44 protein-coding genes are annotated in these 57671 nt (G+C 57.9%); 23 read left to right on the plus strand and 21 right to left on the minus strand.

Annotation, left to right across the window (positions count from 1 at the left end):
- Positions 1–3 precede the first annotated feature (3 nt).
- Complete coding sequence (gene tnpB / locus QTL96_RS31260) at positions 4–162, plus strand: IS66 family insertion sequence element accessory protein TnpB (RefSeq protein ID WP_354669129.1); 159 nt, start codon at positions 4–6, stop codon at positions 160–162.
- Positions 163–230: 68 nt separating this feature from the next.
- Positions 231–1775: an IS66 family transposase gene (locus QTL96_RS10040; protein WP_289727651.1), complete on the plus strand. Its 1545-nt coding sequence runs from the start codon at positions 231–233 to the stop codon at positions 1773–1775.
- 133 nt (positions 1776–1908) lie between these two features.
- Here the strand turns inward: QTL96_RS10040 and QTL96_RS10045 are convergent, their stop codons facing one another.
- On the minus strand, positions 1909–3279 hold the full coding sequence (locus QTL96_RS10045; protein ID WP_289727652.1) for an IS1182 family transposase: 1371 nt from the start codon (positions 3277–3279) through the stop codon (positions 1909–1911).
- 181 nt (positions 3280–3460) lie between these two features.
- Here QTL96_RS10045 and QTL96_RS10050 point away from each other — a divergent pair, with 181 nt between their 5' ends.
- From QTL96_RS10050 to QTL96_RS10065, 4 genes are all read left to right on the plus strand, one after another.
- Complete coding sequence (locus tag QTL96_RS10050; protein ID WP_289727653.1) at positions 3461–3994, plus strand: hypothetical protein; 534 nt, start codon at positions 3461–3463, stop codon at positions 3992–3994.
- A gap of 143 nt (positions 3995–4137) precedes the next feature.
- Complete coding sequence (locus QTL96_RS10055; RefSeq protein WP_289727654.1) at positions 4138–4566, plus strand: hypothetical protein; 429 nt, start codon at positions 4138–4140, stop codon at positions 4564–4566.
- 151 nt (positions 4567–4717) lie between these two features.
- Positions 4718–5158: a hypothetical protein gene (locus QTL96_RS10060; protein WP_289727655.1), complete on the plus strand. Its 441-nt coding sequence runs from the start codon at positions 4718–4720 to the stop codon at positions 5156–5158.
- 154 nt (positions 5159–5312) lie between these two features.
- Complete coding sequence (locus tag QTL96_RS10065; protein WP_289727656.1) at positions 5313–5465, plus strand: hypothetical protein; 153 nt, start codon at positions 5313–5315, stop codon at positions 5463–5465.
- A gap of 276 nt (positions 5466–5741) precedes the next feature.
- Here the strand turns inward: QTL96_RS10065 and QTL96_RS10070 are convergent, their stop codons facing one another.
- The 6 genes from QTL96_RS10070 to QTL96_RS10095 all read right to left on the minus strand — a co-directional run bounded on the left by QTL96_RS10070 (position 5742) and on the right by QTL96_RS10095 (position 18332).
- Positions 5742–6080: a hypothetical protein gene (locus QTL96_RS10070; RefSeq protein WP_289727657.1), complete on the minus strand. Its 339-nt coding sequence runs from the start codon at positions 6078–6080 to the stop codon at positions 5742–5744.
- Between the two features lie 625 nt (positions 6081–6705).
- Complete coding sequence (locus QTL96_RS10075; protein WP_289727658.1) at positions 6706–7233, minus strand: hypothetical protein; 528 nt, start codon at positions 7231–7233, stop codon at positions 6706–6708.
- Between the two features lie 8 nt (positions 7234–7241).
- Positions 7242–15467, minus strand: a complete 8226-nt coding sequence (locus tag QTL96_RS10080) for a hemagglutinin repeat-containing protein (RefSeq protein ID WP_289727884.1) — start codon at positions 15465–15467, stop codon at positions 7242–7244.
- Between the two features lie 71 nt (positions 15468–15538).
- Positions 15539–15994, minus strand: coding sequence for a hypothetical protein (locus QTL96_RS10085; protein WP_289727659.1), 456 nt, complete (start codon positions 15992–15994; stop codon positions 15539–15541).
- Between the two features lie 19 nt (positions 15995–16013).
- Positions 16014–17708: a ShlB/FhaC/HecB family hemolysin secretion/activation protein gene (locus QTL96_RS10090; RefSeq protein ID WP_289727660.1), complete on the minus strand. Its 1695-nt coding sequence runs from the start codon at positions 17706–17708 to the stop codon at positions 16014–16016.
- A gap of 39 nt (positions 17709–17747) precedes the next feature.
- Positions 17748–18332, minus strand: coding sequence for an invasion associated locus B family protein (locus QTL96_RS10095; RefSeq protein ID WP_289727661.1), 585 nt, complete (start codon positions 18330–18332; stop codon positions 17748–17750).
- A gap of 514 nt (positions 18333–18846) precedes the next feature.
- Here QTL96_RS10095 and QTL96_RS10100 point away from each other — a divergent pair.
- From QTL96_RS10100 to QTL96_RS10115, 4 genes are all read left to right on the plus strand, one after another.
- The gene (locus tag QTL96_RS10100; RefSeq protein ID WP_289727662.1) at positions 18847–19962 is read left to right on the plus strand and encodes a hypothetical protein; all 1116 of its coding nucleotides are present in this window, start codon (positions 18847–18849) and stop codon (positions 19960–19962) included.
- On the plus strand, positions 19955–22276 hold the full coding sequence (locus tag QTL96_RS10105) for a hypothetical protein (RefSeq protein WP_289727663.1): 2322 nt from the start codon (positions 19955–19957) through the stop codon (positions 22274–22276). The genes QTL96_RS10100 and QTL96_RS10105 overlap by 8 nt, the downstream gene beginning before the upstream one ends.
- Positions 22277–22413: 137 nt before the next feature.
- Positions 22414–23706, plus strand: coding sequence for an RES family NAD+ phosphorylase (locus QTL96_RS10110; RefSeq protein ID WP_354669127.1), 1293 nt, complete (start codon positions 22414–22416; stop codon positions 23704–23706).
- Entirely contained in the window at positions 23703–23999 is a 297-nt protein-coding gene (locus QTL96_RS10115; protein WP_289727665.1) for a hypothetical protein, read from the plus strand. Before QTL96_RS10110 ends, QTL96_RS10115 begins: the two co-directional genes overlap by 4 nt.
- A 73-nt stretch (positions 24000–24072) precedes the next feature.
- Here QTL96_RS10115 and QTL96_RS10120 read toward each other — a convergent pair whose 3' ends face one another.
- From QTL96_RS10120 to QTL96_RS10130, 3 genes are all read right to left on the minus strand, one after another.
- On the minus strand, positions 24073–25758 hold the full coding sequence (locus tag QTL96_RS10120) for a phospholipase D-like domain-containing protein (RefSeq protein WP_289727666.1): 1686 nt from the start codon (positions 25756–25758) through the stop codon (positions 24073–24075).
- A gap of 183 nt (positions 25759–25941) precedes the next feature.
- Positions 25942–26202, minus strand: a complete 261-nt coding sequence (locus QTL96_RS10125) for a hypothetical protein (RefSeq protein WP_289727667.1) — start codon at positions 26200–26202, stop codon at positions 25942–25944.
- 574 nt (positions 26203–26776) lie between these two features.
- The gene (locus QTL96_RS10130) at positions 26777–27385 is read right to left on the minus strand and encodes a hypothetical protein (protein WP_289727668.1); all 609 of its coding nucleotides are present in this window, start codon (positions 27383–27385) and stop codon (positions 26777–26779) included.
- A gap of 650 nt (positions 27386–28035) precedes the next feature.
- On the opposite strand from QTL96_RS10130, the gene QTL96_RS10135 reads away from it, so the two are divergent.
- The 3 genes from QTL96_RS10135 (at position 28036) to QTL96_RS10145 (ending at position 30710) form a co-directional block, all read left to right on the plus strand.
- Positions 28036–29559, plus strand: coding sequence for an ATP-binding protein (locus QTL96_RS10135; RefSeq protein WP_289727669.1), 1524 nt, complete (start codon positions 28036–28038; stop codon positions 29557–29559).
- A complete protein-coding gene (locus QTL96_RS10140; protein ID WP_113198656.1) occupies positions 29543–30124 on the plus strand; it encodes a response regulator in 582 nt (193 codons plus the stop codon). The genes QTL96_RS10135 and QTL96_RS10140 overlap by 17 nt, the downstream gene beginning before the upstream one ends.
- 97 nt (positions 30125–30221) lie before the next feature.
- Positions 30222–30710, plus strand: a complete 489-nt coding sequence (locus tag QTL96_RS10145) for a heme-binding protein (RefSeq protein WP_289727670.1) — start codon at positions 30222–30224, stop codon at positions 30708–30710.
- 592 nt (positions 30711–31302) lie between these two features.
- On the opposite strand, the gene QTL96_RS10150 is transcribed toward QTL96_RS10145, so the two are convergent.
- The gene (locus QTL96_RS10150) at positions 31303–32466 is read right to left on the minus strand and encodes an OpgC domain-containing protein (RefSeq protein WP_289727671.1); all 1164 of its coding nucleotides are present in this window, start codon (positions 32464–32466) and stop codon (positions 31303–31305) included.
- Positions 32467–33287: 821 nt separating this feature from the next.
- Between QTL96_RS10150 and QTL96_RS10155 the strand changes: the two genes are divergently transcribed.
- Positions 33288–34091, plus strand: a complete 804-nt coding sequence (locus tag QTL96_RS10155; RefSeq protein ID WP_113198652.1) for an arginase family protein — start codon at positions 33288–33290, stop codon at positions 34089–34091.
- A 12-nt stretch (positions 34092–34103) separates the two neighbouring features.
- Here the strand turns inward: QTL96_RS10155 and QTL96_RS10160 are convergent, their stop codons facing one another.
- Entirely contained in the window at positions 34104–34976 is an 873-nt protein-coding gene (locus tag QTL96_RS10160) for a methyltransferase domain-containing protein (protein ID WP_289727672.1), read from the minus strand.
- Between the two features lie 114 nt (positions 34977–35090).
- On the opposite strand from QTL96_RS10160, the gene QTL96_RS10165 reads away from it, so the two are divergent.
- Both QTL96_RS10165 and QTL96_RS10170 read left to right on the plus strand, forming a co-directional pair.
- Positions 35091–35987 carry a LysR family transcriptional regulator gene (locus QTL96_RS10165; protein ID WP_289727673.1) on the plus strand — a complete coding sequence of 299 codons (897 nt, stop codon included), beginning with the start codon at positions 35091–35093 and terminating at the stop codon, positions 35985–35987.
- Positions 35988–36137: 150 nt separating this feature from the next.
- Entirely contained in the window at positions 36138–36392 is a 255-nt protein-coding gene (locus tag QTL96_RS10170) for a helix-turn-helix transcriptional regulator (RefSeq protein ID WP_112819735.1), read from the plus strand.
- A 95-nt stretch (positions 36393–36487) separates the two neighbouring features.
- Here the strand turns inward: QTL96_RS10170 and QTL96_RS10175 are convergent, their stop codons facing one another.
- The 7 genes from QTL96_RS10175 to QTL96_RS10205 form a co-directional block, all read right to left on the minus strand.
- Complete coding sequence (locus QTL96_RS10175) at positions 36488–37600, minus strand: Xaa-Pro peptidase family protein (RefSeq protein ID WP_289727674.1); 1113 nt, start codon at positions 37598–37600, stop codon at positions 36488–36490.
- Positions 37600–38820: a M20/M25/M40 family metallo-hydrolase gene (locus tag QTL96_RS10180; protein WP_113168120.1), complete on the minus strand. Its 1221-nt coding sequence runs from the start codon at positions 38818–38820 to the stop codon at positions 37600–37602. The genes QTL96_RS10175 and QTL96_RS10180 overlap by 1 nt, the downstream gene beginning before the upstream one ends.
- A 22-nt stretch (positions 38821–38842) precedes the next feature.
- Positions 38843–40474 (minus strand): ABC transporter ATP-binding protein, encoded by a 1632-nt coding sequence (locus QTL96_RS10185; RefSeq protein WP_289727675.1) that lies wholly within the window; start codon positions 40472–40474, stop codon positions 38843–38845.
- A gap of 10 nt (positions 40475–40484) precedes the next feature.
- Entirely contained in the window at positions 40485–41309 is an 825-nt protein-coding gene (locus QTL96_RS10190; RefSeq protein ID WP_113198647.1) for an ABC transporter permease, read from the minus strand.
- Complete coding sequence (locus QTL96_RS10195) at positions 41302–42249, minus strand: ABC transporter permease (RefSeq protein WP_289727885.1); 948 nt, start codon at positions 42247–42249, stop codon at positions 41302–41304. The genes QTL96_RS10190 and QTL96_RS10195 overlap by 8 nt, the downstream gene beginning before the upstream one ends.
- A 63-nt stretch (positions 42250–42312) precedes the next feature.
- Entirely contained in the window at positions 42313–43863 is a 1551-nt protein-coding gene (locus QTL96_RS10200; protein WP_289727676.1) for an ABC transporter substrate-binding protein, read from the minus strand.
- A gap of 25 nt (positions 43864–43888) precedes the next feature.
- Positions 43889–45202: a M20/M25/M40 family metallo-hydrolase gene (locus tag QTL96_RS10205; protein ID WP_112943215.1), complete on the minus strand. Its 1314-nt coding sequence runs from the start codon at positions 45200–45202 to the stop codon at positions 43889–43891.
- A 153-nt stretch (positions 45203–45355) separates the two neighbouring features.
- Between QTL96_RS10205 and QTL96_RS10210 the strand changes: the two genes are divergently transcribed.
- Together QTL96_RS10210 and QTL96_RS10215 are read left to right on the plus strand one after the other, a co-directional pair.
- Positions 45356–46081: a GntR family transcriptional regulator gene (locus tag QTL96_RS10210; RefSeq protein WP_289727677.1), complete on the plus strand. Its 726-nt coding sequence runs from the start codon at positions 45356–45358 to the stop codon at positions 46079–46081.
- Positions 46082–46282: 201 nt separating this feature from the next.
- Positions 46283–47173: an AraC family transcriptional regulator gene (locus tag QTL96_RS10215; RefSeq protein ID WP_112943217.1), complete on the plus strand. Its 891-nt coding sequence runs from the start codon at positions 46283–46285 to the stop codon at positions 47171–47173.
- 57 nt (positions 47174–47230) lie between these two features.
- On the opposite strand, the gene QTL96_RS10220 is transcribed toward QTL96_RS10215, so the two are convergent.
- The gene (locus QTL96_RS10220; protein WP_289727678.1) at positions 47231–49372 is read right to left on the minus strand and encodes a TonB-dependent siderophore receptor; all 2142 of its coding nucleotides are present in this window, start codon (positions 49370–49372) and stop codon (positions 47231–47233) included.
- Between the two features lie 319 nt (positions 49373–49691).
- Here QTL96_RS10220 and QTL96_RS10225 point away from each other — a divergent pair, with 319 nt between their 5' ends.
- The 5 genes from QTL96_RS10225 to QTL96_RS10245 are packed head-to-tail and all read left to right on the plus strand — an operon-like array spanning position 49692 to position 54667.
- Positions 49692–50699, plus strand: coding sequence for an iron-siderophore ABC transporter substrate-binding protein (locus QTL96_RS10225; RefSeq protein ID WP_112943219.1), 1008 nt, complete (start codon positions 49692–49694; stop codon positions 50697–50699).
- Positions 50696–51736, plus strand: a complete 1041-nt coding sequence (locus QTL96_RS10230) for an iron ABC transporter permease (protein WP_112943220.1) — start codon at positions 50696–50698, stop codon at positions 51734–51736. Before QTL96_RS10225 ends, QTL96_RS10230 begins: the two co-directional genes overlap by 4 nt.
- Before the next feature lie 2 nt (positions 51737–51738).
- Positions 51739–52773: an iron ABC transporter permease gene (locus QTL96_RS10235; RefSeq protein WP_113198644.1), complete on the plus strand. Its 1035-nt coding sequence runs from the start codon at positions 51739–51741 to the stop codon at positions 52771–52773.
- A complete protein-coding gene (locus QTL96_RS10240; RefSeq protein ID WP_289727679.1) occupies positions 52770–53597 on the plus strand; it encodes an ABC transporter ATP-binding protein in 828 nt (275 codons plus the stop codon). The genes QTL96_RS10235 and QTL96_RS10240 overlap by 4 nt, the downstream gene beginning before the upstream one ends.
- Positions 53594–54667 (plus strand): DUF2218 domain-containing protein, encoded by a 1074-nt coding sequence (locus QTL96_RS10245; protein ID WP_289727680.1) that lies wholly within the window; start codon positions 53594–53596, stop codon positions 54665–54667. Before QTL96_RS10240 ends, QTL96_RS10245 begins: the two co-directional genes overlap by 4 nt.
- A gap of 73 nt (positions 54668–54740) precedes the next feature.
- Here QTL96_RS10245 and QTL96_RS10250 read toward each other — a convergent pair whose 3' ends face one another.
- Entirely contained in the window at positions 54741–57530 is a 2790-nt protein-coding gene (locus QTL96_RS10250) for a bifunctional aconitate hydratase 2/2-methylisocitrate dehydratase (RefSeq protein WP_113168127.1), read from the minus strand.
- Positions 57531–57671: the final 141 nt, after the last annotated feature.

Below are 57671 nucleotides of genomic sequence, written 5' to 3' on the forward strand. Positions count from 1 at the left end.
GTGATGGCCTACAAGCGGCTGGAGGAGCACACGTTCACTTGGCCCGATATCCGGGACGGCTTGATGACCTTAGGGCATGCCCAGTTCGAGGCGCTGTTTGCGGGACTCGATTGGCGTAGGGTCCGTTCCGTTGAGGCAAGAGCGCCCATCGCAATCGAATAGGTGCGACATGATGACTCGGGCGTCAAATCCGGACGGCGAGACGAGGCAGAGTTTGATAAGCTTCCTGCATGTTGGACGTCGCTGATTTGCCGGACGATATTGCTGCCTTGAAGGCGATGCTGATCGCGGCGCAAGCGCGTGAAGTCCGCAAGGATGACCGGATAGAGCGTCTGGAGAAGCTGGTCACGGCTTTCAAGCAGGCAGCCTTCGGCCGCAAATCCGAGAAGGTCGATCCCGAGCAATTCGATCTCGCACTGGAGGACCTTGAGACAGCCATAGCGACCCTCCGTGCCGAAGATGAAGCCGATAGCACCTCGGGCAAACCGAGCCCCAAATCTCGCTCCGCCAATCGTGGCTCTCTTCCCGCCCACCTTCCTCGCTTCGAAGAGATCATCGAGCCGGAGAGCTTGATCTGCACCTGTGGTGGCGGCCTGCATTGCATCGGTGAGGACGTGTCCGAGCGGCTGGATGTCATTCCTGCGCAGTTCCGCGTGATCGTCACGCGCCGTCCCAAATATGCTTGCCGTGCCTGCACCGACGGCGTTGCCCAGGCTCCAGCACCGGCTCGATTGATCCACGCCGGGTTGCCGACAGAGGCAACCATCGCGCATGTGCTGGTATCCAAATACGCCGATCACTTACCCCTCTACCGGCAGGCCCAGATCATGAGCCGCCAGGGCGTTGATCTTGACCGCTCCACGCTCGCCGACTGGGTCGGCCGGGCGGCATTCGAACTGCGTCCGGTCTTCGACGCTCTGATTGCAGACCTGAAGCGGTCGACCAAGCTGTTCATGGACGAGACCCGTGCGCCAGTCCTCGATCCTGGCTCTCGCAAGACTAAAACCGGGTACTTCTGGGCGCTGGCCCGTGATGACCGACCGTGGGTTGGAGGTGCTCCGCCCGGTGTAGCCTTCACCTACGCTTCAGGTCGCGGCGGACAGCATGCCGAACGAATATTGCAAGGGTTTGCGGGCGTCCTTCAGGTCGATGGCTACGCGGGATATAATCGCTTGATCGCGCCAGATCGTGTCGGGTCCGACATCCGGCTTGCCTATTGCTGGGCGCATGCTCGGCGAAAGCTGGTCGAGATCACCCGCACCGGCTCGACGCCGATTGCCGAGGAAGGGGTGAAGCGGATCGGCGAACTCTATCGCATCGAGGCAGAGCTGCGTGGTCTCGACGCCGACGCCCGCCTCGCTGGAAGGCAGGCACGGTCAGCGCCGTTGGTCGCCGATATGCGGACATGGCTGACGCTTCATCGTTCCCGCGTCGCTGGAAAGTCGCCGCTCGGCGAAGCAATCGCCTATATCGCCAAATTCTGGGATGGCCTGTGTATCTTCCTGACCGACGGTCGCATCGAGATCGACAAAAACAGCGTTGAGAGAACCATTCGGCCGATAGCGCTGAACCGCAAGAACTCTCTCTTCGCTGGCCACGATGCGGGAGCAGAGAACTGGGCAACCATCGCCTCGCTCATCGAAACGTGCAAGCTCAATGCGGTCGATCCGCTGGCCTATTTGACCACCACGCTCGCCTCCATCGTAAATGGCCACAAGCAGAGCCGGATTCACGAGCTTATGCCGTGGAATTACTCTGGGCAAACACATCCCTAAGGGTCTGCTGTCGGCCGATATCGTTGAAAAACTCGCTGGATTGGCTGCTATTCCGCTCGCTTCTGACCTCTGAGCGGAATAGGTGTGCCATTCAACCCCGCGCTTCAGCGCAGGTTGTCGATCATTGCCGCTCTCAAGCGACAATGACACCATGCAGTGGCTTGAGTTTCGCCAGCCTCCTTAGGTTTTGCGCGGTTGCCGCAAGCAGGAATTCGTCTCGCGCACCGCATGGTCCCCGAAGTCTCAAACGCGCCATCCTCAGTATGCGTTTGAGGTGTGCAAACAGCATCTCGACTTTCTTTCGGCGATGCCGTGACCGCTCGTATTCCGGGGTCGCAGCAATTGCTCGGGCGACATCACGGGCATCTTCGTTGAGATCACGCGGTATCTTGCGCATCGGCATGTTGGGACAGCAGCGAGGCTTCAGTTCGCAGCGATCACAGTCCTTCTTGCTGGCACGGTAAAGCCGCGTCCCCTCCGCCGTGATCCCTGATCGCGGTGTCGCATAGGTTCGACGGAACTGCTTCAGCTCCTTGCCCGTAGGACAGATGTAGCGGTCATGCTCTGCCTCCCATGTGAAGTCGGAACGCGAGAAAGTGCCGTCCGTCCTGTTCGATTTGTCGAAGACTGGGATATGTGGCGCAATCCTTCGCTCCTTGACTAGCCATGCGAGATTATCGGCAGAACCATAGGCACTATCGGCCGCGAGGTAATCAGGCCGCAAACCGAACCGGTTCTCCGTTCTGTCGAGCATCGTGCGGGATGCTCTGACTTCCGCTTGGCGGATTGCCCGTGTCGCCTCCACGTCCAGAATGACGCCGTGGTCTGTATCGATCAGGTAATTGGTGGCGTAGGCGAAGAAAGCATGGCCTTTGTGGGCACCGGTCCATTGAGCGGCCGGATCGGACGGGGAGATGAACTTTGGCTTGACCGGCGAGGCAGCGCCGAATGCAGCATCATCGAGAACAGCAAGATATTCCTGCACCGAACGGCCAGCGTCTTCTCTGGCTTCCCATTCCGCTCCTGGGACAGAACGTTGCTTGTTGGCATCTGCCGCAATCAAGCTGGCATCCACGGCAAATCCTTCCGCGCCCACCAGTCCTTGCGCAAGACAGCGCTCCACCACTGTCTCAAACATATGTCGCAGGATGTCGCTTTGCCGGAACCGGCCATGGCGGTTTTTCGAGAAGCTGGAGTGATCGGGTACCTTTCCGTCAAGTCCGAGGCGGCAGAACCAGCGATAGGCGAGGTTAAGGTGAACCTCTTCACATAGTCGCCGCTCTGAGCGGATACCCATGGAATAGCCGATGATCAGCATCCGCATCATCAGTTCAGGATCAATCGAAGGACGGCCAGTGCTGCTGTAGAAAGGCTTCAACTGCGTTCTTACGCTGTCGAGTTCGAGATGGCGGTCGATCCCACGCAACATGTGGTCGAGGGGAACGTGATCATCAAGGCAGAAGTCGTAGAAGAGCTGCGCCGGAGCTGTCTGGCATCCCATCATCGCTCAATCCTCCGCAAATCAATGCAACGATTGAATCACGACATCGGTGGTCCAGCAATGCTGATCTTCCAACTTGCGACCGAACGCAGACCCGCATTGTGAGGTCGATGGATTTCAACTTTATCCTGTGTAATGGTCTGCCCAAGTCCTACCAAATTCTGATTTAACCGAGTTCATTTTGATGCCCGATAACGATAGTCAAATCCGCTTAGAAAGTTGCCTTCAGGTACTGGTGGGTTTGCCGTTGAGTATTGCCCGCAACGCTGCGGACATGAAGATTTTCCATTTTGGGGAGATTCAGCCGCATCCTTCAGGCCGAGGAACTGTCGGTCCTTACGCACTACATATTCAATGCCCGTGGCGTCTGGTTGCTAAGGAGACTGTATTTACGGGGACATCGGATCGCTTCGTCGGTCCTGCTGAAGGAACAGAGGTAAATGACGACGATCCTAGATCGGGAAACCTGCAACTCATTAGAATTGCATCACTTCTGAAAGGCTACGACGAGACAACCAAGTCCTTCGTGAACACCGCAGAGCAACTCGTCGTTATCGCGGCCTATGCAGACAACCTTGGTGGGGCTGACTTGCTCCTATCAGGCGATTACCGCCTCCAGATTTTCCCAGACGGCTCGCTTGAAGAGGATTGGCGCTTTGTCGAGTTGCAGGGGCGTCATATCGTGATCGAAGGCGGCCGCGTGCGGATTGACGAATAGCAATCTGACCACGGTAGCCATTGGCGCGAGTTTTTCAACGATATCGGCCCAGAGCGGACTTAGAAAATTGTACTAATCTTCCTTACTATTCAGCCACCGGTTGCTGATAATAGGAACTTCCCGGTTAGTCGTGAGGTGAAACAGTGAAGTTCGCGCGAGCGCTGGTGCTAATTCTAGCGGGGTCTGCGGTGCTATGGGGCTTCGCCAAGGTGATGAACAGCCTTGATGGTCTCAAGAACCCTAGACGACTCGCATTTATCCTGAATAGCCCGTCGCTTCCTTCGTCTGTTCGCGATGTGGATTGCTCATCGGATACCATTACCGATGTCATCATCTCCTGCGCCTTCGCGATTGAACCGAAGGAATTTGACCGGCTTCTGGTTGGTTGGAAGTTCGACCAGCAAGCATCTGGAATAGGTACCTCTTACTCGAAATATCCAAATCTCGGGCACGAGTTCGACATCGGAATTCGGTATCAGGCCCAACCACCGAGCTTCAAGCACGGTGGAGTTGTTGAGCTCTTGAGCAACGCTGACAAAACGCGTGCTGTCGCGAGCAGGTACGAAGAATAAGAGTGCAAGGCCGCAATCGGCGCGGAGGCGCGTGGCCGGAGTCGGCCCAATGCGTACATTCCAAGATAAATTTTTACCGGTTGTATTAGGGTCTCTTTATCGCCCAGTGGTTATTCTCAAAAATAGAACCCATGGCAACTTGTGAACGTAGATGATCGACAAAAGGACCTACAATAGACGTAGCGAACTCGCGACATTTGGAGTTATTGGGGCATTCGTCTTGCTTCGTGTCGCAACCTTCGCTTTCAAGGTAAGCCTGTCGCCGTTTGACTACTTGATGCTTGGGATGCCCCTGGCTATCGGCTTATTCATTTGGAATTTCCGTCCCGACTTGGACCTCGCGTTTCAAGCTCAGCTAGCCAAAGCCAGTTCCGAGGATGAGTTTACGCGGTTGTTTAAGATTGCTGCGGCATGCCTCTTTTTTGCAGTTCTATTTGTGGCGGGCTTGGCTTTCATTACTATCCACCCGCCAGTGAAGCATCTCGAAAAAGCCAATGTGATCGCCTTCTTGGCCCCACCGTTCCTGTCAATCGCCGCGCCGAGGTTCATCGCCATATTCGGGCTTCTAACGGATAGCTATCGGAGGATTTAGACGCTTGCGCGTGGTGGAGATCGCGTACTTCATCGCGGCAGCTTTAGGCGCGCGGCGGAATACTGCAAGCAGTCCATGGCAGCCTTCGTAACAGGATTGAAGAACATCGGATGCGATGATGAGTACGCTCCGATGATCGTGATAGGGCGACATCATGGGTGATTTGCTGGATTTCCTTGGCTACGTGATAAGCGGTTTTTTCGATGGTGCCCCCGCCAAGTCGCGGTGGCTTAGGTGTGTCGAGCGCGCATTGGCTGCCATCGCGATGGCACTTGTTGCTTTGGTCATCTACCGGATGTGCAAATAGGAACGTCCGCAAATGGCGCATTGGGGCCGTCGATGTTGCAGCGGTAGCTCTCAGAACCGCCTACCGCGCTTGGTCAATATGGGAGGAAAACACCGCTTACGCTTCAATAATGTGATTGTGATAACAAAATTTGAATCGGCCGACGTGATGGGTGCCAATTAGACCGCTGCATCATGTCGCCCGATTGCGCGGCAACGGTAAAAGAGCGACCAGCCTTGATGCCGATGACAACTGTATTGCGGGAGCCGTTCTATTCAGTCTACGGAGGTGCTGAGTTCACTCGCTTGTCGGCCAAACGCCGCCCGCGATGAACTTACTATGCCAATACTCGCGTATGAATGGCTCATCGAGCCGGTCGAACTCCCGGACGAAATCGTCCAGTCTTGGTCCCAGCGAGATGTTGTGTTGGAATGACACCTTGGCGAGTACAGTTTGTATCTCGTGAAGGCGGACGAAGATCGCGCCGCTAGCTTCGAAATCGGAGTTTTGAATTTCTTCAATTAAATCTTTTGCTTGTGCGTCAAGAACTGAAATGCACTGACGAATGGAGGCCAATGCCACATCGTGGATGACAACATTCTCAAGAAGAACCTCACTGATTGTTTTGATCTGCATAGTCTGCACCTTATCGAAGGGGGCTAGCTACAGGCGGGTGCGCCCGACAGAGTTCCCCGTTAATGCGTTAGCGAGGCGCGGTTCCGGCATGATCTTTCCAACGATCGCCGCTTTGTGCCGACCATCAGCGACGGTCGTTCTCGGGCCATCCGTGTTCGATCCGTTCCACAAGCAGCGTATCGTTCCATATCGATTTGATCGGCAGCTTTCTCTGCTCGTCCGTGATTGCGCCGACCATGCGAGAGTTCACCGTCCCATAGCCACCAGTTTTCGACCCGGCCAGTTGCCGGACCGATGGTGCCAGAGCGGAAAATCGGAAGCGTTTCCGCGTACGATGGAATCTCAAACGCACCAACCGGTCGCAAAATCTTCGCCTTAAGCGCTGCCGCAGGTGGAAAGAATATCCGGTAGCCAGCGTCGGATCTGACTAGCGACCCAATATCGGGATTGCCGTCGACATGGGTTCCGGGCAGCACACGCATCGCCGAGCCCATAAGTTCATTCTTTTGCATGAACTGCAAATAAGCCTTACCTCTCGCGGTGCTTTTCTCGAACGCATCTCCTGGTTGATTATTGTCATCTTAAAATTATGTATTGATATGCCAGTCTTCTATCGATTGGCTTTCTAAGCGTTTGACGCCGACAGGAGTCCGGCGGCCTCCAAGGTTAACGTATCGGCAAAATCCAACCGATCGGATTGTATTTTAACACCGTTTGAGTATTCAGCATAGCCACATACGCTGCACTCGAACGCCAGCAAGCCCGTAAAACTTGATGTATAAACCTTCATACTGTTAAATCCACAGTTCTGACAGGGTCTGGCGACCTGAAGCACGACGATCTCCTCGATAGTATCACTTAGAAAACGTGCGATGGGCTCCAAATCATATTCGTTGTATCTCAGGATGATATCGCGGAAATGGGGTATGTCGCTTGGGATCATCGACGAGTGTTGGACTGGCAATTTGTGCTCGTCCATCGCTATGAATCGGCCAAATCCATAAGCAGCGAATGGGCCGTCAGACAACATTTCCTCGTTATTTCTCAACCAGTTGAGAACAGTCTCAAGGACTTCTCGAGGAGATGATTTATCATTGAGACCTGAAACTGATCTCTGGAAATCGATCCAAATGCTTTTCGGAAGTTTTCGCATTGTACGTCTCATTTTACAGGATAGCTCGTTATCAGATTTCCAGCACGATCCGTGAAAACCTTTATGACGGAAGTAGGCAAACCACCTTCTGTCAAGTTGGTGGCTCCAACAATCTTTCCCACATCCACTGTCCGAACGAATTGGCCGCCTGGTAACGCTGTAACGGGCGAAGCGACAACCCGCGGGCTCTGCAGAATGGTTTTCAACTCATCCAACGTAATCGAGAACACTGACCGAGAGCTGGTGAGCTCACGATTGAAGTGACTGTCGACGACATGTGTGAGGCCCGAAGATACAGGGTTTCCGTTCGCCCTGGGTGGCGTTGTTACTGTACGCAGCTCGGACAGATTGATTCTGGACTGTACCCTTCCTGGGACCTTAAGTGCAACTTGCTCTGCAGCAGTGGATGCTTTCGCAACCTGCTCCAGCTCCACAGCAATTTTTGTAGCAGCACCAGCGGATAGCACGCCACCCGCAGTGGCTGTGCACGCAACCGTCGCAACACAGTCGAGAGCCTCCGTGACCAAGTTTGCGCAACTTGCTGTGTTTGCTGAACAATATGCGTAGATTTCTGGACCGACCACGACACCGACTGCGGTCAGAAGTGCCAATCCCGCGACGCCTGCAGTTATTTTCTGATCCGTTGCCAATGCTTGCTGGTAGGACGACGCAATTTGGTTGGATGAAATGCGGTTGGTCGCAACGTCATTGAGAACGCCCAACAGCAACGCGTCGGCAGTATTCACCGTACTCGTGCCGAGAACATGGGCTTGAAGCGCATTCTCCTCATCAACGGCGTTCTGCAGATCTCTGCGTCCACGCACGCAGGCGTCGCTCGAAAAGGATGCGGCACATGCAGTTGCTAGAGCAGCATTGTTGGCATCCGATAGCTGCTGATAATATGCCGTGCTGGCGCTGAGATCTGCTTCCAGCGAAACAAGCTGCGCAGGGTTGCACGAAGTGTTCGTGGTAGCCTTGCACTTGGCGATCTCGTCGAGCAGCTCGGCTCGCTCGCGATTGGCGTCCTCCAACTCCTTGTGTGTAAGGTAGTTGTACTGGAAGGCGTTCCCCGCATAGGCAGCACCTTCGCTTCCGCCAATGCCGGCGCCGATGCCCTCGACGATTCCACTTGATATCGAATTGATCAGGAAGGTCCGCAGGGCTGGGTCGGAGATGTTTGCGCTATCGACGATCTCCGCCACGAGTTGCCTAACGGAGGGCCCCAGTAGGGCAGACGACGCACCACCAAGAGCACCCTTGATGATGCCGTTTACGTCAGTGACGCCACCGAGCAATCCGCCGGCGAGTGCGTGTAGAGCGGCACGCCCAACTCCACCCTCCGCCCAATAGGCACGTTCTTCGGGCGTCTTTGCCCCTTGCTCGAGTTTGAGCGAGATGTCGCCGATTGCCTTTGCGGCCTTTGCAGAAGCGTCCTGATAGAGTTGCTGAGTTTTAAGTTGCTCTCGCAGGATATTCTGGAGATCCGGAAGTCCGGGAAGAGACGTATTGGTGTTTGCGGTATTACGGCGCAGGTCACCAACGTTCTGACTCTGGTTCGCCGTGTCGGTGATGACAATCTGAGCGGGAGAGATTGCAGCAAGAGCCTTGCCGGTCGCGCTCTCCCCCTCATCGAGATGCGGAGCGAGTGATGGACCGAGTAGCGACAGCCCGCCGCCATAGGTATCGGCCTGCCACTTCGAAAATGTGTCGATGTCCTGCCACTCGAGCGTACCGGTCTGTAGCCAATTATCGCTCGCGGGCGCTTGGCTGCTGATAACCCCGCCGATCAAGGTTGTGTTGTTGCCGACGGTGATGTCGAAGCCGCTGGAACCTGCATGGATTCCCGACTGCTCGGAAACAACCGCGGCTTCACCATTGGCTTTCTGATAAGTGCCTGAGAGGCCGAAGCCGCCCGAGCCAAATCCTCCACCTCCTGATAGTTGCTTGGCGCTCTGTGCGGCGATATCGAGTTGGCTCTCAACAATGAGATCATGACCGATATCGGCGACTACGCTATCGCCTGAGACGACAGCTCCCTGGAGCTTCGTATCGTTGCCGGACTGAATGTAAACATCACCGGTCCCGTTCACATGACTGTTGATCTGACTGACGGACGAGCCGTTCGCCTTGCCGGTAGCGTAGTTGAAGCTGGCGCCTGATAGGTCGAGGCCAACTTGCAGACCAACCGAGCTGTTCTTGCTTGTGTTGGCATTCATCGTTTCGGCACTTTTGAGCACGACGTCGTGCCCCGCTGACAGAGTGATGTCGCCAGCCTTGCCGTTCTCGTCACCGATGGAGTTGTATCCCGCAATGATCTGCGCACCATTGCTGGTGAGATCGCCAGATGTCGCTTCGATACTGACCGAATTGCCCCCGCGGATGAGGGTCGGAACCGGGCTGGAGCTTAACGAAGTGTCGCTGCTCTTAGATTGCTGGAAGCCCGCAGTGAGTGAAGTGGAGATCAGTGATTGCGGGGTGCCCTGTCTCGCTACCGTGGCGAGGTCGGCGAGTGCCGAATATGCATTGATGCCAGCAATCGCTGCAAAGGCGACGGATTGGCTGCCGTTACTACCGCCTATCTTCGACGCTGCCTCCACTACGCTGCTTGCAGAGGAAACAAGACCCGAGGACACGCTAAGCGCCACTCCTGCGAAAAACTCCTCATGGAGGTGCTCGTAGTTGGATCTGTCCTGCGCCGAAAGCAGATTGACGTCTCGATCGGCTAGAACGGCGACATCGCGCTCCGCCTCGACATTCGCAGCCTGGAGATTGACGTCACGGCCCGCCGAGATGGTGATATCGCGCCCGGCCGACAACGTGGAGGTGGCATTGGTCTCAGCCGACTGTGTGGTCTTGTCGACCGATTTGCCAAACCCAATGCCGATCGACGCTCCGCCGTTGCCGGCGCTGTAGGAAATCCCGAAGCCGGAGCGCTTCTCCTGCTCGGACGCGGAACTGCTCTCCGCGCCTGGTGTGATGTTGACGTCACGGGCGGCGTCAATCGCGATGTCCTGGCCTGCATTGACGCCCGAGCCGATGATATCGACGTCGGTCTCTCGCGCTTTGAGCGTGACGTCCGTGCCTGCCGACAGTACGGAAGCGACGTTGAATTCGGACGCTTGGGCAGCATCTTTCTGCGCCTTGCCCCACAGCGAGATGAAACCAGAGCCGGAACCGGCAAACAAGCCGGACTTCTTGCTGCTGCTTTCGAACTGGTGCTGTTCCAATGCGCCGATCACGGCGACGCTATCGGCCTCAAGGCTGATCGCCTGATCGGCGGTTACCTTCGAACCGACGATGGCAGCATTGCCGCCTGCGTTTAGCTTGATGTTGCCCGATGCGGAGAGTTCCGAGGCGACGGTGGTCTCATCATAGCTTTCTTGATGGGACGTTTTCTTGGAGAGAAAGCCCTTCTTCTGGCTATCAACGTCGGTTGTCGCTGTATCATGGCCGGATGCGATCAGAAGATCGCCACCGGTCGCCATGCTCAGGTCGGCACTGTGGTTGTCATCGCCGGCCTGCAGCTTCGACGCCGAGACCAAAGTGTCACCACCTGAATTCGTCGCTATACCATCCCCGCCCGAGATCGAAGACCCGACTGTCGTTTCGCTTCCGAAATGCCCCTGGAGCTTTGTGCGGCCTGACTTCCATGACGCGTCGGTCTCGGAGGTGTCAGTGACTGCTGCGATAGTGATATCGCTGGAGGCTTTCAGATCGACTTTGCCATCAGCCTGGATGCTGCTGCCAATGATGTTGAGATCATGATCGCCTGTGTCTGCACCCGCTGCTACTGACGCCGATCCGCCGGTCCGAATTTCCGATCCGGTATGGGTCGTTGCCGATGCCGTGTTCTTGCCAAACGTGCTGTCGGATCGGTCTTGGGAAGCGACGATGTTGACGTCATCGCCTGCTTCAATCTTGGCATTTCCGTCAGCTTTAAGGGAAGAGCCCGCGATCAGAATATCGTCGCCGGCCTTTATCGTCGCGTCGGTTCCCGCAGAAAGCTGGGATTGCTGCTGATCAGTCGATCTCGTCGTGGTGTAGCCGTCGCTCGTCTCACGGGCTAGACCGGTCGAAACTACATTGACGGAGCCGTTGGCTGCAGTGACGGAGAGCGCCTTATCTGCCTTGGCAGAGCTGCCAATGACATTGACGTTGTCGTTGGCTGCAATCGTGATGTCGCGACCGGTGATCGCGCTACCGGTTGCGTTTTCCTGACCGCCGTTCGTCGCCTTGGCGACGTCAAGCATGATGTTGTTGGCGGAGAGCGTCGCATTGGCGCCGGCCGCAACGCCGGCGCCTTTCAAGGTCAGATCCGAACCAGCCGACAGACTTGCATCGCCACCCGCCTGCACCGAGGCCGCGGGAACGACCATAGTTTGTCCGCCAAGATCGACTGATTGGGCGCTTAGTGTCAGAGATCCGGATGAGGCGAGCGTGACGTTACCGCCAGCGACGAAGCTGCCGCCGTTGGCTGCGATCGATGCACCAGAAACAGACAGATCGTTCTTGGCCACCATCGCGCCGGAATTGCTGACCGCGTTGCCGTCGATGGTGACGCTGTCAGCCGCAATCAGCGCGCCGGAAGTAGTGAGCTTGGCCAATTCCGTCGTTGGAATATAAACGACCGGCACGAGTACCTCGATGCCGTTGACGACCTTCTTCTCGTACCAGACAAGTGGCTCTGTGAGCGCTGCAACCTGCTCGGGCGACAAGACTTGCCCCATTGCGAGCTGGTGGCTGTTGGCAAACGCAACACCTTGGTCGAGGAGTTGCTTTACTTGCTCGACCGCATCGCTGCCGGGCAGGAAGGAATGAGATCCGAGACCCTGCCCAGCAAGCTGTCGCAGTTGCTGGTCGATGAACTGGTTCTCGAAGTAAGCGTCGCCGAGGAAGGGGATCTGGCGGTCTGGCTCGTAACCAATCTTGGTCGCGAAATAACCCGAACCATAGAAAGTGCCAAGGTCGAGGTAGGCGGCGCGCGTTTCATAAAGGAAGGACTGACCGGGCACACTGCCACCGACGCCGCCTGACTTCGGATCGACCGGAGCCTGCGCCAACGCCGCGATCAAAGCGGCTCCTGTTGCTCCCGTCACAGAAAACAACGCCGCGGACGCCGTCATCGATGAGAGGACAGCCGTCGGGTCGATCAATCCAGTTGGCGGCGACACGGCAGTCGCGCCGGCGATCGATACGCCGGCGGTGCTGTTGTTGACATTGTCGACGCCTGAGAGGTCGAGCGCACCACCGGCCCGGATGATCGCCGACGCGCCACCGATCGATTCCACCTTGCTGACGATGGTGGTGCCGTTGGCAATATCCTTCGATGGGTTGCGGTTGCCGTTGGCGTCATATGCCTGGCATGCACCTTGTGCGATACAGGTCGTTGTGGTGGTGCGGCTGAGGGACATGCCGGTGTTGGTCAGCGAGCCACCCTTGAACGTGGCATTACCGTCGGCCTCGATCACGCTATATGCGTTGGTCGCGTTGGTGGCGTCGACGACAAGGTTCCCACCGGCACGGATCGACGCCTCAGGGCTAACGCCGGGCGTAAATCGGTCCTCGTAGATCGCTTGGCTAAGATTGGCGCCGTAGTCCCAGGAGTATGTCGTGCTGTAGTCTGGCTTCCCCCCGCTGACCACCTGGTCGACGATGAAATACCGCGATGGGTTGTTCGGATCGAGTATAGGGTTGCCGTTTGCGTCCTTGGGAACACGAGCCCGGATCCAGTCGAAGATCGGGCCGACAAGAGTGGGCCCGTTTCCGCTGATCCATGTCCAGGCATGGTAGCTGGTGCCGTCGCCAAGCGTCGCGACCGACCAGAGCAGCGGTTGGTAGTCGGAAAATTGCGGCGGGTTCATTCCGGGGTAGAGTTGGAACGAATTTTGGTCCTGTGACTCCATGTAGGCGAACGGAAGTCCTGCCACACCGGGATTAAGATTAAAGCCGGCGGCGACACCCGATGAGACGAGAACATTCGTCCACGTCGGTGTGGTGAGGCGCTCGTTCGTCAGGCTCTCGGTCAGAATAGACAAATCACCACCAGCGCGGATCTCGCCTGAGGTGTTGGTGAGGGAGCGGTTGCGCTGGGAGGCAGATGCGCCTGCGATAGCCAAATCGTTTGCGGAGACAATGGCGCCCTGATTGTTGATGAGGCTGCCCGCGACCAGAAAGTTGGCATCGCCGCCCGCATAGATTAGCCCCGTCGCGCCATTGATGAGATTGCCGGTGACGGTGACATCAAGATCGCCCTTCGCAGCAACCTGGCCGGCGTTGATGAAGTCAGACAGCGTGAGGTTCAGATTATGCTCGGCCAGCAGCGCCGTCGAACTCGACGTCGTCGCGCTCAACGCTTCGATCGTGATGTCGCCAGAGCCGCCGGATGTCGTCAGCGCGCTTATCTTTGCGCCGGTAAGATCCGCGACACCCGTCAGCTTCGCATCGAGGCCGCCAAGGGTCAGCGTGCTATTGGAAAAGTCGGCGGTGTTGGCATTGACGGTCAGAGTGCCCGATGTTGCAACGCCGCTGCGGCCATTGCTCAGATCGACGGAGGTCGCTGTCAGGGAGATGTTGCCGATCGCCCTTGTCGTCTTGTCGAGGCTGATGGAGCCGGCGGCTGTGGAGAGCGTCGCATCGCCATTGCTTTGCAAGGTCTCGTAAGTCAGATCCCGGACGGCGCTTGCCGTCAGATTGCCGGCGCTGAGAAGGTCTGTCGCCGCGATCGATCCCTGCGTTGCGGTTAGTGTCGTGGCCCCGGCGCTGCCGAGCACCACGCCGCTGGAGGGCGACTGGGCGGTCGCAGCGAAATCGACGCCTGACAACATGGCGTGCGATGCGATGGCTGAAGCGCTTGCGGTGATGTTTCCGCCCGCCGTGACGTTGTTCGCGACAGTCAGATCGCTGCCGGCCGTGAGGCTGACGTTGTCGTAGCTCAGTAGCGAATTGGCAGCGATCGCTCCACTGACCGCCGAAATCGTGAGTGCTCCCCGGCTCCTGGTGTCACCGACCGCGACCCCGCCCAACGAACTCACGATGTCGATCAAATCTCCCCCATCGAGATTTCCAGCGGAAACACCTGCGGACGATATCTTGATCGCGCCAAGCGATGAAACGTCGCCCACCACCGAGAGCAGTCCATCCCCTCCCGCAAGTGCGACGTCACCATCGGCCGCCACCGTCTCAAGCGTGATCCCGCGCTTCGCCTGGATACTGACCCGCGCCTTGGAGGTCAGCTTGCCCGCCTGCACGCTCGATCCGGATTTGACCGTCAAGCCTTGGGATGCCGAAGCGTTCCCAACCGAAATCTTGCCGTCGGCCGATAACGACAGTTCACCGGCGTTGGCCGCCAGGTCGCCACGCATGCGAACACCGGCGCCTTTCTCGGTCACGACCATCTTGATACGGCCAGCCTGCATGGCGCCGAGAGCAGAACCGTCGATCGCGTATTCCGGCGTTCCCGAGACCCCGTCGAGTTCCGTCGCTTCGCCGGTCGCATAGTTGAACTTGGAAGCGCCTGCCGTCAGTCGCACATCCTTGCCATAGACCGGACCATCGACCTTCACGCTTCGCGACACGATGTCGAAGAGATCCACCGCGCCCTCGCCCGAGGCAAGGTTGGCGCCCTTCGCGCCGAAGGTGACATCCCCACCCCTGACGGTGAAACCTTCCAGCCGACCATCTAGCCCAATATCAGGAACACCCGTCGTCAACGTGGCGTGCGGCGTGTTGATGAAGCCGCAGCCGTCGCAGGTGATGCCGTTCGGATTGGCGATGATTACGTCCGCCCGGCCGCCGAACACCTCTGCAGGACCGTTGAGTGCCGAACGTTTCCCGCTCGTCACTTCGTTCAAAATGATCGACGCCGGGCCGGACGTCTTCAGATTTGCGTTGCCGGGGGTGATGCCGCCAAGCTTCGACGTCCCCACTTCGCCGTTGAAGTTGTTGAGGATCAGGCCCGGCGTGCCGACATTGAAGCTATCGTACTTATTGTGAGACAAGCCCTGGCTGTTCGGCGTGACAATGTCGATCAGCGGCACGCCATTTGGAGCAGCGCCAATGCCAGGTCGGTTGATCGCGGCCGCTCCAGCATCCGGCGCGACTTCTTGGGCCCGTAGCAACACAGGCTGAAACGCCACTAAAAAACTCAGGCCACTGGCGAGGAGCTTGCGGGCAAATTTCCCGAAAATTGCCGATGACGTCTTGCGGCTGTCCACATCGCTCAAGCGCGGCTTCATTGCTCGGGTCATCGCTGGCTCACCTTCTACGCTATACTCGTTTTTGGATCGGCACTGGTGGGGCTGTCTGATCAGTTCTTGGCTTTGCCGGAGCTTGGCGACGACGTTTTACCGTCGAGGCGCTTGTAGACTTCCGTCAAAGTCGACTTCGGGGCCGGGCATTTCTTCGATCGGGCGATGTCGGCCAGAACCTGGTTGCGATTGCGCAAAGCGTCGATCTCGACCTTCTCGGGAGATTTTGGGTCCATGAAAAAGAGTGCCGGCCAGAAGAGCAGGACGCCCGTCGCGCCAAGGGCGACATTCTTGCCTTGCGCCTGCGAGCGCTCCTTGACGGTGGCCAGGACCTGTCGCTCATTGGCGTCGAACTCCCGCTTGATACCTGCGCAGTTGAAGACGCTGTCACTGGGATTGGTCGAGGCGATCGGATGGGCTTCTCGGCCACCGCAACTCGGCAGGAGCACGGCACTGGCGAGCAAGGCGGCGACCGCCGAGCGCGAACCGCGCAAGTGAAAATTCGTAAACTGCATGGTTGTCTCCAGAAAATGGCTACCAGCGCACCGTCGCGCTGGCAAATATGAGATTGTCGCGTCCTTCATCGACGCTGCTTGCAAAGGTTTTCGAGTATCCGAAGTCAGCGCTCAGCGATCCGCCGACGAGCTTGACGCCGGCCGTCCAACTGGCGAGGTGTCCGCTCTCGATATCGAACCGGCGCTGGCTGAACACACGGCCGAAATCGAGACCGACATAGGGCCTGACTTCGCCAAGGATCGGCGCGGCCCAAGTGCTTGCAAACGGCGTCATGCGCCAGGCAAATTCATTGTGGCTGAACAGACCATTGTTGCCAAAAATGACGCTTTGCCTGATCCCGCGGACATTGCTGTAGCCGCCAAGCCCAATCTGCTCCGCGCCGAAAAGATTATCGGGCGAGTACTGACCGCTGAGGAGGGTCGTAAGTTCGAAACGCTGACCGGACATCTCGAGTGGACGTGTGCCGCTTACAGTCAGGCTGAACTTCGAGAAGCGCGGATCGGCGGTACCGGCGCCTGGTTCCCCCAGTTTTACGGCGTCGAAGAGGTCTAGCCCCTGATCGAGAGCGAGATCAAAGGCAAAGACGCCACCGAGCATCTGCCGTGAATGAGAAATCCCAATCGTTCCGACGCTATACCTGCGGCTGCCCACCTCGATGCGGTTGCCGAGCAGGAAATTGTCCGTTTGCTTGTAGGTGAGACCACCTCTGATCGTCGTGATCGAAGCCTTGTCGCGGTCGATAACGCGATCGATGCCGAGACCGACTTCCCCCGAATTGCCTGAAGTCTCGATCGATCCGAAATTGCCCGGAATGGAACTGTCGTATTCATACCAGGAACCGTTTGCCGAGAACGTCCAGTAACCGTAGGGGATGCTGGCATTGCCTGAATAGCTGTTGCTGCGGCCGACACCGTCCCCGCCCCAAGGATAGTCGGGGCCGGAGTGACCATAAGAAAATCCGAGCTGGTCGTTAAGGCCGAAGACGTCATCGAAGCCGAGTGAGACGTTGCTCTGCGAGTAGCCGGTGCTCTCCTGGCCAAGGTTGTTATTGGCAGCGGTCAAATGCCAGGGTTTGCCCGGCTTGTTTTCGACGTTGAGGATGGAAGTGCCCTGTTTTGCTCCGGGGAGCATGGAGGTCTTCGCATCGTTCGATGACAAGCGATTGATCTGGTCGAGCCCCTGCTCGACGTCGCGGATGTTTGCGACCCTCCCCTTCATGCCGGGGAACGCCGTGGCGAGCGTGCCGTCTCGCTCGTTCGGTTTTCCGTTCAGGTAGATGTCGGAAATCGTCCCTTCGACGACCGTCAACTTCAAAACCCGCGTGCCGGCGATGTCTTGCGGCGGCACGTAGGCGCGCGAGGTGATGAAGCCCTTGTCGAGATAGGTGTTGGTCAGCGCCTTGAGCAGCCCACTGATGTCCGCAACGCCAATACAGCGGCCCTGATAGGGGGCGGTCAGACGATCAGTCTCTCCGACGGAAAGCTTGGTCGCCCCCTCGATGACGACGCGCGAGATCGGAAAACAGGGTCCGGTGGCCTTCGGTGCGATCACCGAAGGCTCGGTGGAGGCACCATTCGCACTCGGGGTTGCCTGCTTCAGGCGATCGAGACGTTGTGCTTGGGCATTCTGATCCTGCCTCCGCGAGAAGTCGTCCGCCGGCGACTGCGCCTGTGCCTTTGCCGCGCCGAATAGACCGACAACTAGCAAAGGCATCAAGGTGGATAAAATTGGGATGAGCCTCGGCATCTGGCGCTACTTCGACTGCTGGTCTTGCAGAGCGGCAACCGCCGCCTTGAAACCCTTGAGCGAAAAGCGGATTTTGATGTCCTGCCCATCGACGAGCCGAAGTGATGCTTCCCCGCTCGAACCTTTCGACCATGTTGAAAGCATCGCTGGCCTCAACGGCAGCTCGGCCCAGCATCCAGCTTGATTGCAATTGCGATAAGCGAGCTTCGCGACCGATTTGCCTTCCGCTGAAATTGAGAGACCAGCCTGGAGGCCGACGTTCAGCGGGACGAGTGCCGTCAAAGTCAGCGGCTGGGAATTCTTGTTGTCATCTTTCGGGGCAGATTTCACTGTTGGTGCGACCGCGATTGTCAGCACGTTAACGGACTTTCCCTCGCGCATGACTTGCGCAACCTGAGCGATCTCGCAGGTGCGTGGTCCGTCAGTGGGCGGAAGGCAGCGGACGTACCAGTCGTCGAACTTCTGAGCAGAGCCTGTCTTCGGCGTAGCATCGATGGCACTTCCCGACGACGCTGTGATCTGCTGAATATCGGTCGCCGTGGCCGGAGGAACACCGATTCCAGAGATGCTCAGATAGATGAAGGCCGTCACGAGCCCTGAAGAGATGCGAGAAGTTCCGGGGAACGAACAGCGACGGCGAAGCATTGGCTAATACAACTTTTGAGAATGGCGATCAGGATTTCTCCTTTCACCTGTTCGCCCAAAGTGTCAACGTATGCTTGTATAAAATGGTGAATGATTGTTCATTTTGGTACAATCCATTCTAGCTAAGCCGCTGGATGTTAGCGATTAGGCGCCCTGCGTTTGCCTAGTGGTGGCAAATCTGTGATGCACAGATAAAGCCCGGCATTGTGTAGCCGTTGCCAAAGGATTCTGATGAGAGCTGATGCAATCTCCTAAAGGTGCCTCAGAATTGTTCACTTGTTCAAATCCAGTGACTGCTGGCAGTGACTCCCAATTGCGCAAAACTATCCGCGTTGCAGATCGTCGTGCCACCTTGCCGAGACATTCCGGATCAAATACGAAATCAACCTATGCAGGCTGTACTGATCAGTGAAAGTCGAGACGAAGGAGTCGAGCTTCCATTCGGAAGCAGGCGAGACCTATGATCAGTTGGCTCAGCGAGAAGATGACGGGCAGCGTCAATACGACCGTGCGACGAGAAGTTAGCGATCACTTCCGCAAAAATCCTGCCGCTCGCAGCACGCGATACCCGCTCCCGCACCGGCTTCTTCGAGACTTCTTCTCGATCGCCAAGTTTCCAAGATTTCTTGGCCTTTATGCCGCACTAGATGTGGCGATCGTCCTCGCGGAAATCCTAGTCGGGCGTTTCGCTCCGGAGATAATTTCAGGGGCCGCGATTTTCGGGCCGCCCCAAGAGCTCAAGAGCTTCGTGCTGAACGCATCAAGCTATCTTATCACCGCTCAGGTAGGGGTTTTGGGCGTCATCTCACTGGCGCTAGCGCTCGTGACGCTCATCGCGCAGAGGGAAAGTTCGTCGGTTGATGTCCAGGTTTACTATCACGAATCCCTTTCCTTCGAGGTGGTAGCTAGCTGCATAGCCCTGCTTGCAGTTTTATGCGGACAGTTGCTTTGGCCGGCGCATTTCTTAGCTCACTGGGTAGGATTCGGCGGGCATAGCCAAGTCTTCAAGCTAGGGCTGCTTACAATCCACGTGGTTTGGCTGCTACTCAACCTTGGAGGATTGGCGCACTTCATCACCGTAACCTTTGGCTTCGTCCAGCAGTCCGAGCGCGAAAAGCTGCGTGAACGTTTCACCGCGCATGTAATTCTGCCCGCCGAGATGACCAGGCGCTTTCGTGAACAGGTCTATGGTGCCGCCAATATGGCGTCGCTGGGCGGCAGCACGAGCGCTAATGCACCTTCCGTATTTTTCGGTCACGACGTCGGCGAGCCCTACGACGAGGAGATTGTCGCCACGTTCTCAAAGCCAGTCACCCTGCTAGACGTTCGAATGAAGTGGGTTGGATGGGCGCTGCGGAGGTGGGCTGTTCGTTCCGAGCAATTGCCGACAGCTTCTAATGTCACCGGCTTTCTCGGCGCCCACGAGCCCACGATATGGTTCACCCCTGACCTTAACGGAGTCCTTAAAGGCCGGGTTGTCTGGTGCCGACGCCGAGGCGGTCAAACTCTGACCGCCGTAGAAAAGTTTGTTCTTAAGAGAGCGTTCTCGTTCGGACGGAGCGGTTCGGATGCGTGAACTCCCTACGCCAGATCAGATCTTGGAAGAACTTGCTGACAAAGCCGCTGCAGCGATCGAGCGTCTCGCACCGGTGGCATTTGATGCGGCGTGGGATGAAATGGTTCGCTACCATCGATTTCTTCTGGCAATCAACGCCACACACGGACCGGATGGCAGGACGTTCAACTACTCGGAGATCCAAGGAAAGGATTGGCAGCCGCCCCACCGGGTCTGGATCAGGCAATATGGGCGCCTGTTCGAGCGCGCGGCAGACAGAATTCCAGACGACACTCACTTTATCCGAAAGTTGGCGTATGCACCTTTGAGCCTGCTTTCAACGCGTGATGGACCCAAGCTATCAACCAATATCATTAATTCGATATTGGACCTGGGGCCGATGATGATGCATCGGATTGAAGCTTGGAAAACGAAGCGAACAACCATTGAAACCTCTGCCATGGAGCCCGCTCGGCCGCGCCTCCGTCTGGCCGGCTCAGATGCAAAGGCATATTCGTCAGTTCTCCCAGATCTCATCGGAGCGTGGGAGTCTTTGCTTCACAGCGCTTCTGCGATCTATGGTTGGCGCGATGAGAAGCGGCAAGAGAGCCAAAGCCGGTGGAATGAGTTTCGAGCAAGCTGGCCGTTTCTATGGCAGCACCTAAAAAACACGGCTTACTGCCTAGCTGTGGCGGTATGGAACGAAGATGACGAGGGCGCGCGCTACTTCCAGGAGGCTCTGGTCCGCTGGCCTGAATCCCTTCGCCTGCGACACCCCTATTCCGAACTCAGGCACCGGCGGCATCTGTTTCCAAACATCCTTCATCGTGAGTGGACGGACGCCAAGGCCGCTGCACGCAGTCTGGCTTATGAACATGCGTCCGACCCTCAGGCGGATGAACTCTTCGCGACAATCGTTCGGAATGCCCACCAAGACGTTATCATGCTGTCGGCGGCCCTGCTGCTGTCGTGGTCCATCAATAACAAGCAGGCGTCAGACATAGGCGCAAGAACTGCCCGTGCGCTCTTGGACCGTAAAGGCGGCAATGAACACCGTGACGCATCAATCGGCGAACGACCCCATCTCCATTCGCTTTTTCTCGACGTGGCGCGGTTCGATGCCGCGGGAGAGAGATATGACGAGGCGTCCTATGCGAACGAGCTGGATCGACTTGTCACGACAATGGATAACATGACCGAGCGTCGAGTGGTTCCCGGACGGGTGTTCACGCCTTCCACGATCAACGGCAGGGAAGACCTGACCTCGTCATTTCTTGTAATCCTCGCTTCCTCTGTTCCGGCAAAGGGAGACGATGGCCTGGTCGGCCGGCTCCGTCAGCTTGCCGCCGACGTCGGCATACTTCCTCGCGGAGATCGCTCTCTTCGAGCGATCTCGAATGAAATCGGCACGCTTCTCAGCGTCCTTCGAAGTGAATTTTCGTTCGATGCTGCAAAGCCCTTGTTTGGTTCGACTGAGAATCCCGACTTCCGCAAGCGTCTGGACGAGATTCTGGAAAACGCGCGATTGGCGATCGAAAACGTCCGAACTGACCTCCTGAAATCTCTTCCAATTAGCGCTGAGGTGATCGAGGAACTTCGGAGTGCAGCGCAAGCCAGGCTACTGGAGGGCGGTACGCTATTGAACTTCTTCCAGGGCGTGAAGATCGTCCAACATCACGGCGTCGGCACCGACCCGATTGCGTTTGTAGCGATCGGAGATATCAGCAAGGCCCACATGGTACGGCCTCCGATGGAAACGCCGCCGGTGAACTTCGTCGAGTTTTTGGCGTCCAGCTTCCAAGATAAGGCGGAGATGCGCGTTTGGGGGGCGTTCGTCAACCGCCCTCGAGTCCGAGTTGAACTCGATCTAGCGGTCGAAAATCAAGCGTTCTGGACGGCAATCAAACCCTATCTCCTTCAAACCGGGGCCAAGCCCGTTCTCTTGGTTTCGCGAAGCGCCGAGGGACGTGCATTGCAGCGGTTCGTTTGGGGCCACGGTGCGAAACCGGATGCCTTGGGCATCACGCGGAAGGATTTCGTGGAGGGGGCAGCATCCTATATCGCCACGATCGAGGGAGTCGACGTGTTTGGTGTCGATATGCCTGCAGGGACCGCATGGCTGTTTTCGGGTGAGCTACTTCAGCAGGTCAGCTACTCTGGAGTGCGAACGTCGGATCACTGCGTAGACCTGGAATACATCGCGAGCGACGATCTCAACGGGTCGCTGCGACTTAGCTATCGGCAGAAAAGCACCTGGGCGGAGACGCCGATTTTTGAGGTGATTACGCCGGACCCGGACGATCTCGACAATGATTTCGATAAAAATCGACGATAACGATGACTAGCAACTCCAAGTTTTTGTGCAGCGACTGCGTGTCGGACGGATATTTGCGAAAGCTTATTAAACGGGAGGGAGCGCGATCGTCGTGTTCATACTGTGGTCAAAGCCGCAACTCATTTCCGGTGTCTCGTGTGGCCGAGCTGATTCACCAAGCATTCGGGCAATATCTTGAAAAGACGCCGCAAGATCCCGAAGGGTACGAAGCTGCGATGCACTTCGACAAGGAAAGTGACTACAGTTGGAGCCGTGGCGGAGACCCTGTTCAAGAAATCATATCCGACGCAGTGGGAGTGTCGTCTGAAATCGCCGAGGACGTACAGGACTCTCTGGTCTCCAAGTACTGGGATTATGACGACCAACTCTCAGGAGTAGAATCGGATTACGGAGACGAAGCTCGATACATTTACCAGGATCCGGGGTTTGGGAGGTGGCAGAGCGTCTGGGACGAGTTCGTACGGTCGCTCAAGTTCGAAGCCCGTTTATTCAGTACAAAGGGTGTCGAACAACTATCTGCGATACTCGGCGGCATAGAGAGGCTGGACACGCCCTCTGGGAGGTCGGTTCTCGTTGAAATCGGTCCAGGCTCGCCAATCAAAAAGCTTTTTCGTGCCCGTGTCTTTCAGTCTGACGCCGCTCTGAAAGCGGCCCTCGCAAAACCTGACGAGGAACTAGGACCCCCGCCTTCTCACGCGGCAAGCGCTGGTCGTATGAACGCTCGGGGCGTCTCCGTGTTCTACGGAGCAACGTCTCGAAAGACCGCCCTTGGGGAGGTGCGCCCTCCTGTCGGGAGCCTTGTTGCAATCGCGCGGTTCGACATCGTTAGAAAGCTGCGCGTCTTGGACTTCTCAGCATTCGAAGGTCTCACGCCCAATGTCAGTTTGTTCGATCCGGCGTACTCCGAAACCGTGACCAGGGCTCTGTTTCTGCGGTCCCTAGGAAAGCGCCTTGCCAGCGCGGTCATGCCGGACGAGCAACATTTCGACTACCTTCCCACGCAAGCTGTGGCCGACTTCCTGGCGACCGGCCGGTTGCTGCCGCTCGACGGCGTCATGTTCAGCTCGGTCCAGGCTGGTGGAAAAGGTTTGAACGTGGTTCTTTTTCACAATGCTTCTCGTGTCCGCAAGCTGAAGGTATCAGAAAACACTGAAGTTAAGGTCACGACCGTTCGTGAGCTTGATGAAGGCTATTACCGTTCATACGGGGTCGAATGGCTCGCCTGCGAAGGCGAAGAGGCCACCGGCGAAACGCGCGACGTGTGCCAGCCGAAGCGGCCGCCGTCTCCTCGCGATGAGCGGAAACCCAGCCTACGAATCAACATGGCGCACATTGAAATACGCGATATAGACCGCGCGAGATACAAGACGACGAAATTTTCAGTTAGGCACAAAGGCGTCACAAAGAAGGGGAAGCTCCGCGAAAAATGAAAACAAGTCTCGCCTCAACAAGCCGGCTGTTCATGCGCCTTTTCTTGCGTCATGCCTGGCGGACCACTCAGCAGAAATGGACCACCTCATTTGCAGGAGGAGGATTGTTGCTAGCAACGTTTGCTATGCCTTCGTTTGGGATAGCGGTTTTCGGCACTGCCTTTGCGGGCTGGGGCATCGCGGTCGTTCTTTTTAGCGCATTCTCGGCATTGGTCGGCAACAGGATTGGCGTCGGCCGCGAGAAAGCCGTGTTGGAGAAGGCGCACGCAGACCAGCCTCCTGCTCGGCGCTGATTCCACATCTGCGATCCGCGTGCACCCGATCTCTCTGCGATGCGGGTGGCGAGCATGTGCGTAAAATTCGCGTCTAACTCCCCGAAAAGTAGATCCGCCGAACAAACCTTGCCGACCGATCGCCCGGCGTGAAATAGTCCGTCGTCCAGTCTCGGTCTTCTATCAAGAAGTTCTGCTTGAAATCCTCCGGCGACTTGCCGGGATTGTTCTTTATAAAAATTGCGACCGCCTGGCGAAACGCGTAGTGCGAGTGAAGCCTGAAGAACTCCCCGAGATAGATGTCAGCAACGCGGTGGTTGCCGCGTATTACAACCATGTTCTCATCATTGCTATCCGTACTGGCCTTGCTGAAATTCGCCGAGCCGGTGATCACGATCGGATCGGCGGAAAGCGGATCGGCCAACATGAACTTCGTGTGTACCCAATGCACATTCACGCGCGCCGAGCCCCTGTCCATCTCTCCGAGCCATTGGTCGAAACCGGAAAGCGGGATACGGTTCCCGACGGCGATTACTACGTTCGGTAGCGCCTGAAGCCGCCGGATCTTTTCGATTTGCGCCTCCTTGTTGCGGCCGTTCCATTCCTTTTCCATCAGGGCCATTCGAAGCAGGCCGTCGGTCTTCGCATATACGTTAGCGAAGACATCATTCATTCCGAATGCGAAGGTCATGAAAAGGCCCTTTACCGCCTTTTCGGCCAGTTCTCCGTACCAGTCGAGAGCGTCAAGGTTCGGCCGCGGTGAGAACACGGGTGTGTCGGAACGCGGTTCCAGCGGAGTTGGTGCCGGCGTGAGGTCGGCATTGTCGGTCTTGTAATTGGATCCTTGCGTGACTTCTGGATCACCCGACAACGCGTCCAGGTATTTGAGATAGGTCTTACCGGGCTCTTCGCCCTCGATGATGTGTACGCAGTTGGCGTGCCCGAAGATTCCGTTTTCCGTCAGGTTGGTCGACCCGAACAGGAGTGCTTGCGGTTTCCCGGCTTCGCTGAGGACGAGAAACTTGTTGTGCATGAGACGCCCATGCTGCCGCGGCTTGCACACACCGGCCAAGCCGGCGTCTTCGATCGCCTTTTCGTTCTTTTCCCAAGGCCCGGTGTCGCTCTCGATGTCATCGTAGATGATCGACAGTTTAACACCCCTGGTCTCCGCAGCTTTCAGCGCCTCAAGAACGGCCGGCCATTGAAATTCATAGAAGGCCCCCTTCAAACTCCAAGTACTATCCTTCGCTCGGTCGATGAAACTGACGATGGATTCGAGCAGCCCGCGCGACAGCCATTCGTAGGCGCCAGGTCCAGCCTTGGAGGGAAGCTTGTTTTCGAACCGTCTCGCGTATTCCTGAGTTGCAGGAGAGCCGCGGTTGAAGAATACGCTATGATTCTGACCAACGACCGGCTCGGTGTGGACCTTGACCTTGACGCGGCCGTCCTGGCGCAGGTTCGCGGGATCCCCATACATCGCGACGATCTCGTACTCGTAGTCGCGATCGGGCTTCGCGGAGTAGTCGGCCCATTGAAAGGATTGGAAGGGATGGTAAAGGCTGGAGAACTGTTCGCCGGGCGCGGGGTGCTTCTCGACCGACTCGAAGGTCTTGACCCCCTTCATCCAGTAGGTCTCGCCTTCAGTAAAATCTTTTCGACGGATCGCGAAGCCGCGGAGGCTAGCCCGCTTGGCTTCGTCGATGGTCCAGCCAAGAAGAACGACGTAACTTCCAGCTACTGCGTTTACTGTAATTCCTTCGTCACTTACCCGCTTCCTCATTGCACGCCCCCCCCGCGCTGAGTTGAAGAGGGTACTATAGCTTAAATTGCATGACGGAATGAAGACCGTCATTCTGGGTAGGTAGTGGGGGTTCACAGCCGAACGGCGCTGTTGGCACCGTTAGCGCCATCGAACCGGCACGCGCAGCGAACGAACTTCCGGAGGCCCCTCCTGACGACCCACCTATCGGGGAGGTGCAACGGAAACCCCTTCGACGCCATGCCGCTCGAGTGCCCGCGCCACGAAGCCCTTGGACTTTTGATCCTCGACAAAGTCCGAAAGAAAAGTTTCGGCCAGCTTGCCGTGTGTTCTGGCGACACCCATGGCTTGTTCAATGACCATAAATCGACCAGGGATCATCTTCAGCCCTCCACGTAGTGCGGCGTCTTTCTCGAGCTGTTGGCGAACTCCGGCCGCGAAGCATAAGTGGCTGTCTGAGTTCAATTGATAGTCCGCAAGATGTGGAGCACACCAAATTGAATTGCTCGGGTCATTGCAAGTGGGCCTGAAGGCTCCCAATTAGCCCAAGCATCAGCGACCACACCGGACACTTGAGGATCTAACTCACTGAGCCTGCGAGGCGAGGTCTTCAAGCGGCCCCCAAAATGGATTGATCGAACCAAATTTTGGACTGACCCCTCAGTATCGGCGTCTTGCCTCGCTGATATCCCGTGCGCGGAACCATTAGCTTTCCATTGCTGGTCGAACGGACAGAGAACGGTTACAGAGCCGAAACGCACGAATAACGAACCGCCCATCGACACGCGTGATTGTTGGACGATCGGAGGAACAATTACCGGCCTGAGAAGTTAAGCAGTTAGTCGGGCGTAGGCATAATCGGAGCGCGGTGCTCTCCTTCCCCCAGCTAATCCTGAGGTCGCTTCCAGCCTTCGCGCTGTGACGCTGGGTTCGAATCCCAGCCCCGGCTACCAATCAAGCTTACGAAAACTGACGGCGCCGGGCTTACTTGCGGCTCTTAGCCTGCGTTTCGTTCTTCGCGGCCTCTCCCTGATAGCGACTACCTGATACGCGTATCCTCACGCATTTTCGCGTTATACTCGAACAATTCATTCAGATGCCGTCCCGACCTTTGTCCTCGCGCTATTGCGAACGCTAGCGTCTGGCAAATGCCTACTGGATTGACGTGGAGAACCTTCGGTCCTTCCAGTACCGGTTGACCATAGTCGACGTTCGGCTGCTTACTCTTCCCGCTTCCGACTTTGAACGGCCTCCAGTCCATGAAAGGCAAGCGGTGGCGAAGCGCCTCTCCAAAATACATTCCTACTTTCACTGAAGTTGCAAGCGTCTCGTCGGTCAACGTCCACGGTTCGAAGTCGATCGGCCGGTTCTCGTCAAAACGCATGATGCGCTTCATGTACTCCACTCCCTCCGGACTATAGGGTCGAGTTTCTAATTGCGTTTCATACCAGTCGCCAAGCCGAGCCAGAGACGCTGATGAATAATCACCCAACCAGTCTGAAAACCCCTCAGTCGTCTTTACCGAGGAAATTAGCTCCTCGATGCGGCTCGGTAGAATGTTCATGAACCAGGAGAAGAATAAATCGATTTCCTTCTTTTCCCGTAGAAGGTGCACCTTAGAATTGGCATTGTAGGCAATGGTAAACATTCAGTCCTCAGTCAATGAATAACGATTTTGATGCCAGCGTTGCGAAGCGCAGCTTCGACAGCAGTCGTTGGACCGCTCAGGCCGGTAACAGGACTAAGCCCTCCTAAAGTAGGCTGCCACTTCCGCCGCAAGCGAGACCGGCATTGCGTACATGTCATCCTTAACGCTCGGATCAGTGGGCGACTGATTGGAATATTTTCGTTCTCTATATAGAATTAAGCGCGTTAAGTTTCCCATATTAAAGTTTGGTTTCCGCTAGCGTCGGCAGCGCTACTTACAAAATTGTACGCCCATCACTGAGGTCCATCGACCGTCCCATCGGCATTGTGGTAGTAGCCTTTGGGTGGCGTACTTGGCCGAAGTACTCGCGCTATACGATGCTGGAAACCCTCGCAGCTATGAGCGATGATCCGCTCATCTCCTTGCCTGCCGCAGGTTAATCCGTGCCCGCACCAGCCTGGAAAGCTCGATGATCAACCGAGGGCATTGGACACGATCTACACTGACGATGTGGTCGCAAACGCACAGCCGGGCTCCGATGTCATGCAGTGTGCCTCAGCCGGTAAGATTACGGATTGCCGTTTACCACTAGACCATTATGGCTAAGCCATCACTCAGGTAATATGTAGGTTTTGTCCGGACATCCAGATATGAGACGTTTCTTTGTTGCCCCCCAACAAGCGGCTAAAGCTTTCGCCTTGTGGTTTCTCATCAGCGCAGCGTCGATGTCGATGCTCGCAGCCTACGATTACCAATCCGGGCTTTCCGCGCTCTCTGAGCGATCAAGAGGCATAGAAACACTCCTCGCTGAGAGACTGGCACAGCACGACGCACATCTGACAGCGTTTGGAACGCTGATTAGAATGTCTTCACAGACATCGGCACCGTTTCTGCAGGGCCTGGCGGAGAACATTATTGCACGTTATCCGCGGATAACTGACATCGCTGTATTTGATCTTAAGGCTGAAAACCCGCAATCGTGGAACTATGGTTCCGTCGATGGTCCCAGGCCAATATCTGCTCCGCCTCTAGATACTCTACCACACCTTGCAAATGCGGGTGAGACAGAAATCCGGCCGTCTGGCGTAAAACATTCATATGACATCTACAAATTGGTTGTGCCCGGGCGGATGCTGCGGATGCGCATCAATGCAGACGCACTTTTGGATGAGCAGCAGATACCTGCACAATACGCGCTCACATTGGGACTTGGTCAATCGGTGTTGTCGTCGCTAGAAAACAGCGTGTCGGCCGTGCTAAAAGCGTCCAACGACCTAACCATGCACAATCAAAGTCAGCCGCTGCGCTTGACCGTTACTCGAGGTTTCGGCCTTGCCGAACTTCTTCCACCGCAATTGGTTGTTCCCTTGTTGGCCGCGTTAGCGGCTGCGATTTGGTTGGTCACGTATTTTCGCTACGCGAACGATGAAAGACGACGGCAGGAACATCGTGCCGAATTGCTAGAGAAAGACGCCAAACTTGCTCACGCAGCTCTAGTAAACGCGCTTGGAGAGATGGCATCGGGCATTGCACATGAACTTGCCCAACCAATCGCTGCAATATTGGCTCAGAGCCAGGCTGCAAGACGAGCCTTGACGATCGCGCGCCCGGATATCGTGGAGAAGGCGTTGGAGGGAAACATCCGGGACGCCAAGCGAGCGGGTGACATTCTTGGGCGCATGCGCGCGTACATATCCGGGGCTGCTGCTCACCTAGAGGAAGTGTCGCTCTTTCTGGCTTTGAGCGATGCCGTCCGACTTATCGAAGCTGATCTTGCCCAGCGAAACATCGAACTCCTTGTTATCCCCGCGAGCGAAGAGATTACCGTTACGATCGACATAATATCGTTCCAGCAGGTTGTCCTCAATCTGATCCGCAACGCGGCTGACGCGGCAGCGCCAGGGGCGGACCCCCGTATAACGGTGAGCGCTGAACACGAGCGCAACGAGGCCGTGATTAAGATTGCAGACAACGGGCCAGGAATCGATCCGTCGTTGCTGGACAGAGTATTCGAGCCGTTCTTTACAACGAAGCAGGACGGCATGGGTCTTGGCCTTCCTCTCTCGTCTAGATTAATCGAGAAGATGGACGGGTCGCTTTCAATTCGCAACGAAGGAGGCGCATGCTTCATGATACGGCTACCATCGGGAGCTTCGAATGATCTACCTCGTTGATGACGACGCTTCGGTGCGTGAGGCAATGACACTGCTTATGGCGACATACGGCAAGGAGGTCGCGGCATTTTCCGACGCTGCTCACCTGCTCTCGCACATAGAAAGAGCCGAGCCCGGCGTCTTGATCCTAGACTTGCGGATGCCCGCAACGAGTGGCTTGCAGCTCCTAAAGAAACTCGAGGAGTTGCGCATCCGGTGGCCGGCGCTCATGATCACCGGTCACGGGGACATCGAAGCATGCCGTCGTGCGTTCAAAGCAGGCGTAATGGATTTTCTTGCAAAGCCGGTCGATGAACATGTCCTGATGGAAGCACTAGCAACGTGCGAGACAGCGCTCGACGAATTGTTGGTACGACAAGAGAACGGGCGGCTGATCCAGCAGCTTACCTCTCGTGAAGTCGAGGTGCTGGAGCTTGTGTCAAAGGGGTTTGGCAGCAAGGATATCGCGGTCGCTTTGGATGTCTCTGTGCGAACTGTCGATAGCCACAGAGCAAATATCGCGACAAAACTCGGGACACCCGCAGTAGCAGAGCAGACACGCATTTGGTTGGCCGCGCATCCGTAGTTCTACCAGGCTCTGTCGGTGTCAATGCGAGTTAACGGCGCTGATTTGATCTTCTAGATTGGCAATCATCAACTCAACAAACAGGAAGGTTTGCCAAATGAAGATTGCCCTGCTCTCGATGGCTGTTTCAGCCCTGATCGCGGCACCCGCCATCGCTCAGGATACGGTCCAACAGACCAGCTTGGGTACTGCCCTGGCGGTCGAGCTCGCGCAGGCTGCTGTCACTGCGTGCTCAAGTGACGGATACAATGTCTCGGCAGCCGTCACAGACCGGTCCGGCGTTCTTCTCGCTCTCGTGCGTTCCGAGAATGCTGGCGCACACACAGCAAACGCCTCCACGGCCAAGGCCTTCACGTCAGCCTCGTCGCGCAACCTGACAAGCGCGATCGCCGACAACGTCGCCAAGAACGCTGGAGCGGCCGGTCTGGCTGACATTCCTGGATTTCTCGTTCTGGCAGGTGGCGTTCCGATCAAGGTTGGTAAGGACACAGTCGGCGCGATAGGCATTGCGGGCGCACCTGGCGGCAATCTGGACGAAGCATGTGCAAACAAGGCCCTGGAAAAAGTTGGCGCACGCCTCAAGTAACTGAAGAAGCGATCAGGCGCACCGTGGCGGCCAGCCGTGGTGCGTCTTTTGTTTTTCTTACTCAAGCTTGTTTCTGACACGCGCCCTACCAAATAAAGTGTTGGTATAGGGATTGAGCCATGGTTGAACGAGTATCACGGATTTCGTCCACTGCATCATCGCAAGCTGCGCGCGTTGACCGTAGCATTTCGCTCGCAGAGCCAGACTTGGCCTGGGCGGCAGAACGACAATCTGTGATATCCGAAGGTTTGGAGCGGCATCGAGATGCCGATCCAAAAGACGGTTCTGAGCATAACAGGTCAAATTCGCACGAGGGCTCATTGTCCGACCGTCTCCCAAATCATCCCTCGGCCACGGATCAGGAAAATGATCGCGCCGCCGAGCTCCACTTGTCCGGCGAAAGCGAACGAATTGGGTCTGGAAACCTGGAGGATGCCGACGTTCCGTTCGGCGATCACGTCGGTTACATTTGATCGCGAACGCCGCGCCAAATCCTGAGGAAACAGAAAAGCGGAGTTAGATTCTAGTCTGCTTGTTCGGCTGCTGAGAAAGCAGGGCTGACAATAGCCTTCGTTCGATCCTTCATATGCTCCTATGTGCTTACTGCGGTGTTTCGCAGCGTCACCTTGTCAGACTGCAGACGCTGGGCGACAACATATTGGATCGCCAAACCAAAAATCAGAGTTGAGATATCGACAGCAGGCGAAAACTGATAGGCTTCTCGTAGGACCTGCAGCGAGATGCAAACGAGTGACCCCCATGCAAACACGGCAAGGCCCTGCTTCCCAAGGAGCGACACGGCTGCCAGCTTGGCACTACCCGCCACCACACGACATACGTTGATCTGCGAAATTACGTATGACAGCGCGAGGATGTGTATCAGTCGCGGCAGTGGCAAGATGCCCTTTTCGAAACCTATCAAAAGGGCAGGATGGTCGCCCCAAGCAGTCAACTCATAGTGCTGCCCCTGGATGACGAACATTGCGAATCCAAGATAGGCGATTGCAGTTGCCATCAAGACCGGACTATAGCCGACAAGGCTCTCACCTTTTTTCATGGAGATGCCAGCGCACAGTCCGATGCAGTAGATGAGTTGCCAGGAAAACGGATTGAGGAACCAGGATCCGTCTGTCGGATAATTTGGAAGGTTGATGTTGTTCCAGCCGGCAATAGCCCAGATGGTAACCGACACCGTCAACAACAGAGCGCGGCTGCGCAAGGCGAGAGCTAGGAAAACAGGTGTTGCCGCCAACAGCAACATATAGAGCGGCAGAATATTGAAATAGCCAAGCTGATGCGTTGTCGCGAGTACACCGAGCGCGGTCGACCACGGTGCGTCCAGGTAGGAGACCATATTGACGCGCTGCGAAAGAGCGGTCGTGCCGAGCAAATTATGGCCCGCCATGAGAACGATCACTGCCAGCACGGTTGTCAGCAGATGAACGCTGTAAAGCCGGCTTGCGCGACGCAGGATGCGAGCAATCGCGTGTATGCGGTCGCGTACATAGATATTGGAGTAGGCAAGCCCTGCAGACATACCCGACATCAGTACAAAGGCCTCTGCCGCGTCCGAAAAACCGAAGTTCTTTGACGTGACACCTTCCATCATGTTGCCAGGCACGTGATTGATGAAGATCATCACCAGGGCCAGGCCGCGGAAAAAATCAAGGCGCGGATCTCGGCCGGCCGTTGGAGCGGCAGGGTGCTGCATGGTTAACTTGTCCCGCTGATTGATTGCTGTTTCAGATGCACCCACGGTAGCAACCGCTTGATGAAGCCTACATGAACGGGTGGTTCACGTTCGACATTCGAGTCGCAATATGAACCGAACAGGAACCGGTCCGGCAATTGGCATCAAGGCTGCAACGCGACACAACGCAATGGCAGCCGGGTCGAACCACCTGCTGAAGCTGAACCGCAGCCGTGCTATTTTTCGCATCTTCGCAGAGACGCCGTTCATTAGACGTCCACTCGCGCGCGCTGTATTTCTCGTTGTTTATGATCGGATCTTTGTTCATCAACGCGTAGACCGTCTGGCAGGCGATCTTCGACCAACGAGGGACGAGCCTGCGTCTCACCACCCTGTCAATGAAGGCTCTTGCGCCACTCTAGTTGCTGCCCCCGGAAAGCAAGGCTGGGGCTCTCACAATGGGGGTCCAGGTGTGCGCAGTGGTGCGCCATCCTCGCGCTGATTGCATTTGCAGCCGGACTTGCCAACAGCCCGAACCGGCCATTCCTTATCTGAGCACGTCGAACCTGACTGACTATCTCGTGCATCAGACCCTGATTGTCATTGCTGCCTACCACATCTTGCAATCGATGAAGAATTTGGCGCCCGCGCGCCTTGCTCCTTCCTTGTTGGTGTTGCGTCGATGAGAAAAGGCCTTCGAAAACGGCTTGGGCATTCTGGCGTACGACTTTCTCGATAAGCGCCGCGCCCCAGTATCTGGTAGCCACTGCGAGATAGGTGTCACGCCTGTTCGACAAGCCCAAATACAATTGCCACCGACACGCGCTCGATATATTCCCAGAGATATATCGATTCACTATTCTTCGCATTTCACAAGGAATTGCCGTTTGCCTTTTGAGCTTTTGGTCTCCCAAGGTCGTATCGCCGACCGTAGCCCTGGCGCCATTCGCGGCGCCGAGCTTGCCGCGAATGCCCTTACCGCACTGACCGGCCTGGAACCGTCTATCATCGGCACACCTTCCGCGCCGGAGGTGGACGACTGGTCACGAAGTCTTCCGCAAGCACGACGCACGCTCGAGGCTTTGCAAGATGCAGTTGCCGCAAGCATTGGAAAAGGAAACAGACCGCTGGTGGTAGCAAACACCTGCTCTGCAAGTCTTGCGACCTTGCCTATCGCTGCCCGGCACTATCCGGATTTGACCGTTCTCTGGATCGATGCTCACGGCGATTTCAACACTCCCGCAACAACGACCAGCGGGTATCTTGGCGGCATGGTACTGGCTGCCACCTGTGGGCTCTGGGAAAGCGGTTTCGGTGCCGGCATCGACCCGGCCAGCGTCGTCGTCGCCGGTGCGCGAGACATAGACCCGCCGGAGCAACAGGCACTGCTCGACGCCGGCGTCCGGTTTTTCGGGCCAGACGAAAGCCGGCCAAAGACGATCGGCGAGGCGATCGGCGACGGACCTGTGTGGATCCACATCGATTGGGATGTCCTCGAGCCGGGTTACGTGCCAGCCGCATATGCGATCGGCGGGGGATTAACGCCGACCGCGCTACGTGCTCTGTTGGCAACCATACCTGCGAGGCAAATCGTAGGCGTCGAGTTGACCGAGTTCGAAGCCTCCAACAATGGGGCGGACAACGCGGCCGCACTGGCTCACCTCATCCACACCGTTTCTCCTCTCCTTTGACGAGCAGCGTAACTATGGGCAGGCTGCAATTGCCCTCCTCGCTCCCTCGCTTGACCACCTGGGAGCGGATAGTGAAGGCCTTGCGACGACAAGGCGAAGCGAGCCCTCAAAAAACGGCTGCGTGCGAAGTCCGCCATAGCGGGCATCCCAACTCCCGTCGGCCAAGTCGCGGCTCAAATCGGCGACAAATCGCTCACCGACGCTCTTGTCGACGAAGCTCCATGCGGAATTGGCAAGGCGTGCGCCAGGTTCCAAGATGCGCTCGGGCCGACCGTAATAGGCTTCACCGAACCCGTCGACGCAGCCGAGTGGAATAGGGACGGTGCGGATATCGACGTCCCCGCCCAGCTCCTCAGCGATTGCGCTCATGGCCGGATAACGTCGGGCCTCCACGGCGATCATCTCCGGCGCGTAGTCGTTCAGCCAGCATCTTGTCAGTTCATTCGGATCGCAGGTGAGAACAAGCACCGGTCCACGCGTGACGCGACGCATCTCGGAAAGGCCGCAAGCCAAATCAGTCCATTGGTGAACGGTGAACGAAGCCATGCTTGCGTCGAAGGTTTTTTCAGCGAAAGGCAGCCTTTCTGCGATCGCGTCGATCGCGGGCGGAAGATGAGCCGGGCGCTGCGCGCGCATTGACGCCGAAGGCTCAACAGCCGTAACCGCGCGATCCACGGGCTCGTAGGAGCCGGCGCCCGCACCGACATTCAACACCGTGGCCGCATCGCCGAGAGCGCGGCGGATATATTCCGCTATCTTAGGTTCCGGCTGGCGATAGCTTACATATCCTTTGCCGATCACGCCGTAATTCGCGTCACCTGCGCTGCCGTCTTGGTGTCTCTCACTCATCGCTTTGAGCCTTCCGGTTTGAAAAAAGGGGAACACATCAGCTCCTCATGTTCATTTTTCGATGAGCAGTGTTCGATGTTTCTCATATGCGACCATGCAGAGCGGCCTGAAAACCGATATGATCGAACACCTTATGTTCGGAAATCTCACATGAGCAGACGCATCCCTTCACTTAACGCACTTCGGGCGTTCGAAGCAGCGGGCCGTCATGGACGCATGACGCTTGCAGCAAATGAACTCAACGTGACCCACAGTGCCGTGAGCCGCCAGATAAAGCACCTGGAGGCTCTTCTCGGGGTGCCGTTGTTTGAGGGACCGAAGAATCAGTTGCGGCTAACAGAGGCCGGGCACACATTGCTGGCCGGGCTTGGCGCAGCCTTCGACCAGATCGATGTGTCGGTGCGTGCGGTTGCCGATACGGAAGAAGGAGCGATCGACGTCTCCTGTCCGGGTACCTTCACCATGCGCTGGCTCATTCCGCGACTATACCGTTTTCAAGCGGACTACCCGAAAATCGAAGTACGTTTGACGGCATCCTCAAAGCCGGTCGATTTCGAGCGGGATGGTGTCGACGTCGCCATCCGTGTGGGGGATCCTCCTTGGCCGGCCGGAGCAGAGGTCATCCCGTTGTTTCCCGAACAGATCGGACCGGTCATAGCCGCGGGCTTTGCGAGAAACAACGTAGGGCATCTCGACATCATCCCGGAACTACACACACGAACGAGGCCGCAAGCCTGGAACGATTGGCGTTCCCGCTCTGGGCGCCATCTCCTGACAGGTCCAAAGGTGGATTACGAGCACTTCTATTTCATGCTGGAGGCAGCGCGGGCGGGACTTGGCGCTTGCGCAGCACCTTGGCCCTATGTGGTCGATGACATCCATGCCGGCCGCTTGGTGGCACCGTTCGGTTTTATCGACAGCGGGCATCACTATGTCGCCCTGAAGCGGTCTAGGCGCAATCGCAAGGCGACCCTGTTTTGCGAATGGCTTGCCGCGCAGGCAAAGGAGTTTCAGACATTGTACCCGGCTTTATCAGAGAAGGCGTGAAATTTGCTCTAGGGACGTCTTGTCTCGCAGCACACCGAAGGCTTCGGTCGAGAATTATCCCGTACAACGAATAGTGAATTCGGTGGCATTGCAATTGTTAGCGCACCACCTAAATTGAGCCATAAAGTGGACGCATTTGGAGAAGCGCGCATGTCACGATCCTACGGCAATATCGAGGATTCAAACGTTCCCACAGCATTGACCATCGACCTTGGTGAAGCGGTTCGCTCAGCAAGGCAGGTGGCAGGCTACAGTATCGAGCAGGTCGCACTCACCTGCGGCCTGACCGAGACGGAAATTGCCAAGGTCGAAGCCGGCCATGAAGGAGATCGGCGACTTGTGAAGCGCATCGCGAAGGCGTTGGGTATCACGGCGACTGCGTTATTCCCGACGGTCGCTGCATAAGCCGACGTTATCAAACGATTCCGACCACGGCCGTGCGGTGTCGCGAAGTATAACCACTTGCTCCGCGGCACCTGTAAACTCGCGCGGTAGCTGCCTCACAGGATTGCGCGCGGGCTTTTCGTCAACCGAATTCCACCATTGCTGCCGACGACCACCGTCTCGCTGAAGCCGAGGCCCTGTGCCGTGGCGTAGAGATGAAAGACCATATTCTGTTCCAGTGACCAGTCCGAGGTTGGCAAGAATACCCCGGAAAAATCGCTGGTGCGCGGCGTGCGGGTATAGAGCCCGAGCGTATACGCCGTGACGTTTTCATAGACCGGACGTAGTCCCGCATTGAGCGCGCCCTGACGCATGATTGCGTCGACGTCGCAGGCTCGCGCCCCCGGCTTCATTGCGGCGATCTGAAGGTCCTGCAATGCGACCAGTCTTTCGGCCGTGACAGCCAATTCGTCTGGGGGGCGTCCCACCACAATCGGCCTCATCAGACGCGCACCGTAATTTGCGACACGCGGGATGAGTTCGACATGCAGGGTGTCGCCTTCACCAATTGCCTCGGTCTTGAACACGCCGTGCAGGAATTCATGGCTGCCAGCAGCTTTCACAACTGGTCCAACCTCGCCGGTGTCTGCTCCCTCTCGCAAGAATACGCCCGAGGCGATCGCGGCCGCGTCGCGCGTCGTCATGCCCGGCGTCACCTGTCTTGCGATCTCCGCCATCGCCTTGTCGGCAATTTGGGACGCCTGGGCAAGAACGGCAATCTCTTCCCTAGACTTTAGCCAGCGTAGGCTGTCACCCACGCCCTGCATTGGCACGAATGTCGCGTCTGGCAAAAGCGCCTGCAGCCGCATGAAGGTTGCGGAACTCATGCAATAGGAATTGGTGTCGAAACCGATGCGCGCCTTGCCAAAACCATGACCGAGGATGCTGGCAGCAACGGCTGCCTGTGCTTCCTCGGTATCGGCAAAGCCGACGACATCGGTGATCCAGCTCTGTTCGCGGCAGGGAGCTTCGTCCAGTGCGCGCAAGCAGAACCACCCTTCCCCGTCGCGTGGCAAGAAGGCCGCGCGATACATGGTTTCGGAGACAGTATAGCCCGTCAGCCAGGCCAGAAGCTCTCCACTGTCGGCGAGCAACAGGTCGGCGCCTGAAGACGCGATGGCGTCCCGGGCGAGAGCGATACGACGATCATATTCCGCCCGGGAGAACACTACGCCACCTCGCAAATATCGAGGATGGTCAGCATGTATACGCGGATCATGTCGAGGAAGTCGATGATGTCGACCCGCTCGTCGGGCATGGTGTTGTAACGACCGCCCGGACCACAGACGATGCCTTCCATGCCGAGTTCATGATAAAGATGGCCAGCATCTGTGCCATAAAAGCGGGTTGGGGTGATGGCACCAGTCGGTTGCTTTTCGCCGCGAACAGCTTCGTAGGCAGCATTGATCGACTTGACAATGGGGCTATCTGGGGAGACTTCAAAGGGCGGCATCAGCGGACGGCCTTCGATCATCTCGGGCACCAGCTTGGCCTTCAGGCCCGGGAAGCGTTCTTCAAGTGCGCGCAGTTCACGGTCGAGGTCGGCAAGCACGCCTTCTTGCGTCTGGCCGGGAGCATAGCGGCAGGAGCCCTTGAGACGGACGAAATCGGCCACCTGTGGCGGACGCCACTCTTCGAGATCGCGGCCGAGCGCGCCATGGACGACGCCAACATGGCCACGATTGATCGAACGATGCACGTCGCTCTTTGCGCCGCTGAAAGTCATGGCATTGATGCGCGGGATGATGTCGCAGGCTGCTGCGATCGCATCGACGGATTCTTCGCGCTTGGAGAGATGGCGCGTGTCGCCGGTCAGTTCGATGACATAGCTCAGTGCTGCCGCATGCATGGTAACGGCGACAAGGTCGCTCGGCTCGCTGTTGATGAAATAGTCAGCTTTCACGCCGCTGTGGATCGCCGCCAACGTCCCGACTCCACCTTGCAGCTCGCCGACCACGAAGGTGAGCGTGACGTCGCCCTTCAGCTTGACGCCGGCTTCGAGCAGCGTCTTCACCGCGCAGAAATAGGCGGCGTCACCGGCCTTCATGTTGGAGACGCCGATGCCGTAGATGAACTTGTCGTCGACGAGGCCGGCATAGGGATCGACTGTCCAGCCTTCGGTGACCGGATTGGTATCAAGATGGCCGTTGAACAACAGGCTCTTGCCCTCACCGGTGCCCTTCAATCGGCCGATCGTGTTGAAGCGGCGGCCTTCATCGAACGGCTGGAGTTCGGCTTCGACGCCGATCTTCTCAAGCTCCTTGGCCATCCAGCGGGCGAGATCCTTCTCGCCTTCGGTTTCCGAATGACTCTTGTGCTGGACCATCTTCGACAGGAAATCGAGGCAGGCCTTTTCGTCGATCCGGTCCAACAGGGACTTCGGGTCCATTGTCATGCTCCTTGATGCGGTATCACTGGTATTGTGCGGCGGCGCGCGGCACCGCCTCGATCAGGCGGCGCGTATAGTCCGCCCGGTCTGGGCTATCGATCTCATCGGCCTTCACCACCTCGATCAGGTCGCCGCGATACATGACGGCGATCCGATGGGCGATCTGGCGGATCAGGTTGAGGTCGTGGGTGATGAAGAGGTAGGCCGTGCCGCTCGCCTTCTGCAGTTCGAGCAGAAGCTCCACGACGGATGCCTGGACCGACACGTCGAGTGCCGAGGTGATCTCGTCGCAGATGACGAGCTTCGGCTTCGAGGCAAAGGCCCGGGCGATCGCCACGCGCTGTTTTTCGCCGCCCGAAAGTTGGTGCGGATAACGGTTGGCATGGGTGCGCGGCAGGCGCACCTGCTCCAGCATGTCGCCGATCTGCTTCTCCAGATCCCTACCGTCGCCGAACAGCTTCAGCGGGCGGGAAAGGATTTCGGAAATCTTCTGGCGCGGATTGAGCGAGGCATCCGGGTGCTGGAAGATGATCTGCACGTCCTTGCGATAGGCATTGTCCATATCGCCGAGGCTTTTGATCTCGCGACCGTCGAACCAGATCTTTCCCTCGAACCGGTTGAGACCGGTCATCGCCTTGGCAAGCGTCGACTTGCCCGAACCGCTTTCGCCGACGATGCCGAGGATCTCGCCCGGATTGACGCTGAGGCTGATCGCATTGTTGCCGGTCACCCGTTCCGTCTTCTTGCCGGTCAGTGCGGCAAGAAAGGGCTTGCGGCCGAAATGCACGCTGACATTCTCGACCTTGACCAGCGGCGTGTCGGCCACGACCATGTCATCCTTGACCAGCCGATGGGCAGGATCGGGGACGGCGGCGATCAGTTCGCGGGTATAATCCTGCTGCGGGTTGGTGAAGATGTCGCGGACATTGCCCTGTTCGACGATATCACCGCGCTTGATGACGGCGACACGGCTTGCGGTGCGGGCGACCAGCGCCAGGTCATGCGAAATATAGAGCGAGGCAACGCCGGTTTCCGCCTGCAATTCGACGAAGAGATCGAGGATCTGCCGCGAGGTGATCACGTCGAGTGCCGTGGTCGGCTCATCGAAGATGATGCATTCCGGATTGCAGGCGAAGGCGGACGCGATGACGACGCGCTGCTTTTCGCCGCCGGAGACTTCATGCGGCATGCGGTGCATCATCTGCGCCGGCGTCTTCAGCCCCACATGGGCAAGCCGTTCCTCGCCTTCCTTCCACGCCTGCTTAACGGTCAGGCCGCGGTGGCGGACGAGAACTTCGGCCAGCTGCGTGCCAAGCGAAAGCGTCGGGTTGAGCGACGTGCTCGGGTCTTGGAACACCATGCTGATGCGCCGGCCTCGAATGGCTTCCATCTGCCGCTCAGAATTCTCGAGCAGATTGTCGCCACCGAGCAGAATGCGTCCGCCCGGTTCGCGGGCATTCTTCGGCAGGTAGCGCATGATCGACCATGCGAGCGATGTCTTGCCGGAGCCGCTCTCGCCGACGAGGCCGAGGATTTCGCCGCGATGGATGGCGAGGTCGATGTTTTTCAACGCATGATACGGGCCGTTGGCGGTCTCGTAATCCAGCGAGTAGTTCTCGATAGCGAGAACCGGCTTGTTTTCCGTATTGGTCATGGGTGTCACCTCAGGTCCGCGGATTGAGGGCATCGCGCAGACCGTCGCCCAGAAGGTTGAAACCGATGGCGACGATGGCGATCGCCACGCTCGGCCAGATCAGGATGCCGGCGGAAAGATGCATGTAACGGCGGGCTTCCGAGACCATCAGGCCCCACTCGGCAGCCGGCGGCTGTGCGCCGAGACCAAGGAAGGAGAGCGTCGCAAACAGCATCACGGCAAAGGAGACGCGGATGGTCATTTCCACGATGATCGGCGCGATCACGTTCGGAAGCATTTCGCGGCGGATGATGTAAGCGGAGCTTTCGCCACGGGCGATCGCGGCATTCACGTAGTCCTGCTTGCGCACAGACAGTGCCACGCTTCGGGTGATCCGAGCCATGCCCGGCGCAAAGGCGATGGCAACTGCGACAAGCGCATTGACTGTGCTTGAGCCGAGGAGGTTGACCACGAGGAGCGCGAAAAGCAGGCTCGGGATCGACATGACGGCATCAATCGTGCGCATGATGAATTCGTCGGCGCGACCGCCAAGAAAAGCTGAGGCGGTGCCGATCAGGGCGCCGATCAGGGTGCCGACGATGGTCGCGAGAACCGCCATGACGACGGTGGCGCGAGCGCCGATCAACAGACGGCTGAAGATGTCGCGGCCATACTGGTCGGTGCCGAGCCAATAAGCGGCGCTTGGTCCCTTGTAACGGGCAAGCGGCGACAGCTTTTCCGGGTCGTAGGGGGCGACCATCGGGCCGAACACGACGATTGCGAGAACTAGCACCACGAGGAAGGTGCCGATGGCGCCCTGTGGTGTCTTCATAAGACGTTTCGTGAACTCAGTCATACTGGATCCTCTTATCGAGCCAGGCATAGAGGATGTCAGCGATAAAATTGACGATCGAATAGGTGGCGGCCATGATCAGCACGCCGGCCTGGATGGCGGGCAGGTCGCGCGCCTGGATGGCGACGATCAGCTGGCGGCCGATGCCGGGAATGGCGAATATTTCCTCGACAACAATGACGCCGCCGAGAAGATAACCGACATCGAGCGCGACGATGGTGATGGTCGGCAAAAGTGCGTTACGCAGCGCGTGACGACGCAGTACATGTCCACGCGACATGCCTTTCAGCCTCGCAGCGCGGATATAGTCTGTATGCAGCACGTCGACGAGTTCCGAGCGCACCATGCGCGAAACATGGGCAATCAGGATGATTGAAATGACGCAGACCGGCAGGACGAGATGCGAAATGCCATCGACAAAATCATCCGTCAGCGGGACATAGCCCGTCGGCGGCAACCATTTCATCCAGTCGGCGAAGATCAGGACTGCCAACGTTGCGGTGACGAATTCAGGCAGCGCCACGCCTGCATAGGAGATTAGGCTGACGACCATGTCGGCGACCTTGCCGCGCCGGATGGCTGCAATGATGCCAAGCGGAATGGCAAGGATCAGCATCAGGCCGATAGACAGAAAGGCGAGCAGCAGCGAGCGCCCGAGGGCTTCGAACATGATCGGGCCGACCGGCTGGCCGGTACGCAGCGATGTGCCGAGATCGCCCTGCAGCACATGGCCGAGCCAGGTCGCATATTGCTGCCAGATCGGCTGGTCCAGACCCATGCTCTGGCGCAGCGCATCGAGCGCATCCTTGGTGGCGTTTTCGCCCAGCATCATGACGGCAGCGTCAGCGGGCAGTATCTGGGTGATGGCGAAGACGATGAGCGACACGACGAGAAGCGTGTAGGCGATCATCACCAGCCGCTTGGCTATGTAGTTCGGAGACAGGTGCGTGTTCCTTGGTCAATAGGGCCGGACGCCCGATTCAGGCGTCCGGCGAAGTTGACGTCATCAGCCGCGCTTCGGCGCCTTGTCGGTCAGCGAAGCGTAGTCGAGGCGGAAAACCGAGGCGCGGGGATGCGCTTCGAAACCTTCAACCCAGCTGCGTTTGGCGGCCAGAACGTCGAAGAAGGACGGGATGATCGAGGGAACATCCTCGTTCATGATTTCCTGTGCCTTGGTGTAGAGCTCGGTGCGCTTGGCCTCGTCGATCGTGCCACGCGCCTCGGCGATGAGCGCATCGAACGCCTTGTTGTTCCAGCGCGTCTCGTTCCACGAGGCGTCCGACGTGTAGAGAAGCTTGAAGATGCCGTCGGGCGTGGGCTGCATATTGTAGAAGCCAACGTAGAAGCTGCCTTTTTTCCAGACCTGCTCGAGATAGGTCGCATGCGGCATCGTTTGTACGTTGATGGTGATGCCGGCTTCCTTCGCCATTTCCTTCAGCGCAACGGCGAGCTGCGTGCGAACCGCGGGACGATCCGACGCGATGAGGGTCGCTTCGAGACCGTTCGGGAAGCCTGCCTCAGCTAGCAGCTTCTTTGCTTCCTCGATGTTCTTTTCGCGCTTCGCCACATCCTTGAAGAAGCGGTAGGAAGCATTGAGCGGCGTGTCGTTGCCTTCGGTGCCGAAGCCTTCGGTCACGAAGCCGACCATCGCTTCGCGATCGACCGTCAGCGCGATTGCGCGGCGAACGCGGGCGTCGTTGAACGGCGCCGTATCGCAGCCGAAGTTGATGTTGCAGAACTGGCCGGACGGTGTGCGCAGGCCGACAAGACCATCGGTTCCGTCGATGCGCAGGAACTCGGTCGGCTGGATCGTCGAGATGACATCGATATCACCAGCGATGAGGGCCGAGGTTTCGGCCGAATTATCCGGGAAGACCTGAACTTCGACACGGTCCAGATAAGGACGCGCCGGGTCGTAGTACTTCTCGTTGCGTTCGACCACGATCAAACGGTCCGGCTCGTAGGATACAAGCTTGAACGGACCGGTGCCGACGGCCTTGGTGGACAAGCTCTTCAGGTCGCCCTTGGCAATCGAGGCCGGAATGATGCGCGCATTGGTGTAGGCCATGGCAACCGGCAAGTCGGCATAGGCGCCCGAGAGCCTGAACAGCACAGTCGCATCGTCGATGGCGACGATGTCCGCTATCGGGCCAACATTGTTGCGGCCGGGTGATGCCGTTGCCGGATCGAGGATGGCCTTGAAGGTGGCGACGACATCATTTGCCGTGAAGGCGGAGCCGTCGTGGAAGGTGACGCCCTTGCGCAGCTTAAAGGTCCATTCGGTCAGGGCATCGTTGGGGCTCCAGCTCTCGGCGAGATCCGGCTCGATCGACATGTCGACCTTGAGGCGCGTCAGGTTGCTGTAGAGCAACTCGGTGACCATGTATTCGGGGTTGACGCGTGTCAGCAGCGGATGGATGACACTTGCCGCCTGATCGATGGAAATACGGAGCGTGCCGCCCCTGGCGGGTGTTGCCGATTGCGCCATGACCAACGCCGGCGCGGCAAAAATGGCGGCGGTGCCGGCCAGGAAGAAGCGGCGTTTCATTTCCAACATGTATCAGTTCCCTCTTTTGATATGATTAGATGCGGTGTTCTGGAATGGCGTCGGCGGCGAAATCCGCCGCGAGATAGGCGAGAATGCTCTTGGCAAGCGCGATGATGTCGCCTCGCGTCGTGTGTTCTTCAGGGCTATGGATGCAGCTTTCCGGCCGACCAAGTCCACCCAGAAGCACCTCGGGGCCGAAGCCTGCTTTTTGGACGTAGCCGAAATCGGAACAGCTCGCCGCGCCCCACTTGTGAAAATCCTCGGGCTGATAGCCGAAGCCCAGCGACAGTGCCTGCTGCCAACGAGGCCAGTGCGGACCATCGGGATCGTCGGTCGGGATGAGGTGCCCCACGATGTCGATGGCTAGACCGAGATCGCTGCCTGCGACACAGTCGCGGATCGCAGTCTCGACTTCCGCTCTTGCCTCCTCGTAGCTTTCTTCCGGCGCATAGCGGCGGCTGACCAGGATCTTGATCTCAGCCGGAACCTGACCGCCGGCCGTTCCGCCATTGATCGCGGATATCGTCAACTGCGGCCGAAGCGGCCCGCTGGAATGCGGCGGCGGTGCCAGCTTCGATGTACGGCCGGCCACAACGGGCTTAAGGGCTGCCAAGGCGTTCAGCACCGGCAGCGCGCCCTCGATCGCGTTGACGCCGGAGCCTGTGCGATTGCCCTCGCCTGCATGAACAGCATGCCCGGTAATCGTCACCTGCAGATTGAATATGCCGAAGCAGCCCGCCCACACGCGCGGCGCAGCAGATCCGTTGAAGTTGAGGATGTGGCCCTTGAGCATTTGCTGCTCTGCAAGATAACGAATGCCCGGGTAGAGCCCCCCTTCTTCGTCAGTGCAGAGAAGCAGCATAGGATCATAGGCGAGCAAGGCGCCGGCTTCCTTGGCAGCGCGCAGAGCCAGAAGCGTCGCCGCAATCGTTCCCTTCATGTCGGCGGCACCGAGGCCAAAGAGGTTATCGCCCTCGACCGTCAGCGCCAGTGGATCGCGTGACCAGCCCGGAGCCACCGGAACGGTGTCGACATGATAGTAGAGACCGCATACCGGACGGCCGGTTTCGCGGGTGGCGATGAGATTGGTCCGCTCGCCAGAGGCCGGGCCGCCGGCCACATACCAGAGATCGCGAGGGACTGTCACTCGCTCGAACTCAAAGCCGAGCGGCGCCGCCAGCTCGGTCATCAAATCCGCAAAAGCGTCATAGCCAAGACCGGGCGGAAAGGACGTGTCGACAGCCACCATGCGCGCCAGGTCCTGCACGGCCGTCTCGACATCGCGCTCGATCACTGCCATGGCCAACGCGAAAGCGTCTTGATGCGGGACAGATTTCGGCTCAGACATGGTACGGTCCTTGGCATGGATGCGCGCGCTCGTTAGCTTGCGCTTTCATATAAACTATATAGTAATACTGCGTACATCCACTCCATGAGTCAACTCCAAAGAAGAGGCAAATAATTGCCGGAATTGCCTATTATTTCAGCAGATGCGCCACGATTGAGCGAGTTGTCCGTCCCGCTCTACGAGGTGGTCAAGCGGCAGATCACAGAGGCGATCATGCTTGGTAAACTCGCTCCGGGCTCCGTCCTGCCGAGCGAAGTGGCGCTTTCGCAAACCTATGGGGTCGCCGTCGGCACTATCAGGCGCGCATTGATGGATCTCACCAATGATGGCCTGCTCAGCCGCAGGCGCAAAACGGGCACGATCGTCACCGGCCGACAACCGCAACACAGTCTGCGCTTGTTCTTCCAGTATTTTCGGCTGCACGGACTTGATGGTTCGTTGCGGCAGTCCGTCACTCGGGTGACCGAGATCGCCCGAGGTACCGCTTCGGCGCTGGAAGCGCGAAAGCTGCAGATAGATGCCGGCTCCGACATCGTGACGTTTCACCGCGTCCGCAGCGTCGACGAGCGGCCGATCATGCATGAAACGCTTACGCTGCCGCTGGCGCGCGTACCAGATTTCCCCGACAGGCCGGAAGATATCCCCTCGCTATTTTATCTTCACCTGCTGGATGCCTACAACATCCGCATCTCGGCCATACGCGAACAGATTGGCGCGGATTTGGCGACGGAACAGGATGCACGCTGGCTTGATGTACCGCAGCCCTTCGCGTTGTTGACGATTGACGAGATCGCCTACGATCAGCTTGCGGCTCCGGTTCTGATATCCTCTCATCGCGCTACAACCGCTAACCATCGCTACGTCAACGAGGTACAATGAGGCATGGTTGTTTGAGTAGTTGATGGACGCAGCCACATCGATAACGGCTGGCGCAGACGTCAAGTGACCTTGTCACGCCGAAAAATATGAGCGATAAAATCAGCTTTATTGAGTGTGCTTGTCTTGTGAAGGCCGGTGCATGACGGCATGAGGTGGCATGCGCAAACGCGAACACCGCCCCAAGGTAAACGGATCTCTGCATTGGCTTTTTGGCACACGATGAAATGGCATACCGAAGGAATTCGGGTCGTTGCTCCGGTGAAGTGGCGCCAATTCGATGGATTGGTAAGCGCCTATTGGGAAGCCGAAAGCCAGGCGGGCGCGAAGGGCTATTATCTGGCCGATGATCCGCGCATCATGGTCTTCTTCAACGACGTGTCCTCCCAGATCCATGTGTCCAACAAGAACGGTGACTTCTCTAACAATGCCCGGTCGATGACACGCGCAATCTATGTGCCTGCTGGTGTGCCAATGTGGACGACCAGTCGTTCCACGCACCGCTTCTCTCATCTGAACCTGCACATGCACAAGGATCGGTTGTTGAAGTTTTTGTCGCCTTCCCTCGGCAGTTCGGCGGCGCTATCAGCCTTGCGCCGGCCGGTCGAAATCCAGGACGTCGGGGCAATTCAAACGCTTGGCGGCCTTCTGGTCGATGAGATATCGAAACCGTCGCGACATGCCCTCTATGGCGAAAGCCTGATTGGCAGCATCGTCACGGGGCTTCTGGATCTGCCGGACGAGGCCAGCGAGAAACGCGATGGCCGCATGACTCAGGCTCAGATGAACAGGCTGACTGCACGCATGGACAGGACAAGCGACTATCGAATGACGGTCGCCGACATGGCGGCGGCCGCTGGTCTGTCCGAAAGCTGGTTCGCAACCGTTTTCAGGCAGACAACCGGCAAGACCCCGCTTCAATGGCAGCTTGCCAAACGCATCGACGTCGCACGGGCCTTGCTGGATGAAGACGTGACGGTCGCCGGTGTGGCAGCCCAGCTCGGCTTCTCCGATCAGGCACATTTCACCAAGGTCTTCCGGCAAATCGTCGGCGAAACGCCGGCTGCCTGGCGACGCGCTCGGCGAGGCTTGTAGGCAGACAGGCCCCGCGAGCACGTCGCCAGCGGGACAGTCCGAGTTTTTGGCGCTCTATCACCACGTCTGGCGCAGCGTTGCCATGATCGTGCGGCCAGGATTGTAGTAGACCGCACCACTATCCTTGCTGGCGACGTGCTTTTCGTCGAACAGGTTGCTCGCATTAAGCTGGAACGACGTATTTTCGGCAAACTTGTAGGTGAAGGCGGCATCGAATACGACCGCGCTGTCGGCTGAGATCGTATTGGTGATATTCGTGAAGTAGGCACCGGTATAGCGCGCGCCGAGGCCAAAGGTCATGTCTCCACGAGGTCCATCGCCTTCCAGGGTATAGGTACCCCACACCGAAGCGAAATGCTTCGGAACACGCATCAATCGGTTGCCGTCGTTCAGACCGCCGGGCTCGTCGATATGGGAGGCGATATAACTGTAGCTGGCGATCAGGTTGATGTTGTCGGTCATCTCCGCCTTGGCTTCGAATTCGAAGCCGCGATGCCTGACCTTATCGACGGTTATCGGAAGATAAGTGACCTGGTCGGCGACAGTGATGTTGCCCTTTGTCAGGTCATAGACCGAAGCGGTGAACAAGGCAGGAAATGCATCCGGCTTGTATTTGACGCCGACTTCATACTGCTTGCCGGTCGTCGGATCCGCGCCCGCCGCGGGCGGAGCAGCCGACTCGGCGTAGCTCGCATAGGTCGCCCATTCATCGGTAAGCTTGTAGCTGATACCGATGCGCTTGGTGAATTCGCTATGAGTTCCCGACTTCGTGACGTTGGAAAGCTGGTCAGTCTCGTCGAGATAGAGCCAGTCATTGCGCAATCCGACGCTCACCGTCAGCCTGTCGAAGAATGTCAGATCCTGCTGCAAATAGAGCGCCGCCGTCTTCTGATCGTTGAGGGTGCTCGCGTACGGCAACATTGTGCCAGGGCCACCGGTGTAGACTGGATTTAACCAGTCGATCGAAGGCGCCCCTGTGTAGAAATTGTCGCTGTCTGATTTGAATGCGTTATATTCGCCACCAAGAAGCGTGCGGCTTTCGACCTCATTAAAATTCGCTTCGTAAACAAGGTTCGCGTCAATGATGAACTGCTCGTTAGCCCTCTCGTTGCCAAAGAAGTAGCGGCCGGCCGTCGTCGAACCGTCGGTTGGTGTGCTTCCGATGTAGGCGCTGCCGAAGCCATCGTTCGACTTGCTGTAACGAGCCTTGGAACTGAAGCTCAGACCGTTATCAAACTCATGGTCAAACATCACGCTCAAGGTGTTGCGGTTCGTAGAGTTGAAATAATAGTCTGGCTCGCCGAAGAACGCGCTCCGGTCGAGATCAGTGCCAAGAGGATGGCCACCGCTACCAGGAACACCATCCTTGTCCAGGTGATCGTAGACAACCGTAAGATTTGTTGCGTCGGTAGGGCGCCAGGTTAGGCCACCCATGATGAAGTTTTCGTCGTTCTGGGAAAAATCATATTCATCGTCCGCCCGTTGCAGCTTGCCGGTCAGACGATAGGACAACGTGTCATCGGCAGTGATGTTGTCGCCGAAATCAAAACCGGTTTCCTTGTGGGAGAAAGAGCCGCCCGTCGCATAGATTTCGCCGAAGCGTTCCGACTTCGGTGTCTTGGTCACGTAGTTGACTGAGCCACCGGGTTCCGCCGCACCAAAGCTTGACGAACTGGCGCCCTTCAGTATTTCGATACGCTCGAATGCGTAGGGCTCTTCCCGCACACCTGCAAATGTTCTGCCGATCGCCAGCCCATCACGATAGGTGTAGGGCGTAAATCCGCGGATATCGAAATAATCGAAACGATCGTCCGAGCCGTAGAAGTCGGTCACGACACCGGAAGTGTACTGCACGACCTTTTCCACAGTGTCGGCATTGCGCTCCTCGATTTCCTTGGAGGTGATGACCGAAACGGAGGCTGGTGTGTCCAGGATCTCAGTCGCCAGCTTCCCGGCGCCAGTGGTCTGAGTGGCGACTATCGATTTCGAATCGTTGCTGGTATCGAGCTTGGTGCCAGTAGCCTTTCGCCCTTCCAACACGATCGGCGCCAGCGTCGTTGCAGGATCCGAGCTGGATGCGTCCTGTGCAAAGGCGACAGCGGGAGCAAGTGCTCCGATCGCTGTACATCCCAGCAGCACCGCCTTACGCCAGCGAAGACGGGTTCGTTGAGAGCGCAGACTTGTCGTTTCGATATTCATACTCGCGTTCCAGAAGCTGTTTTCACCATGGTAGGCACCCGGTGGAAAACCGAGAGTGCATGCCGGTTGCGTGGAGAACGCACGTACCGAACGGCATTGTGAATGGCATGAAGCATTCGCCAGCCGGCATGGTCTCGTCCGCGTCCCCCGCTAAAGCCACTAACTTGAGCACGTTTGTCTAGTATTGTAAGTTTTCCGTGTTTTGTAGGATACCATGGGAATCTCGCCTGCATTGCCATTCGACAAACGCATTGCCGTTGACGCTCACGCCTTAACCTGAAAGTGAGGGTCCACTTATACGTTTGGCGGAGTATGTACAATGTTTCGGTTCTGGCGTCTGACCCTCGCGGTGTTGACCTTCGTATACACACTCGCCGCCGGCGGCACATTGAACGGCGCGCTCGCCAATGATGGCGTAACCTACCCCATCACCATAAAGCATGCGCTCGGCACGACGATCATTCCCAAAAAGCCCGAGAGGATCGCGACGGTTGCCTGGGCAAACCATGAGGTGCCCCTGGCGCTTGGCGTCGTGCCCGTGGGCTTTGCGAGAGCGAACTTCGGCGATGATGACGGCGACGGACTTCTGCCTTGGGTCGCCCAAAGTCTGAAGGAGCTTCACGCTGACAAGCCTGTGCTGTTCGACGAAGGAGATGGTATCGACTTTGAGGCAGTCGCTGCCACTCATCCCGACGTCATTCTCGCCTCTTATTCCGGTCTCAGCCAGGCCGACTACGATACGCTGAGCCAAATCGCGCCTGTCGTCGCCTACCCTGACGCCGCGTGGTCCACCGACTGGCGCGAGATGATCCGCCTCAACAGTGCCGGCATGGGCATGGCGCCCGAGGGCGAGGCGTTGATCAAGAAAATCGAAGGCGAGATCACCGCCGCCGTGGCCACGCACCCGGAGATCCGCGGCAGGAAGGCCATGTTCGTCACGCATCTCAACCCGCTCGACCTCAGCACGATCAACTTCTACACGACCAACGATACGCGGGTGAAGTTCTTCAAGGATCTGGGACTTGAGAGCCCAAAGAGCGTCGTCGACGTTTCGCAACCCGGAAAGTTCTCGGGCTCGATCAGCGCTGAACGCATCGACATGTTCGACGACGTCGATCTCGTCGTGACCTATGGCAACATGAAACTGCTGTCGGCAGTCACCGCAAACCTTTTGATGTCCAAGATGCCGGCTGTCGAAAAGGGCGCGATCGTCGTTCTCGGCGCAAACAGCGTCGGGACGGCTGCAAATCCCACGCCGCTCTCGATTTCCTGGGTCTTGAAGGACTATGTTGCCCTGCTTGCCGAGGGCGTGGGAAAGTCGAAATGAAGGCGACGAGGAGAACCGTCGTGCCGGCAACAATTGCTGCCCGGTCGAATGGCGCGCGAGGTTTGTGGCTGGCAGGTCTCTTCGTGCTGCTCATGGCTTTGCTCGCCTTGTCTATTACCGTTGGCACTCGTGAGGTGCCATGGAGCGATATTGGCGCGGCGCTCTTCGGACGTGTGGACGATATCGGACAGGCTGCAGTTGCCGTTCGTATCCCACGCACTGTGCTGGCTATGCTTGCAGGCGGCGCTCTTGGCCTTGCGGGCGCAATCATGCAGGGCGTGACGCGCAACCCGTTGGCCGATCCTGGTATCCTCGGCGTGAACATGGGAGCCTCGCTCGCCGTGGTAGTGGGCGTCGCATGGTTCCACATCGCCTCAGCCGAAGCCTACGTCTGGACCGCGATATTCGGCGCCGGCTGCTCGGCCTGCTTTGTCTATACCATCGGCTCGCTGGGGCGTGGCGGAGCCACACCGCTGAAGCTGACGCTTGCCGGCGCCGCGACTTCCGTCGCCTTTGCCTCAATGGTGATCGCGGTCGTTCTGCCGCGTGCCGACATTGCCGGCGGCATACGCTCATGGCAGATCGGCGGCGTGGGTGGGGCGGCGTTCGAGCGGATCCTGCCCGTTCTGCCATTCCTATTGGTGGGATTTGCGATCAGCTTTCTTTCCGCCCGAAAGCTGAACTCGCTTGCTCTGGGTGACGATATGGCGGCTGGGCTCGGTGAACGTGTAGCAACAGCGCGCGCCATGGGCGCGCTTGGGGCGATTTTGCTATGCGGCGCAACAACGGCTATCTGCGGGCCCATTGGCTTCATAGGTCTGGTCGTTCCGCATCTTTGCAGGCTGCTGATCGGCGTCGATCACCGCTGGCTTCTGCCCTTCTGCGCCATAGGCGGGGCCTGTCTGCTCCTGGCAGCAGACATCGTGGGGCGCATCGTCGCTCGGCCGGGAGAACTCGATGTCGGTGTTGTTACGGCCCTGATTGGCGCACCGTTCTTCATTTGGATCGTCAGACGCCATAGGGTACGTGAACTGTGACCATGTCTTCGTCCGTATCGGGTTTGACGGCCACCGGCCGTCGTCGCCGCGCCCGCAGACATGCGGCCGTTGTGCTCGCGCTTCTGCTCCTCGTTGTCGCCATCTTCGCTTTCTCGCTGTGTGTTGGACAGACCGTGACGCCGCCGGGTGACGTCCTGCGTGTCCTGATCGGAGAGAACGTCCCGGGCGCGAGCTTCACGGTCGGTCAGTTGCGCTTGCCCCGCGCCGTGCTCGCCATTCTCGCTGGCTTGAGTTTTGGCCTTGGAGGCGTTGCGTTTCAGGTCATGCTGCGCAACCCCCTCGCCAGTCCCGATATCATCGGAATAAGTTCGGGCGCCGGGGCGGCAGCGGTGTTTGCAATCATCATACTGTCGATGAGAGGGCCAATCGTTTCAATTATCGCAGTGGTCGGCGGGCTTGGCGTCGCCCTGATGGTTTACGGCCTCTCGTCGCGAAACGGCGTTGCGGGAACGCGTCTGGTCCTGGTGGGGATCGCAGTCTCCGCCATGCTGGAGAGTATCATTTCATACATCCTTTCCCAGGCGCCGGCGTGGAACCTGCAGGAAGCCATGCGGTGGTTGACTGGCAGTGTCAACGGTGTCCAGCTGGGTCAGGCTGCGCCGCTTGTCCTGTCACTTGTCGTCTTCGGCGGCCTTCTCGTAAGCCGGAGCCAGGACCTTGAGGCACTCCGCCTTGGCGATGACACCGCCGCAGCACTCGGGGTGCGCGTATCGCGAACCCGGATCATGATCATCATCGGCGCAGTCGGCGTCATCGCAACAGCGACAGCCGTAACAGGCCCGATCGCCTTCGTAGCATTCCTTGCCGGGCCAATTGCCGCCCGCATCGTCGGCGGCAGCGGATCGCTGCTCGTACCCTCGGCGCTGATCGGCGCCCTGTTGGTTCTTGGCGGCGATTACATCGGCCAGTTTCTGCTACCCGGCCGCTATCCTGTTGGTGTTGTAACCGGAGCGCTAGGCGCACCTTATTTGATTTTCCTGATCGTCCGCGTCAACCGGACCGGAGGTTCCCTATGATGGCTCGTACTCTGACAGCCAGCAATCTTTCGGCAGGCTACGGCGAAACGGAAATCCTGCACGATCTCGACCTCGCAATTCCGCCCGGGAAGATAACCGTGATCGTCGGCGCCAATGCCTGCGGCAAGTCTACGTTGCTCCGGGCAATGTCGAGGCTCCTGTCGCCCATCGCTGGACAGGTGCTTCTTGATGGAAAATCGGTCCACAAAACACCACCGCGAGAGCTAGCGCGCTCTCTGGGGCTGCTTCCCCAGTCACCGGTAGCACCCGAAGGCATCACGGTTGCTGACCTCGTCAGCCGCGGCCGGCATCCGCACCAGAGCCTGTTCTCACGCTGGAACAGCACGGACGACGAGGCAGTGGATGGCGCTCTTGCGGCAACAAACACCGCCGAACTCGCAGATCGGGCCGTGGACGAATTATCGGGAGGTCAGCGCCAGCGCGTGTGGATCGCCATGGCGCTGGCGCAAGCCACTGATATTCTTCTGTTGGACGAACCGACGACATTCCTCGACATAAGCCATCAGATCGAAGTCCTTGATCTCCTGACTGATCTTAATCGGGAGCGAGGCACCACCGTCGTCATGGTGCTTCACGATCTCAATCTCGCCGCGCGCTACGCTGACTATCTGGTTGCAATGAGCAGCGGTCGAGTCCACGTCACGGGAGCCCCGGAGAAAGTCTTGACCGAAGAAAATGTCCGACAGGTTTTTGGCCTGGAGAGCCGCATCATCATCGACCCAACATCGGGACGCCCCGTCATGCTTCCGATCGGTCGAAACCACATGGTACCGAGCGTGAGTGCCAAGGAGACGGTGAAATGAACAACACCCAGGAATTCAAGGTCTGTGGCGTCGCTATTCCCAGGGACGCCGATCAGATGCTGAGCGAAATCTGCGAGCACTTTGTCGAACATGCGGATGTCAGGCGCACGGAGTATGGGGCGGTACTCACCAGCAAGCTTGGTTGCGCCGACATACGCATCGACGATCAGCGGCTATCCATCGAACTGACTTGCCCTTCACAACAGGCATTGCAGATGAGCCGCACGAGCATTGCCGAGCATCTATTCTATTTCGCGGGCGACGATGCGCTGGAGCTTTCCTGGTCGCAATCTGGTGCGCTTGCTCAGTTACCCAATATTCATGAGGTGACGGTTGTGTCGACCGAGGATGTCACGCCGCATATGCGCCGGGTCAAGTTCGCCTGTGCCGATGTCAGCCCGTTCATCGGCGGAGACATGCATGTTCGACTGCTTGTTCCGCCTAAAGGCCGCAACCCCGTATGGCCGGGCCTGCGCGAGGACGGTCGTGTTGCTTGGCCGCAGGGCGAAGACGCCTTGCTGGTGCGGGTCTACACGATCCGCGAGGTCGATATCAAACGCCGCGAGCTCTGGATCGATTTTCTACAGCACCCCGCCCTTGGCGTCGAAACGCCGGGCGCAGATTTCGCTCGCGATGCCCGGCCGGGCGACAAGGTGGCCTTGCTCGGGCCCGGAGGTGGCGCACTTCCCGAGGCCAGCGAGCTTCTAATGGTCGGTGACGAGAGTGCCCTGCCCGCTATCGCGCGAATCGTTGCCGAGATGCCGGCGAGTACACGAATTCGGGCGATTATCGAAATCTCAGACAAGGCAGAGGAACAACCTCTGCCATCTCCCGCTTCACTCGATGTCCGCTGGCTGCATCGCCGCGACTATCTGTCCGATGGCAGAAATATCCTGCGAGAAGAAGCTGAAGCAGCGATCGGTTCGATGACCGATGACACCTTCGTGTGGGTTGCATGCGAGAAGGAAGACATCCGCGCGATCAAGGCGCGACTTAAAGCTCTCCAGCACGACAAGAAGAATATGTACGTTGCCTGGTATTGGGCAGCCGGCAGCGATACTTCACGCTAATAACTCATTACCCTGGAACGCAAAACGCCCCTCAATGGATCGCATTGAGGGGCGTTTTGGTCAGATCAGAACCTCAGTAGTGGACGGACCGGCTGTCGATCGGCGTCGTCTTCGGCGGAGCAAACTTCGTCAGGTTGATACCTTCGACGGCCACACGATACTCCTCGATGCTCGGCGTGCGGCCGAGGATCGCGGAGAGAACCACCAGCGGAGTCGAAGCGAGCAGCGACTCGCCCTTCTTTTCCGCCGTATCTTCAACCACGCGGCCCTGGAAGAGACGGGTCGAGGTGGCGAGAACGGTGTCGCCCTTCTCGGCCTTTTCCTGGTTACCCATGCACAGGTTGCAGCCCGGGCGCTCGAGATAGAGGATGTTCTCGTACTCGGTGCGGTTCGATGTCTTCGGCTTGACATCGTCGAATTCGAAGCCCGAATACTTCTGGAGGATTTCCCAGTCACCTTCGGCCTTCAGCTCGTCGATGATGTTGTAGGTCGGCGCAGCGACGACGAGCGGTGCCTTGAACTCGACCTTGCCCTCGTTCTTCTCGATGTTTTTCAGCATCTGGGCGACGATCTTCATGTCGCCCTTATGCACCATGCAGGAGCCCACGAAGCCGAGGTCCACCTTCTTGGTGCCGCCATAGTAGGAGACCGGACGGATCGTGTCGTGGGTGTAGCGGCGCGAGACGTCGGCATTGTTGACGTCGGGGTCGGCGATCATCGGCTCGTCAATCAGGTCGAGGTCGACGACGACTTCGGCGAAATACTTCGCATTATCGTCAGGCGTCAGCGCCGGCTTTTCGCCCGAACGGATCTCTGCGATGCGGCGATCGGCCTTGGCGATCAGACCCTTCAGCGTCTGAGCCTCATTGTCCATGCCCTTGTCGATCATGATCTGCATGCGCGACTTGGCGATCTCCAAGCTCTCGATCAGCGTCTCGTCTTCCGAGATGCAGATGGAAGCCTTGGCCTTCATCTCGGCTGTCCAGTCGGTGAAGGTGAAAGCCTGGTCGGCGAGCAGCGTGCCGATATGGACTTCGATGATGCGGCCCTGGAAGACGTTGTCGCCGTGCTGCTTGAGCATCTGCGCCTGGGTGGCGTGAACCACGTCGCGGAAGTCCATGTAGGGCTGCATCGTGCCCTTGAAAGTGACCTTGACCGACTGCGGAATCGGCATGGTGGCTTCGCCGGTGGCGAGCGCCAGCGCGACAGTGCCCGAGTCGGCACCGAAGGCCACGCCCTTCGACATACGGGTGTGGCTGTCGCCGCCGATGATGATGTCCCAGTCGTCGACGGTAATGTCGTTCAGCACCTTGTGGATGACGTCGGTCATCGCGTGGTAGCTGCCCTTCGGGTCGCGGGCGGTGATGACGCCGAAGTTGTTCATGAAGGACATGAGCTTCGGAATGTTGGCCTGAGCCTTTTTGTCCCAGACCGATGCCGTGTGGCAACCGGACTGGTAGGCGCCGTCGACAAGCGGCGAAATGACGGTGGCCGCCATCGCTTCCAGTTCCTGCGCGGTCATCAGGCCTGTCGTGTCCTGCGAGCCGACGATGTTCACTTTGACGCGCACGTCGGAGCCGGCATGCAGCACCTTGCCGGGTGTCACGCCGACTGCGTTGCGGTTGAAGATCTTTTCGACCGCCGTCAGGCCCTGGCCCTCAATGGCGATTTCCTTGTTGGGAGCGAAAACCGGGGTGGCTTCGACACCGAGCGTCTGGGCGGCGAAGGTCTGGAGCTTCTTGCCGAAGACGATGGCGTAGGACGAGCCGGCCTTCATGAACTCCATCTTCTGCGGCGTGAAGGAAGACGCGACATCGACCAGCTCGTTGCCGGCCTCGTCGCGCAGCTTCTTGTTCTTCGCGTCGATCTTCAACACAGTGCCGGTTTCGACCGAAAACTTCTGGTCAAGGATCGGGTTACCTTCGTTGTTGAGGATCGGCTTGCCGTTTTCGTCGAGCTTCTTCACCCAGTTCTTCAGGTTGAGGCCGATGCCGCCGGTGACGTCGACGGTGGTCGCGAAGATCGGCGAGATGCCGTTGGTGCCGGCGACGACTGGGGCGAAGTTGACGAAGGGAACGTAGGGGCTCGCCTGCTTGCCGGTCCACAGCGCCACGTTGTTGACGCCGGACATGCGCGAGGAACCAACGCCCATCGTGCCCTTTTCGGCGATCATCATGACCCGCTTGTCCGGGTGCTGCTGCTGAAGTGCTACGATCTCGGCCTGCGCCTCAGGCGTGATCATGCACTGGCCGTGCAACTGGCGGTCGGAGCGCGAGTGCGCCTGGTTGCCGGGCGAGAGAAGGTCGGTCGAGATATCGCCTTCGGCGGCGATGAAGGTCACGACCTTGATCTCGTCTTCGACATCAGGAAGCTTGGTGAAGAATTCGGCCTTGGCGTAGCTCTCGAGAACGTCCTTGGCGACGGCATTGCCGGCCTTGTAGGCATCGCGCAGGCGGAACATGTCGGCGTCGTAGAGGAAAACCTGGGTCTTCAGCACGTCGCCGGCCTGACAGGCAATTTCGGCATCGTTGCCGAGCGCTACGTCGAGCAAAACCTGGACCGACGGACCGCCTTTCATGTGCGACAGCAGCTCGAGGGCGAATTTCGGGGTGATTTCGGGGACGTCGGTCTCGCCGAGGATGATCTTCTTGAGGAAGGCAGCCTTGACGCCGGCGGCACTCGTCGTGCCAGGGAGCGTGTTGTAGATGAAGAATTTCAAAGCATCGGCGCGGTGCTCGCTGCCGGTATCCTCGATCAGGGCAGTGATTTCGCCGGTCAGAGCGCCGTCATCGATCGGCTTGGGGGCGAGCCCTTGAGTTTCTCTGCTTTTGATTTCGGCCAGGTATTCCAAGTACAGGTTCATCGCAATCCCAACGTCATGGTGTGTGGGGCGCCGACGCGCAGCGCCACCGAACGGCAGTGTTCATCAGCCGAGGTCTTACAGCTTTCGTGCGTGTCAACCAAGGCCATCCGTGCAGATACCGCACTTCAACAAAAAAAATAT

Origin of the sequence: Rhizobium sp. S163 (assembly GCF_030380805.1) — a bacterium.
GTDB lineage: Bacteria > Pseudomonadota > Alphaproteobacteria > Rhizobiales > Rhizobiaceae > Rhizobium.

Coding starts and splice junctions, on each gene's coding strand:
- QTL96_RS10225 (WP_112943219.1), top strand. CDS start 49,692: ATGTTTCGGTTCTGGCGTCTGACCCTCGCGGTGTTGACCTTCGTATAC.
- QTL96_RS10090 (WP_289727660.1), bottom strand. CDS start 17,708: ATGCCTTTGCTAGTTGTCGGTCTATTCGGCGCGGCAAAGGCACAGGCG.
- QTL96_RS10165 (WP_289727673.1), top strand. CDS start 35,091: ATGAGCAGACGCATCCCTTCACTTAACGCACTTCGGGCGTTCGAAGCA.
- QTL96_RS10115 (WP_289727665.1), top strand. CDS start 23,703: ATGAAAACAAGTCTCGCCTCAACAAGCCGGCTGTTCATGCGCCTTTTC.
- QTL96_RS10230 (WP_112943220.1), top strand. CDS start 50,696: ATGAAGGCGACGAGGAGAACCGTCGTGCCGGCAACAATTGCTGCCCGG.
- QTL96_RS10075 (WP_289727658.1), bottom strand. CDS start 7,233: ATGCGAAAACTTCCGAAAAGCATTTGGATCGATTTCCAGAGATCAGTT.
- QTL96_RS10245 (WP_289727680.1), top strand. CDS start 53,594: ATGAACAACACCCAGGAATTCAAGGTCTGTGGCGTCGCTATTCCCAGG.
- QTL96_RS10045 (WP_289727652.1), bottom strand. CDS start 3,279: ATGATGGGATGCCAGACAGCTCCGGCGCAGCTCTTCTACGACTTCTGC.
- QTL96_RS10050 (WP_289727653.1), top strand. CDS start 3,461: ATGCCCGATAACGATAGTCAAATCCGCTTAGAAAGTTGCCTTCAGGTA.
- QTL96_RS10100 (WP_289727662.1), top strand. CDS start 18,847: ATGATCAGTTGGCTCAGCGAGAAGATGACGGGCAGCGTCAATACGACC.
- QTL96_RS10205 (WP_112943215.1), bottom strand. CDS start 45,202: ATGTCTGAGCCGAAATCTGTCCCGCATCAAGACGCTTTCGCGTTGGCC.
- QTL96_RS10250 (WP_113168127.1), bottom strand. CDS start 57,530: ATGAACCTGTACTTGGAATACCTGGCCGAAATCAAAAGCAGAGAAACT.
- tnpB (WP_354669129.1), top strand. CDS start 4: ATGGCCTACAAGCGGCTGGAGGAGCACACGTTCACTTGGCCCGATATC.
- QTL96_RS10220 (WP_289727678.1), bottom strand. CDS start 49,372: ATGAATATCGAAACGACAAGTCTGCGCTCTCAACGAACCCGTCTTCGC.
- QTL96_RS10080 (WP_289727884.1), bottom strand. CDS start 15,467: ATGAAGCCGCGCTTGAGCGATGTGGACAGCCGCAAGACGTCATCGGCA.
- QTL96_RS10200 (WP_289727676.1), bottom strand. CDS start 43,863: ATGTTGGAAATGAAACGCCGCTTCTTCCTGGCCGGCACCGCCGCCATT.
- QTL96_RS10185 (WP_289727675.1), bottom strand. CDS start 40,474: ATGACCAATACGGAAAACAAGCCGGTTCTCGCTATCGAGAACTACTCG.
- QTL96_RS10180 (WP_113168120.1), bottom strand. CDS start 38,820: ATGGACCCGAAGTCCCTGTTGGACCGGATCGACGAAAAGGCCTGCCTC.
- QTL96_RS10060 (WP_289727655.1), top strand. CDS start 4,718: ATGATCGACAAAAGGACCTACAATAGACGTAGCGAACTCGCGACATTT.
- QTL96_RS10235 (WP_113198644.1), top strand. CDS start 51,739: ATGTCTTCGTCCGTATCGGGTTTGACGGCCACCGGCCGTCGTCGCCGC.
- QTL96_RS10135 (WP_289727669.1), top strand. CDS start 28,036: ATGAGACGTTTCTTTGTTGCCCCCCAACAAGCGGCTAAAGCTTTCGCC.
- QTL96_RS10170 (WP_112819735.1), top strand. CDS start 36,138: ATGTCACGATCCTACGGCAATATCGAGGATTCAAACGTTCCCACAGCA.
- QTL96_RS10190 (WP_113198647.1), bottom strand. CDS start 41,309: ATGACTGAGTTCACGAAACGTCTTATGAAGACACCACAGGGCGCCATC.
- QTL96_RS10105 (WP_289727663.1), top strand. CDS start 19,955: ATGCGTGAACTCCCTACGCCAGATCAGATCTTGGAAGAACTTGCTGAC.
- QTL96_RS10145 (WP_289727670.1), top strand. CDS start 30,222: ATGAAGATTGCCCTGCTCTCGATGGCTGTTTCAGCCCTGATCGCGGCA.
- QTL96_RS10130 (WP_289727668.1), bottom strand. CDS start 27,385: ATGTTTACCATTGCCTACAATGCCAATTCTAAGGTGCACCTTCTACGG.
- QTL96_RS10070 (WP_289727657.1), bottom strand. CDS start 6,080: ATGCAGATCAAAACAATCAGTGAGGTTCTTCTTGAGAATGTTGTCATC.
- QTL96_RS10140 (WP_113198656.1), top strand. CDS start 29,543: ATGATCTACCTCGTTGATGACGACGCTTCGGTGCGTGAGGCAATGACA.
- QTL96_RS10240 (WP_289727679.1), top strand. CDS start 52,770: ATGATGGCTCGTACTCTGACAGCCAGCAATCTTTCGGCAGGCTACGGC.
- QTL96_RS10065 (WP_289727656.1), top strand. CDS start 5,313: ATGGGTGATTTGCTGGATTTCCTTGGCTACGTGATAAGCGGTTTTTTC.
- QTL96_RS10085 (WP_289727659.1), bottom strand. CDS start 15,994: ATGCAGTTTACGAATTTTCACTTGCGCGGTTCGCGCTCGGCGGTCGCC.
- QTL96_RS10120 (WP_289727666.1), bottom strand. CDS start 25,758: ATGAGGAAGCGGGTAAGTGACGAAGGAATTACAGTAAACGCAGTAGCT.
- QTL96_RS10040 (WP_289727651.1), top strand. CDS start 231: ATGTTGGACGTCGCTGATTTGCCGGACGATATTGCTGCCTTGAAGGCG.